The 57,671-nt window shown below is 37.5% G+C and carries 57 protein-coding genes (2 of these 57 cut by a window edge); 22 read left to right on the top strand and 35 right to left on the bottom strand.

The features are described 5' to 3' along the window. The 3 genes in view from ABMA78_RS12495 to ABMA78_RS12485 are tightly spaced (at most 45 nt apart) and all read left to right on the top strand, a layout consistent with a single transcriptional unit that may run on beyond the window. Window positions 1-2,045: the 3' portion of a hypothetical protein gene (locus ABMA78_RS12495; protein ID WP_392860479.1), read on the top strand. It extends 1,138 nt beyond the left edge of the window; 2,045 of the gene's 3,183 nt are visible here — the last part of the coding sequence; the start codon falls outside the window, past its left edge; it ends in the stop codon at window positions 2,043-2,045. A 45-nt stretch (window positions 2,046-2,090) separates the two neighbouring features. After that, window positions 2,091-4,439, top strand: coding sequence for a hypothetical protein (locus ABMA78_RS12490; protein ID WP_392860478.1), 2,349 nt, complete (start codon window positions 2,091-2,093; stop codon window positions 4,437-4,439). Window positions 4,440-4,461: 22 nt separating this feature from the next. Further along, window positions 4,462-4,971 (top strand): hypothetical protein, encoded by a 510-nt coding sequence (locus tag ABMA78_RS12485; protein WP_392860476.1) that lies wholly within the window; start codon window positions 4,462-4,464, stop codon window positions 4,969-4,971. Here ABMA78_RS12485 and ABMA78_RS12480 read toward each other — a convergent pair. From ABMA78_RS12480 to ABMA78_RS12470, 3 genes are all read right to left on the bottom strand, one after another. Then, the gene (locus ABMA78_RS12480; RefSeq protein ID WP_392860474.1) at window positions 4,961-5,428 is read right to left on the bottom strand and encodes a hypothetical protein; all 468 of its coding nucleotides are present in this window, start codon (window positions 5,426-5,428) and stop codon (window positions 4,961-4,963) included. The two genes, ABMA78_RS12485 and ABMA78_RS12480, sit on opposite strands and share 11 nt — an antisense overlap. Window positions 5,429-5,477: 49 nt before the next feature. Continuing rightward, window positions 5,478-5,780 carry a cytochrome c gene (locus ABMA78_RS12475; RefSeq protein WP_021267353.1) on the bottom strand — a complete coding sequence of 101 codons (303 nt, stop codon included), beginning with the start codon at window positions 5,778-5,780 and terminating at the stop codon, window positions 5,478-5,480. A 78-nt stretch (window positions 5,781-5,858) separates the two neighbouring features. Beyond that, complete coding sequence (locus tag ABMA78_RS12470) at window positions 5,859-6,476, bottom strand: hypothetical protein (protein ID WP_392860472.1); 618 nt, start codon at window positions 6,474-6,476, stop codon at window positions 5,859-5,861. Window positions 6,477-6,554: 78 nt separating this feature from the next. Between ABMA78_RS12470 and ABMA78_RS12465 the strand changes: the two genes are divergently transcribed. From ABMA78_RS12465 to ABMA78_RS12455, 3 genes are all read left to right on the top strand, one after another. Further along, window positions 6,555-7,259, top strand: a complete 705-nt coding sequence (locus ABMA78_RS12465) for a heparan-alpha-glucosaminide N-acetyltransferase (RefSeq protein ID WP_392860471.1) — start codon at window positions 6,555-6,557, stop codon at window positions 7,257-7,259. Window positions 7,260-7,343: 84 nt separating this feature from the next. Beyond that, on the top strand, window positions 7,344-9,011 hold the full coding sequence (locus ABMA78_RS12460; RefSeq protein WP_392860470.1) for a cytochrome c biogenesis protein ResB: 1,668 nt from the start codon (window positions 7,344-7,346) through the stop codon (window positions 9,009-9,011). Beyond that, a complete protein-coding gene (locus ABMA78_RS12455) occupies window positions 9,008-10,519 on the top strand; it encodes a cytochrome c biogenesis protein (RefSeq protein WP_392860468.1) in 1,512 nt (503 codons plus the stop codon). Before ABMA78_RS12460 ends, ABMA78_RS12455 begins: the two co-directional genes overlap by 4 nt. Before the next feature lie 30 nt (window positions 10,520-10,549). Here ABMA78_RS12455 and ABMA78_RS12450 read toward each other — a convergent pair whose 3' ends face one another. The 7 genes from ABMA78_RS12450 to ABMA78_RS12420 form a co-directional block, all read right to left on the bottom strand. Continuing rightward, a complete protein-coding gene (locus ABMA78_RS12450) occupies window positions 10,550-11,770 on the bottom strand; it encodes a hypothetical protein (protein WP_392860467.1) in 1,221 nt (406 codons plus the stop codon). A gap of 111 nt (window positions 11,771-11,881) precedes the next feature. After that, window positions 11,882-13,747, bottom strand: a complete 1,866-nt coding sequence (locus ABMA78_RS12445) for a hypothetical protein (protein WP_392860465.1) — start codon at window positions 13,745-13,747, stop codon at window positions 11,882-11,884. 102 nt (window positions 13,748-13,849) lie between these two features. Further along, window positions 13,850-14,269, bottom strand: coding sequence for a hypothetical protein (locus ABMA78_RS12440; RefSeq protein ID WP_392860463.1), 420 nt, complete (start codon window positions 14,267-14,269; stop codon window positions 13,850-13,852). A 65-nt stretch (window positions 14,270-14,334) separates the two neighbouring features. Then, window positions 14,335-15,429, bottom strand: coding sequence for a hypothetical protein (locus ABMA78_RS12435; protein WP_392860461.1), 1,095 nt, complete (start codon window positions 15,427-15,429; stop codon window positions 14,335-14,337). An 8-nt stretch (window positions 15,430-15,437) separates the two neighbouring features. Further along, window positions 15,438-16,337, bottom strand: coding sequence for a LysR family transcriptional regulator (locus ABMA78_RS12430; RefSeq protein ID WP_392860459.1), 900 nt, complete (start codon window positions 16,335-16,337; stop codon window positions 15,438-15,440). An 85-nt stretch (window positions 16,338-16,422) separates the two neighbouring features. Beyond that, a complete protein-coding gene (locus ABMA78_RS12425) occupies window positions 16,423-16,938 on the bottom strand; it encodes a hypothetical protein (protein WP_392860457.1) in 516 nt (171 codons plus the stop codon). A 133-nt stretch (window positions 16,939-17,071) separates the two neighbouring features. Next, a complete protein-coding gene (locus tag ABMA78_RS12420; protein WP_392860455.1) occupies window positions 17,072-17,689 on the bottom strand; it encodes a hypothetical protein in 618 nt (205 codons plus the stop codon). Window positions 17,690-17,844: 155 nt separating this feature from the next. On the opposite strand from ABMA78_RS12420, the gene ABMA78_RS12415 reads away from it, so the two are divergent. Then, complete coding sequence (locus tag ABMA78_RS12415; protein WP_392860454.1) at window positions 17,845-18,936, top strand: hypothetical protein; 1,092 nt, start codon at window positions 17,845-17,847, stop codon at window positions 18,934-18,936. Window positions 18,937-19,102: 166 nt separating this feature from the next. Here the strand turns inward: ABMA78_RS12415 and fusA are convergent, their stop codons facing one another. Beyond that, complete coding sequence (gene fusA / locus ABMA78_RS12410) at window positions 19,103-21,268, bottom strand: elongation factor G (protein ID WP_392860452.1); 2,166 nt, start codon at window positions 21,266-21,268, stop codon at window positions 19,103-19,105. A gap of 259 nt (window positions 21,269-21,527) precedes the next feature. On the opposite strand from fusA, the gene ABMA78_RS12405 reads away from it, so the two are divergent. Continuing rightward, on the top strand, window positions 21,528-22,217 hold the full coding sequence (locus ABMA78_RS12405) for a hypothetical protein (RefSeq protein WP_392860450.1): 690 nt from the start codon (window positions 21,528-21,530) through the stop codon (window positions 22,215-22,217). Between the two features lie 224 nt (window positions 22,218-22,441). Here the strand turns inward: ABMA78_RS12405 and ABMA78_RS12400 are convergent, their stop codons facing one another. Continuing rightward, window positions 22,442-23,395, bottom strand: coding sequence for a hypothetical protein (locus tag ABMA78_RS12400; RefSeq protein ID WP_392860448.1), 954 nt, complete (start codon window positions 23,393-23,395; stop codon window positions 22,442-22,444). A 207-nt stretch (window positions 23,396-23,602) separates the two neighbouring features. Further along, a complete protein-coding gene (locus tag ABMA78_RS12395) occupies window positions 23,603-25,186 on the bottom strand; it encodes a hypothetical protein (protein WP_392860447.1) in 1,584 nt (527 codons plus the stop codon). A gap of 368 nt (window positions 25,187-25,554) precedes the next feature. On the opposite strand from ABMA78_RS12395, the gene ABMA78_RS12390 reads away from it, so the two are divergent. From ABMA78_RS12390 to ABMA78_RS12375, 4 genes are all read left to right on the top strand, one after another. Continuing rightward, window positions 25,555-26,190 carry a MarC family protein gene (locus tag ABMA78_RS12390; RefSeq protein WP_392860445.1) on the top strand — a complete coding sequence of 212 codons (636 nt, stop codon included), beginning with the start codon at window positions 25,555-25,557 and terminating at the stop codon, window positions 26,188-26,190. Window positions 26,191-26,253: 63 nt separating this feature from the next. After that, a complete protein-coding gene (locus tag ABMA78_RS12385) occupies window positions 26,254-27,591 on the top strand; it encodes a D-alanyl-D-alanine carboxypeptidase (RefSeq protein ID WP_392860444.1) in 1,338 nt (445 codons plus the stop codon). After that, window positions 27,592-28,062, top strand: coding sequence for an ankyrin repeat domain-containing protein (locus ABMA78_RS12380; protein WP_392860443.1), 471 nt, complete (start codon window positions 27,592-27,594; stop codon window positions 28,060-28,062). Between the two features lie 15 nt (window positions 28,063-28,077). Continuing rightward, window positions 28,078-28,287 carry a hypothetical protein gene (locus tag ABMA78_RS12375; protein WP_392860441.1) on the top strand — a complete coding sequence of 70 codons (210 nt, stop codon included), beginning with the start codon at window positions 28,078-28,080 and terminating at the stop codon, window positions 28,285-28,287. 106 nt (window positions 28,288-28,393) lie between these two features. Here ABMA78_RS12375 and ABMA78_RS12370 read toward each other — a convergent pair whose 3' ends face one another. The 7 genes from ABMA78_RS12370 to cdaA form a co-directional block, all read right to left on the bottom strand. Then, complete coding sequence (locus ABMA78_RS12370) at window positions 28,394-29,548, bottom strand: cysteine desulfurase family protein (RefSeq protein ID WP_392860439.1); 1,155 nt, start codon at window positions 29,546-29,548, stop codon at window positions 28,394-28,396. Further along, window positions 29,532-30,092 (bottom strand): Rrf2 family transcriptional regulator, encoded by a 561-nt coding sequence (locus tag ABMA78_RS12365; RefSeq protein WP_392860438.1) that lies wholly within the window; start codon window positions 30,090-30,092, stop codon window positions 29,532-29,534. The genes ABMA78_RS12370 and ABMA78_RS12365 overlap by 17 nt, the downstream gene beginning before the upstream one ends. Before the next feature lie 338 nt (window positions 30,093-30,430). Further along, window positions 30,431-30,886, bottom strand: coding sequence for a tRNA (adenosine(37)-N6)-threonylcarbamoyltransferase complex ATPase subunit type 1 TsaE (locus ABMA78_RS12360; RefSeq protein WP_392860437.1), 456 nt, complete (start codon window positions 30,884-30,886; stop codon window positions 30,431-30,433). Between the two features lie 80 nt (window positions 30,887-30,966). After that, window positions 30,967-31,731, bottom strand: coding sequence for a pyridoxine 5'-phosphate synthase (locus ABMA78_RS12355; RefSeq protein ID WP_392860436.1), 765 nt, complete (start codon window positions 31,729-31,731; stop codon window positions 30,967-30,969). Further along, on the bottom strand, window positions 31,731-33,095 hold the full coding sequence (gene glmM / locus ABMA78_RS12350) for a phosphoglucosamine mutase (RefSeq protein WP_392860434.1): 1,365 nt from the start codon (window positions 33,093-33,095) through the stop codon (window positions 31,731-31,733). Before glmM ends, ABMA78_RS12355 begins: the two co-directional genes overlap by 1 nt. Then, window positions 33,095-34,027, bottom strand: a complete 933-nt coding sequence (locus tag ABMA78_RS12345; RefSeq protein WP_392860432.1) for a YbbR-like domain-containing protein — start codon at window positions 34,025-34,027, stop codon at window positions 33,095-33,097. The genes glmM and ABMA78_RS12345 overlap by 1 nt, the downstream gene beginning before the upstream one ends. Before the next feature lies 1 nt (window position 34,028). Continuing rightward, window positions 34,029-34,832, bottom strand: a complete 804-nt coding sequence (gene cdaA / locus ABMA78_RS12340) for a diadenylate cyclase CdaA (protein ID WP_392860431.1) — start codon at window positions 34,830-34,832, stop codon at window positions 34,029-34,031. Between the two features lie 40 nt (window positions 34,833-34,872). On the opposite strand from cdaA, the gene ABMA78_RS12335 reads away from it, so the two are divergent. Continuing rightward, a complete protein-coding gene (locus tag ABMA78_RS12335; protein ID WP_392860430.1) occupies window positions 34,873-35,295 on the top strand; it encodes a secondary thiamine-phosphate synthase enzyme YjbQ in 423 nt (140 codons plus the stop codon). 76 nt (window positions 35,296-35,371) lie between these two features. On the opposite strand, the gene rplT is transcribed toward ABMA78_RS12335, so the two are convergent. The 9 genes from rplT to ABMA78_RS12290 form a co-directional block, all read right to left on the bottom strand. Then, complete coding sequence (gene rplT / locus ABMA78_RS12330) at window positions 35,372-35,716, bottom strand: 50S ribosomal protein L20 (RefSeq protein WP_021267308.1); 345 nt, start codon at window positions 35,714-35,716, stop codon at window positions 35,372-35,374. Between the two features lie 143 nt (window positions 35,717-35,859). Continuing rightward, on the bottom strand, window positions 35,860-36,057 hold the full coding sequence (gene rpmI, locus ABMA78_RS12325; RefSeq protein WP_021267185.1) for a 50S ribosomal protein L35: 198 nt from the start codon (window positions 36,055-36,057) through the stop codon (window positions 35,860-35,862). Between the two features lie 197 nt (window positions 36,058-36,254). Beyond that, entirely contained in the window at window positions 36,255-36,809 is a 555-nt protein-coding gene (gene infC, locus ABMA78_RS12320) for a translation initiation factor IF-3 (protein ID WP_392861018.1), read from the bottom strand. A gap of 116 nt (window positions 36,810-36,925) precedes the next feature. Then, entirely contained in the window at window positions 36,926-37,339 is a 414-nt protein-coding gene (locus ABMA78_RS12315; RefSeq protein WP_392860428.1) for a hypothetical protein, read from the bottom strand. A 3-nt stretch (window positions 37,340-37,342) separates the two neighbouring features. Next, window positions 37,343-38,245, bottom strand: coding sequence for a cation diffusion facilitator family transporter (locus tag ABMA78_RS12310; RefSeq protein ID WP_392860426.1), 903 nt, complete (start codon window positions 38,243-38,245; stop codon window positions 37,343-37,345). A 12-nt stretch (window positions 38,246-38,257) separates the two neighbouring features. Further along, entirely contained in the window at window positions 38,258-40,042 is a 1,785-nt protein-coding gene (locus ABMA78_RS12305) for a 1-acyl-sn-glycerol-3-phosphate acyltransferase (RefSeq protein ID WP_392860425.1), read from the bottom strand. A 15-nt stretch (window positions 40,043-40,057) separates the two neighbouring features. Then, a complete protein-coding gene (locus tag ABMA78_RS12300; protein ID WP_392860423.1) occupies window positions 40,058-41,119 on the bottom strand; it encodes a guanosine monophosphate reductase in 1,062 nt (353 codons plus the stop codon). Window positions 41,120-41,231: 112 nt separating this feature from the next. Then, the gene (locus tag ABMA78_RS12295; protein ID WP_392860421.1) at window positions 41,232-42,353 is read right to left on the bottom strand and encodes a PQQ-binding-like beta-propeller repeat protein; all 1,122 of its coding nucleotides are present in this window, start codon (window positions 42,351-42,353) and stop codon (window positions 41,232-41,234) included. Between the two features lie 4 nt (window positions 42,354-42,357). Next, a complete protein-coding gene (locus ABMA78_RS12290) occupies window positions 42,358-43,020 on the bottom strand; it encodes a tetratricopeptide repeat protein (protein WP_392860419.1) in 663 nt (220 codons plus the stop codon). Window positions 43,021-43,141: 121 nt separating this feature from the next. Between ABMA78_RS12290 and ABMA78_RS12285 the strand changes: the two genes are divergently transcribed. The 3 genes from ABMA78_RS12285 (at window position 43,142) to ABMA78_RS12275 (ending at window position 45,211) form a co-directional block, all read left to right on the top strand. Continuing rightward, window positions 43,142-43,621: a hypothetical protein gene (locus tag ABMA78_RS12285; protein WP_392860418.1), complete on the top strand. Its 480-nt coding sequence runs from the start codon at window positions 43,142-43,144 to the stop codon at window positions 43,619-43,621. A 26-nt stretch (window positions 43,622-43,647) separates the two neighbouring features. Further along, window positions 43,648-44,415, top strand: a complete 768-nt coding sequence (locus ABMA78_RS12280; protein ID WP_392860417.1) for a hypothetical protein — start codon at window positions 43,648-43,650, stop codon at window positions 44,413-44,415. Between the two features lie 421 nt (window positions 44,416-44,836). Continuing rightward, entirely contained in the window at window positions 44,837-45,211 is a 375-nt protein-coding gene (locus ABMA78_RS12275; protein WP_392860415.1) for a DoxX family protein, read from the top strand. Here the strand turns inward: ABMA78_RS12275 and ABMA78_RS12270 are convergent. The 4 genes from ABMA78_RS12270 to rnc all read right to left on the bottom strand — a co-directional run bounded on the left by ABMA78_RS12270 (window position 45,201) and on the right by rnc (window position 49,840). Then, the gene (locus tag ABMA78_RS12270; protein WP_392860414.1) at window positions 45,201-46,031 is read right to left on the bottom strand and encodes an NAD(P)H-hydrate dehydratase; all 831 of its coding nucleotides are present in this window, start codon (window positions 46,029-46,031) and stop codon (window positions 45,201-45,203) included. The genes ABMA78_RS12275 and ABMA78_RS12270 overlap by 11 nt on opposite strands. A gap of 129 nt (window positions 46,032-46,160) precedes the next feature. Further along, window positions 46,161-47,972, bottom strand: a complete 1,812-nt coding sequence (locus ABMA78_RS12265; RefSeq protein ID WP_392860412.1) for a GTPase — start codon at window positions 47,970-47,972, stop codon at window positions 46,161-46,163. Window positions 47,973-48,001: 29 nt separating this feature from the next. After that, window positions 48,002-48,970, bottom strand: coding sequence for a GTPase Era (gene era / locus ABMA78_RS12260; RefSeq protein WP_392860410.1), 969 nt, complete (start codon window positions 48,968-48,970; stop codon window positions 48,002-48,004). A gap of 15 nt (window positions 48,971-48,985) precedes the next feature. Next, the gene (gene rnc / locus ABMA78_RS12255) at window positions 48,986-49,840 is read right to left on the bottom strand and encodes a ribonuclease III (protein ID WP_392860409.1); all 855 of its coding nucleotides are present in this window, start codon (window positions 49,838-49,840) and stop codon (window positions 48,986-48,988) included. A 133-nt stretch (window positions 49,841-49,973) separates the two neighbouring features. Between rnc and ABMA78_RS12250 the strand changes: the two genes are divergently transcribed. Continuing rightward, on the top strand, window positions 49,974-50,948 hold the full coding sequence (locus tag ABMA78_RS12250) for a tyrosine-type recombinase/integrase (protein WP_392860407.1): 975 nt from the start codon (window positions 49,974-49,976) through the stop codon (window positions 50,946-50,948). 2 nt (window positions 50,949-50,950) lie between these two features. Here the strand turns inward: ABMA78_RS12250 and ABMA78_RS12245 are convergent, their stop codons facing one another. After that, window positions 50,951-51,784 carry a hypothetical protein gene (locus ABMA78_RS12245; protein WP_392860406.1) on the bottom strand — a complete coding sequence of 278 codons (834 nt, stop codon included), beginning with the start codon at window positions 51,782-51,784 and terminating at the stop codon, window positions 50,951-50,953. A gap of 113 nt (window positions 51,785-51,897) precedes the next feature. On the opposite strand from ABMA78_RS12245, the gene fsa reads away from it, so the two are divergent. The 5 genes from fsa (at window position 51,898) to ABMA78_RS12220 (ending at window position 56,484) form a co-directional block, all read left to right on the top strand. Beyond that, window positions 51,898-52,542 (top strand): fructose-6-phosphate aldolase, encoded by a 645-nt coding sequence (gene fsa / locus ABMA78_RS12240; RefSeq protein ID WP_021267224.1) that lies wholly within the window; start codon window positions 51,898-51,900, stop codon window positions 52,540-52,542. Between the two features lie 174 nt (window positions 52,543-52,716). Further along, entirely contained in the window at window positions 52,717-53,616 is a 900-nt protein-coding gene (locus ABMA78_RS12235; RefSeq protein WP_392860404.1) for a matrixin family metalloprotease, read from the top strand. Between the two features lie 58 nt (window positions 53,617-53,674). Continuing rightward, the gene (locus ABMA78_RS12230) at window positions 53,675-54,337 is read left to right on the top strand and encodes a paraquat-inducible protein A (protein WP_392860403.1); all 663 of its coding nucleotides are present in this window, start codon (window positions 53,675-53,677) and stop codon (window positions 54,335-54,337) included. Further along, window positions 54,324-54,920 carry a paraquat-inducible protein A gene (locus tag ABMA78_RS12225; protein WP_392860401.1) on the top strand — a complete coding sequence of 199 codons (597 nt, stop codon included), beginning with the start codon at window positions 54,324-54,326 and terminating at the stop codon, window positions 54,918-54,920. The genes ABMA78_RS12230 and ABMA78_RS12225 overlap by 14 nt, the downstream gene beginning before the upstream one ends. Then, complete coding sequence (locus ABMA78_RS12220) at window positions 54,913-56,484, top strand: intermembrane transport protein PqiB (protein ID WP_392860399.1); 1,572 nt, start codon at window positions 54,913-54,915, stop codon at window positions 56,482-56,484. Before ABMA78_RS12225 ends, ABMA78_RS12220 begins: the two co-directional genes overlap by 8 nt. 53 nt (window positions 56,485-56,537) lie before the next feature. Here the strand turns inward: ABMA78_RS12220 and ABMA78_RS12215 are convergent, their stop codons facing one another. After that, window positions 56,538-57,671, bottom strand: partial view of a sigma 54-interacting transcriptional regulator gene (locus ABMA78_RS12215; protein ID WP_392860398.1) — the 3' portion only. The gene runs 810 nt beyond the window's last position; 1,134 of the gene's 1,944 nt are visible here — the last part of the coding sequence; its start codon lies off the right edge, out of view; its stop codon occupies window positions 56,538-56,540.

The following is a 57,671-nucleotide window of genomic DNA, read 5'->3' as shown; positions in this document are numbered from 1 at the left end:
CATACAAAGAAAAATTTATTATTGACTGTATGACTGGAAAGAATGCTGCTGCCTACTCGACTCCAATTAATCAGGCAGTAAACTCATTTGATAATGTTAAGCTTGGAAACCAAGGTGACACGCTTTCATCATTTAAAAGAGCAGCATCTAATGCATTCTCTGATCCAACATCTCTCTCTTCTCTAGATAGTGTTGCGAACTCATTTAACAATAATGACATTAGAATTACTGTTTCTAACAGCAGTGGAAATAGTGTGACAAAATCAGCTAAGGAATACTATAGCGATATTAAGAATGAATGTGTTGCTATCTTCAATGGAGATCTTAAGCCAGCTGGTGATGTGGCAAAACTAGAAACATACCGTGCAGAAGCAAAAGCTCTAAAAGCAGAAGCTAAGAAACTTCAGTCTCTAACAAAGAGAACTCTTGCCTCAGAAGGCGACGGAAGTATCATGGCGGAAATTGATGAGCTTATTTACAATTGTAATGGTAATGCAGTTGAGCTTAGCAAGTGTGGGCCAGATGTATATGAAACATCAAGCAAATCATTTTGTGTAACTCAAGCTGCAGCTTGTTCTGACAATGTAAACACATGTGCTACTTTTACAGAGACACTTGTGAATGCAAAGACAGCAGAACTTAAGCAAAAAGCAGATACTTACAATGCTCAAATGCAACAATATGAAGACAAAGCAAAGGCCCTAATGGCACAAATGCAAGCTCATATGCAAAAGGTTTCGGATCATGCTTACAAGAATATGTTCCCTAACCTAACTCCAGAAATGGCAAGAGCATATGGTATTCCTGCTTCTTCTGGTCTTACATTTGGTAAACTTCAAGACCTTGATCAACCAATGGATGAAGCAGAAACAAAAGGTATCCTACTAGAGAAAGATCCTGAAGCCTTTATGCGCGACCTACTAGCAGGAATGAATGGTAATAGTGCAAGCATGAGAGCTGATCTTAACAAGTGGTTTGAGAATCAGAACACTCACCTAGCCTCACAAGTTGAAAAGATTAACCAAAGTCTTCAAGAAGAAAGAGGAAAATGGCAAGAATTCGTTTCAAATTGTGCGACAGCTATTAATGACAGAAACCAAGCAGCACAAAAGGCCGCGAAAGAAGGTGCAGAAAAGGCAGCTGAAGCATCACAACAACAAGTTGAGTTCTGCTACAAGCTAAAAGGTCTACAAGACTCAAGCCCAGGACCTGGTTGTACAGGTGACAATAATGCAAGTGACCTATACTCAGATGCAACAGAAATTGCTTCTATCCTTCAAGCACAATCAGGAGGGCAATCACCTCTTCAAATGGCAATGAATGGTGGATCTTCAAGTACTCTAATCTTTGAACAGATTTCTGAGTATAAGAAACTATGTGCAAGTGCATCGGCAGAAGGAAGTATTCCATCAGATGGTGAATCAAAAGATTCAACAAATAGTGGAAAATCTCTTGCTCAACTACAAAGCGCTTGTTCAAACAGTGGGCAAAATGATGATCAGCTAATCACTTCTCTAACGACGAAACTTACGGACAATCTTTCAGAAGAAGAAAGTAAGTATAAAGAAGACATTGAAAACTTCATTAACGATGACACTCAGATTGGAGATGATGCACTTAAGGCAATCTCTGACAAAAACCTAATCATCGCTCAGCAAATTCAGTCTCTAAAAAATAGGGCCTCTGAGATTAGTGGAGATTATGAAGGTAAAGGACTTTGTAAGATGCTCTCATCAGGACGTGACCAGTATGTTGGTAAACTATGTGATGGAAAAGCTGATACAGCAAAAGAAGAGTGTATTACTAGAGAAAGAAAAGACTTTGAAAAAGATAAGCTAGTTGCTTTAGGAGTTGCTTACGAGGCGAAAATCATTACTCAAATTAGCTCTCCAGGACTTCAAAGTGAATGGAACCGTATTGGTGAGAAATATAGTGGAACTGCTTGTGCGGCCATTAATGGATCTCAATATGGCCAAAAAGGATTTATTCCAGGGCTTATTGAAAAGATCGATCGTGACTTAGCGTCAGATGGAATGATTCAGTAACTCGATAGAATAGAATATATTGATTCAAGGGCATGGGAGGCCTAATTGAAATTTGCGGTACGTATAGTTAAAAATAAAAAAGAATTACTTCATACACTAGGGACTTTAGGGTGTATCAGTATCCTTGCAACTTCATGTGTGGTCGATCAGGCCTCTTCATCACGAGAAGGCTCTGGCGGATCAGCTTTAAGTAACACTCAAGATACAGTATCAGCAAATTACGGACGTGTCTTAACGGCCAATCCCCTCGTTCTTAGCGATTACGCAGCAGATGAGAATACAGACCTCTCAACACTCATCACTCGCTCACCTATTTATATTACAAGTAATGAGTACTTAACAAAATCTTGTTCGCTAATTGGTGACTGCTTAGAAGTAACGGAAGATGCCGGAGTTTCGGCATTTCAAAATGAATCAAGAAAGTGGGCATTTCCTGTTACAACGACAGAGTTCCTACAAATCAATGCTTTTTATCATACAGCAAAAGTCATCGATACATACCTAGGTGATGTTACAACATATGTCTTTGATCGCCTTAATCAGGTCTCTTACGACACGTCAGTGCCAACAAATACGGATTTACATAAGGCCTATTGGAATGCTTCCAATAAGGCAAAGCTCGTCGTTCATGCTGATGCAAGCCTTAGAAAGAATGCCAGCTTTGATCCAAGTAACTTCCTAATCAAATTAGGTTATATTCCTGGTTATCAAAATATCAAAATGGCCCAAGACCCTTCTGTTATTTATCACGAATTTGGTCATGCTATTGTTGATCGCCTAATGAACCACAGAAACAGGGCCTTTAATGCAGCATTTTGTTTAAATACACAAAACCCAGTCTGTCTTGAAGAGTCAGCTCTTGGTTACTTTGGCCACGATGAGGCATACTCGATTAATGAAGGGATTGCAGATTACTTCTCATACTTCACTAACAACAGAGAACATATGGGAGAATGGGGATTAGGAAAATTCGCAAATGCTTCACGCCCTATCTCAGAAGACGATTCAATGCATATTGCAGGAATCTCAACTGATGAAGACTCAAGACTCAGTTATCCAGAATACCTAGGATATGATGTTTATAGTACAGAAGCTCGTGTTGACGATATCCACGTTGATGGACAAATCATCAGTCACCTTCTAGTTGCCCTAACAAAAGAACTTAGCAATCGCTGTACAGGTAATATTGACGGCGCTAAGAAACTTGTTTTCTACGCTCTTGTCGAGTCACTTGGAGAATTAGGAGACTTATCAGCACAAGCAAAAGATGGACTGACGGGACAAATCAACCTTGATCAGGATTTCGCTAAAGAGTGGCTAAAATCAGTAAACCCAATTAACTTCAGACGCTTTTCTCAATCACTAGCAAGAAATGTCTACAATATTACAAATAGCCAGTACAACCTATGTACATACCAAAACTTTTCTAAGGATAACTTAGAGCAATTATTCGACTCATACGGATTACTACTTTTTAGAACTTATAATAATAACTTGAATTCTATTTCAACGACAAATATCACAGTTAATCCACTTAATCGTAAGAAGACAGAACTAATTAACAAAAATCTTCTTGTTAAAGACACACGCTCTTCATACTCATCATTAAGTGTCTTTGATATCCGCTCGTCAGTATATCAAACAATTCAAAACCAAATGGATGTAGGTGAAGTAACAACAGTCGATGCAAGATATAACAATGGAAACGGTAAGGTTTCACCAGGAGAGATCGTTGGTCTATTTGTTAGCGTCTATAATAACTCAAGCTCTATCATGGCCGGAACAAGAGTCCTGGCTTCGGACTGGGCGCATATGCAAGACGGTGTACCATGTTCAAATTTAAGTGATGGCTACCCTTCGATATCACAAGGTGGAAAAACTTGTGATCCATTAACTGAAACAAATTATAACGACACTGGAAGAATCATGCCTGTTTGTATGCTTACATATAATGACGGTACGAGCACGAAACTTCTTAATCAGCATGAGTTCCTAAAGAGAATGAAGTCTGATATTGGACTGCTAGAAAAAGACTGCTTAGGGCAAGGAGAAGATCGCACACAAGACGATTTAAATAACTGCTTTGTAAAGGCTATCCCAAGTACGAATGTTCAAAACATTCCTTTCATGGCACCGAAATCTAATTGGCAAGAGACAATGCAAGCAGAGCAAGGAGCTCCTCTATTTACAGACTCGAATATTATGTTCTTTGAAATTAATAAAAATATCCCACTAGGAACAGAAGTATCATGTCGTCTACGTATGACATTTGCAAACTGTGAAGATTGTTACCATGATCTAACTAGTACTAATTATGATGACTTTAAAGACTTTGAATTTGCAGGTGAAGAACCTTTTAGCATTTTAAATATTAACTTTACGGTTGAGCAATAATCTTAATCAAAAGAAGGCCTTGATGAAAAAGTTTTTACTATTTTGTAGTATCTCTTTAGCAGCACTTTTTATTATTTCTTCATATCAGAATGAAGGAAAATCTAATTCTAAAGAATACTCTTCCACAAGTGGTAAGAACGAAAAGCGCTACAAAGCACGAAAGCATCATCACGGGCACAAGCACCACTCTCGAAAGATTGCTTCTGTACCAACAGCAGATCTTCCTAAAGATGACACAAGCACAAATAATTCCATGGCCAATGTTGCCAAGGAGTTAACCAAAGAAGATATTGCCGTTATTAAAAAAGTAAAAAAGAATCTACCGATTCTAGCAAATAGTGAATTTGAAATCGTAAAAAGACTTAAGATTACTGATAAGAGTATTTATATTGTTAATCGTGACGTGAATGGAATGCCGCAATCATTCACAGCAATTATCGATAATAAAACGGGAAGAATTGAAAAAAGCTGGGGAAAGACTCGCTATGAGTCTCCCCTAAGTACAAGACATTATCCTGCTACTACTTACTAACCGGCTTGATCCACTCTGTCGTGTGACCGTTATTTCCAAGACGACGTGCCGTCTTTTCATAACCATGGCTTTCATTTAGCGAGTATTGTCTGAAATTATCAATTGAACAATAGTGAACAATTTCCTTCACATCAAACTCTTTAGCTGCTTGCTCAAAGAAGTCCATGATTCTGTGAGAAAAACCACTTCCACTATGTTGCATCTTGATTGATGTATTCTTACAAAGAAGCTTATCACCTTCCTTCTTCACGAAAGCCGCTGCGATAATTTCTTCAGATAGCTTTACTGAATAGAGTTGCCAACCATCTGACAATTCTTTCTTAATATCATCTAATGTCCACTTAAAATCTGGACTATCAGAGAATGCCTCAACGTTGTAATCGTAAACGTCTTTTACTTTCTTTTGAGATGTAACTGACTCAAAACTTAGTTCGCCTAATTGAATGGCCTTTACCATGATTCCTTCCTAGTAAATAATATTGTAAAAAACTGAGATCTTTCTACAATTATAGCGTAGAGATATAAGCAGCAAGATCTTTAAAGTCTGAATCGTTCAGACCTTTAATAAATGGTAACATATCTGGGTTCTTTCTTTCACCAGTTTTAAACTGAACAAGTGATGAGTAAATATACCAGTCGTATTGTCCCGCAATACGAGGAGCGTTCATCGACTTCTTTCCTTCTCCATTATCACCGTGACATGAAATACAACGTGAGTATAGAGTCTTACCTTTGGCCGCGCTTTGAGCGTGAGCAGTATTCATTGAAAAAATACCTAGTGTGATAAGTGCAAGGGCCGTTAACTTCATTCTAGTTCCTCTTTTATAAAATCTATTTTTTGTTAATTTTCTTTACCGTATAGCTATCTAATATTAACTGCTTATACATCACTGCGCAACTAATTTTATACGCTGAGATTGAAAGCTAAAGTTCATATACTTAGCAATACAATCATAGATCATCTCTTTTAAACTATCGGCCTGTAGCTGACGCAGCCCACCAAAAGCTAGGCCATTATCAACACAGACCTCATTTTCTTCTATGCTAAATAATTGAATTTGACCTAAGTTATAACTCTCCAGAGTCGCATTCACATTTTCAATAAGTGAGGCCATTTTCAAAAGACGCTCTTTTAGGTCCAATTTTTCCCAATTGAGAACTTCTATTTTATTATTCATAAGGGCATTTTCAAAAAACTCTTTCTGAATTTCTTGTAAGATCGTTTCAAACCACTTTTTTAAGTCTAAAACTCCTGGCCAACTATGTTGGGCAGCACTATCTCTTAAGAAACTTTCCGCTTCTCTAAAAGTCATTACAAATAAGGCGCTAGGCCCAACTTTCTTAACGATCGTCAAGGCACTATAAATAAGGGCCTTCTTTCTTAACGCATCTTCTTCATTTGCCATAAAACTTGCATCAAAGAAGCTTGCTGAAATATATTGAGAATATTGTGCAGTATCGAGATCACGAAGAAGCTCTTGTGCTTTATTTGATATTGTCATCATCCACCTTTTTATAGGAATCAAATTAACAGCTTTGAATACTTTTGACCATAAATTAAGAGATTATGCTATCATTTAGAGATGACACAAGATTCGCAGACAGTAAAAAAGAGATATCATCTAATCGACCTCACAAGAGGCATAGCAGTCATTTTAATGATTATCTTTCACTTTACATATGATCTTGATGTCTTCGGATTTGTGGATGTTGAATTCTTTAGGCCTGGTTTTTGGTACTACCTCCCACGCCTTATTGTAACTCTTTTTATGTTCTCAGTAGGTGTTTCAATATGCATGGCCCACCCTGGAAAGATTCACCCACGCCCATACCTCATTCGCCAGGCAAAAATTGGGATTGCGGCCATTATCATAAGTGTCTCAACATATTTTATGTTTCCAAAAAATTGGATCTACTTTGGAACACTACATTGTATCTTCTTTACAACATTACTAATTACTCCCCTAAGAAAGAAACCATGGCCTAGTGCGGCGTTGGCCATACTCATTCTAGCACTTGAAATGACCCCTTACGCCATCCCATTTCCAGAGATGAGTCACGCATCGTTAGACTTTATTGCAGTCTTCCCATGGGCCGCTGTTTCAATGTTGGGAATAACATTCTTTCACCTAGGCTGGCATAAAATCGATTACCCACAGTGGCGTCTAATACGCTTTACGCAGTTCCTAGGAAAGCATTCATTTCTTATCTATGTCACTCACCAACTATTTCTCTACTCAATTGTTTATATTGCGTACAAGATCATAAAAGGTGCGCCACTTTTGTAAGGTTTTTGAAAACTTTTTGAAATCCATAGCCTCTCTTTACCAACTATGCTATTTAATTTAGCAAAGGAAAAAGGCTAAAAAGCAATGGTAAGTAACAAGTTCAATTACAAGTACTTTGAGCGTTCAATTGGCTCAATGAAATTCGCAGTTTTTATTATTTCACTATTCTCACTTGCAATGATTGTAGGAACATTCGTTGAAAGTTATTACGGAACAGACTTCGTAGGAAGACTTATCTATAAAACGTGGTGGTTCATGGCCATCCAATTCTTTATGGGATTAAGTATTCTATTTGCAGCACTTATAAGGTTGCCACTAAAGAAAAGACTCTACGGTTTCTATACGATTCACGCAGGGCTTATCATTATTGGTATTGGTTCATTTGTCACATATATTGCAGGAATTGATGGAACGATCCACCTTCAGCCAATGACTCCAACAAGACAAGTTGTCCTTAACGAAGATGTTATTGAGATCACGCGTCCAGACGAAAACACAAGAGCTGTTCTACCTCTTCCTTATAGCGCATTTGATAGCAATATTGGCGTTACTTACAAAGAAATTGAAATTAAAGAATATATTCCATTTGCAGACAAGGTCATGCAGTGGTTACCGGCCAAAGATAGTGTTAATGATTCTGATAATATGCACTCATCTAGCTATATCATTTCAAATGATAACGTGGCCCAAGACTTCACATTAAGTCTCCATCCTGAAGCATTTGATTTTCAAGCTTCTCTAAGCATGGGTCTTTTAAGTATTACTTACCTACCTAAAACTCTTGCCCCATGTTTTTCAACACCAAGTGACAGTGGCCTAATCCTTTGGGACTCGAGAACGTCACAGTGTTACACTGCGGAAGAGAAGAATATCAAGGTTGAAGAGACAGCAACGAATAAACGATTCTTCGTTATCAAAGACGGAGAAAATGTTTACTCATTTCTACCAGACCTAAGTCCTTGGGCCCTTGACCAAAATCTAAAGCCTGCAATGAATGCTCCAATCAGAGTATTTTCTAAGAATCTTTTTAAAGAAAAACCAAACCTATTTCTCTTTGGAGACTCAGCTTCTTTCTTTGATAAAGATGCCGACAAGTGGGTTAGCCAGAATTTTGATAACCAAGGTCTAATGTCACTTCCTTGGATGGGATTCACACTTAAATTAGTTCGCAATGAAAAAAACCTAGTTCCAACAATGGTCCCTGAGTCAACTCTACCAATTCAACAAAACGGTGGACTTGTTAGGGGTATAACAAGAGCAGCAAAAATTCATGTAAGAGATAAAGAATATTGGCTAACAGATGATAAGCCAGTCTCAGTACTGATTGATGGTGTTAAGACAAATGTCTACTTAACGAAGAGGTCATTTCTTCTACCATTTGAATTCACACTAACACGTTTTAAAATGGATAAAGACCCTGGAACGAATCGTCCTGCAAGTTATGAGAGTTTTGTGAATCTATTCACAGATGGTGACACAACTCCATATCATGTCTATATGAACAACCCTTTAAAGTATGATGGCTTCACATTCTATCAGGCCTCATACTCACAAGATCCTGAAACAGGACAATATAGCTCAACCCTATCAGTAAACCTAGATCAAGGACGCTGGATTAAATACCTAGGCTCACTCCTACTCGTCTTAGGTTCTCTATGGCACTATTATCTAAATTATCGCCCTAAGAGAAAGACGAAGGACCTTTTAGGTCTTGAAGTAGCAGATGGTGACCAATTAGGAGACAAGAAATGATTAAGATTCTACTAAGTCTACTTATCGCAACAAGTACACTTGCTAACGTTAACTTTTGTAATGATGAGTTAGGAAAACTTCCTATTCTTCAAGATGGGCGTATTAAGCCACTTACAGTTCATTCAAAAGAAGTTATTCATCACCTGACAGGAAAGTACAAGGCCAAAGGTCACTCATCAGTAGGTACTTTTTGTCTTCTAAGCTCAAAAGCATTTGGCCTAGAAGCACCTTTTAAATTAGAAACTAAAATTGAGCACAAGAATACGAAAGCTCTTCTTGGCGGAAAAAGCTCAATGGCACTTGATGACTTAATTGATGAGAACGTCACAATTAGAATGGCCTATCAAAAAGAAAAGGTTGAATCAGGTTATAAGAAAGAGCTTAATAAGCTTCTTAATAAAATTGCTCTTTATCAAGACATCATCAATGGAAGCAATTGGCAGCTTCCAGTAAGAATGGGCAATGAAATCTCGTGGGAGCCAGTAACAAGCTTTTTAACAAAAGAAAAAGTCGATGCACTAGCACAAGTTTCATCAACACCTTTTAAGGATGTTTTTGCTAAGGCCAAGAAAGACTATATCGAAGTAAGTGGTGACAAATACCTAACAGAGTTCTTATTCGATAAATTACAGCTGACTAAAATTGCTTTTGCCCTAACTCTTATTGGCCTAGCAGCACTAGTTCTTTTTAAGAAGTTTGGAATCGCACTTGGTCTTTCAGCGCTAACGATTATCGTTCAAACAGTATATATCACTTTAAGAGTCTATATTTCAGGACGTGCACCAATTACAAATATGTATGAAACAGTTATCTTCTCAGGATACGGTGCTCTTCTACTTTCAATGATTATTGGACACTTTAAGAAAGAAAAGACATATCTCTACATGGGACTTGCATACAACCTATGTACGCTTATGATGATTACATTTGCGACTAATATGGTTTCGCCATCAATTAGTCCTCTTGTTCCAGTACTAAGAGATAACTTCTGGCTAAGTACTCACGTAACAACAATCATTATGTCTTACGGTGCCCTGGCGCTAAGTTGGATTCTAGCAAATACAATTCTTTTCAAAAGAGCATTTACAGACTTCAAAGTAGAAGATGAGACATACTACAATGACCTAATCTACACGACTCTAAAATACGGAATCATCATGCTTGCGGCAGGGATTATCCTTGGTGGTGTTTGGGCCGATTACTCTTGGGGAAGATTTTGGGGTTGGGACCCGAAAGAGACATGGTCACTAATTGTTCTATGTATCTATATGGCGATCCTTCACGGAAAGTACACAAATTGGATCACAAATAAAAGCTTCTCTGTTCTTGTAGCAGGGGCCTTTATGAGTGTTATGATGGCATGGTTTGGAGTTAACTACATCCTTGCAACTGGACTTCACTCATACGGATTCTCTCAAGGTGGAGCATACTTCCTAGGAACATTCTTTGCGATTCAAACGATCTTCCTAATCTTAACAGTTATAAAATCAAATCATAAAGCTGCATAAAAAAAAGGGCCTCTTAGAGGCCCTTTTTTATTACATAAATGGATTGATATATTGCGATCGTATTTCTCGAAGCATATAATCGTCATCATTCATTTCAAAGAATCCAATTAGAGCTCCCTCAGTAATTTGTTGTTGCTTGTAGTAAGACTTAATAAAGCCATCAACATTGTCCTTAATAATTGCAGGAAGTGGAACAAAGCTTAGACCTAGACTTGCTAATGTCAGAACACTTCTAAGTCTTTTCACGCGATTTGGACGATCATAAGAGTAAGCGATTGCAGGAGACTTATCAAAAGTGTGATTTCCATCAAATAGGTTAACAATCACTCTTTCACCATCAAGAGTTACCTCTTGAAAACCATAGTTGATTCTCTCACCAACCGATGAATACTTTGACTTATATGATCTAAAACGATTTGTTGCCGTTCTAAATTTTGAGTAGAAGTTAGCAGTACCGTATCTCGGCCAGTTTAGCTTAGCACTATTTGATTCCCAGAATGCAATCCAATCAATTCTTGACTCATAGATTGAAGAATAAACAAGATCCACTTCTTCTTTTGTCAGACCAAGTTCGACAGGACTTGCAAACTCAAGATAGTGCAGTAATAGGTTTTGGTGATAAAAACGTCTCGTTCTAAAAAGCTTCTCTGTTTCTGTAATAACATAGAAAGCTGTATTTAAAGCAGGAACTGTTGATAGACGCTTACGAGCTTGATTTAAGGCCCAGTTAACGACCTTATAAGTAACATTCTTACGATAGAAAAATGTTGCATTATCTGGCTTTGCAATAATCGTTGGGTCAATATAATAGAAAGTATCCTTAATCTTTGAACCAAACTCTTCAATTAAGTTATTAAACTCTTTATCAGCAAAAATAGCGTCAAAATCAACACCTTCAAATGCACGCATCGAAGTCACAACTCTTTTAACATTCTTTTGTGTCTGAAAATCATTACCTAGAAAGTTATGACCTGTTTCAAAAAGTCCTTCTACTTCAGCTTCATAATTTCCAGTAAGTCCACTTTGTGACATCAAGGCCTGTTCATTTAAGATTGAGTTTTTAATATACTCAACATAGTCCTTGAACTTGAATTTTGTACGGATTGTACGATCTCTTACAGCAATAAGTTTTCCAGAATCATCTCTTTCAAAAGAGAATCTGTTATTAAATTTCTCATTTATTCTATCTGGGTTTGCAGCAAGAACATTGCTCGACACTAATAGCATCAATGCTAGCATTAGATTTCTCATTATCTTCCTCCATGAAAATATCCTTTTATTTTAATGGCAGTTGGAAAATAAATCACAAGATGTAAGAAAAGAAGAGAATGTTTAGCAACTTAGTTGAACAAACTACTCAGACTACTGTCCTGATTTCTTAGTGATAGCAGCATCAAGATCATTTAAAAGGTCCATATTCTCAGGCGCTGTATTTTTAAGCTTTTCTTCTTTAAGGGCCTGTGCTTGTGCTTCGGCCTCAGCAGCGGCTTCCTCTTCAGATAAAGCAGCAACTCTTTGCTCTTCTAAGAATCTTTCATTGGCCTCTTTCATTACCGCGGCTTCTTTATCTCGAATCTCTTTCTTATGTTGAGTATAAATGTCATTCACAAATTGGCGAAGACGCATTTTCTCTTTTTCACCAATGGCATGAATAAGCCCCTGGTACTTATAAGTATTGCCTTCTTTTTTATAGATATTGCCTTCTTGAGGAATAATCTTTACTGCAAAATTAAAAGGATGAGTTAAGTAGTAATTCCCTAAAACAAGTTCTTCATCTAAAGAGAAGAAACAAGTCGATTCAGAAATTTCAACTAATTTGGCCCCCCTAATAATTAAAGCATGACTTAGTGGCGACTTCTTAGAGACAAAGTACTTTGGAGGGTTAAAATAGCTCTTATTAAGCTTTGCATACTTCATCGGATCTTTCTTTCTTAGAGCAGCAATTTTTGTATTTAATTCTTGTTCTTCTTTTGTAAGACGTTTCTCTTGTAATTGGTGCACCATTTGAGAAAGTACATTCATCCCTATCATTGTCGGATTCACAAGAGCGAATTGGTAATTAAACCTCTCCTGAAACTCTTTAGAAGTATATCTGTCACAATTAATAACGATAAAATAGGGACTATTATCCCCTAGCTTTTTGATATTTCTTATAGCATTCTTTAATACTTCATCCTGTTTCTGATGAAACTCTTCAATACTTTTTGCGATATTGGCCATCTGATCAACATCTTGATTCTCTTTTGCCTCATCAAGCTCGCCTTCCTCACTAATAAATTCAGGATAGCAGTAAACAACAATGTCTGGATTTAAGCGTGAAATATATGTGTAATCTTCCTCAAAGCTTTCATTAATTCTAAAAACAAAGTCATATGAATCAATGAGTTTTTCATTTGTTTTAAAATAATGCATTTGAGGATCAACCATAAATAGCTTAGTGAGCTTTTGTGATCCATAAGAAGAGTTATCATTAACCCAGCTCTTTAAGGTCTTTCCAATCTTAAGCTTTCTATTTAACTCATTCTCGTTTAAGTCTTCTACATTTAGGCTAAAGCTTCCATCCTCGCGCTTTGCTGGATCAACAAAGAGATACTCTAACTCTGACCAACCATTAGCGCCATAGTAGATATTATCAAGGCCATGCTTACGAGCGATAAAGTAATTTGTGTCCATTTGCTTCTTATCAAGCGCATGCTCGACTTCAACAAGCCTACCTTCTTCAAGCTTATTATTACACTCGATATGCATTGTGCTCAAACCGTAGAAGCCTACACGTGCAATTTCTTTAAGCTTAATAGCGGCCTCTAATTTTGCAAGAGCAAACTCTGCGGAAACAGCATCTGCAGGAAAGCGCTGTTTATAGGGATGATAAACGACATCGTGAATCTCAATACCTTTAACAAAAACAAAGTCGAAATGAATTGAGATAAGTTTCTTTACATCATCTAGGTTATTTACAATTGCAACTATTGGAGTATTTCTAAAGAAGTGTATTCTTTTTAAAATCATTCCTAAGTTATGGCCATGAGCCTCATCTTCTTTAATGTCGATATAGATAATCGAAGGGGCCAATTCAAAGAGGTCAAAAATACATTCATTGATATTATTTGCATGATAAGAAATCTGATGAAAACTTTTTTCTTCAGCTGGATATGTTTTGATATACACTTTTTGTAGGTCATCCCAATAACCAAGGTCCTTACCGAGATAAGCAATCTTCTTTGACACAATTTGTCTCCATTCAATTAATCTTATCTACATAATATCATGATTTAAAAAAGGAATACACAACATATTGGTTTTACAAGGCTTTTAAGTTTGACACAAAAACTAAACATCAAAGTCATCATAATATTGACCATGATATTCGTCATTTTCTTTGGTAAAGAATCTTCTGACAAAATATTGACCAACTCTGATAGTAGAAATGAATCCAAAGTTTTCAAGTTTAAGAATTGATTGGTGAATTTCTTCGAGTGAAATTTGAAGCTTTTCAACAATTTCAGACATCGACATTAATTGAGAGATACCATGTTCACGATATGGATTGGCCTTCGACCAAACACGACGATAAAGGTACATTAGAATAACAATCTCAACTCTTGTTAAGCGATAATTAACAAGAATCTCATCAAAGAATATATCAGGGATATCTGAGAACGTAGGAGCAGGAAAAGAGTTCGCATCGATCTTACTTGAATCAACTTCTCTCTTTTTATGAGTTGCAATTATTGAATGTATGTCAACCATAATTCCTCCAAGAAGGATTTTCCTTCTTACATTATGGCATGGAATTTGGGTAGAAATCTAGTGCGTTATTTATTTAGGAGTTTTTTGCCTAGCTCACTTTCTGCCAAGGCCTTTATCGCCTTATTTCTAGAGTCTTTTGAACGGTGCTTACCTAATTCATTTTTTATCTTTGTGAACAAGTCATAGTTTTTAAGTCGACTATCATCCTCTAAGCGGACAATGGCATTGATTAATTCAATTCGTAAATCGATACAATCATTTTTTAGAAGAGCATTTCTAGTATTTATAAAATTTAGAATTTTCTTATATTGATTTTTCTTAATTGCAAAAAATGAATAGAGTTCTTCACTGAAACCAGCATTATTATAGAGAACAACTTCTTCAATCGAATTCATATCACCAATAAGATAATACTCATCGAGAAGTATAATTTCGCTTAAGGCCTGAGGTAACTTAATATGATGGCGTTTAATAAGCGAGACAAGGGTTTCTACAAATAACTGACAGTCCTTACATTTTGAAGATTCATACTTTAGGTAATGAAGAGAGATTTTTCGTAAATCAAACTTTGCATAGTTTTCGTCTTCTACTATTGCAAAGCCCGTATTAATACTAAAACGAATCGTTCTAAGAAGTCTTACAGGATCGTTAAAGAAGTCCGCATTAATATAATTAATTTTCTTATTTTCTATATCTTTTAGGCCGCCAAAAGGATCAATAATATCAACTTTAATCTTATCATCGACAACACTAAACTGCGCACCAATAGCATTAATTCTTATATCTCTTCGCTTGAATGATTGCTCGTAAGATAGGCTACTTGAAAATTTGGGTGTAAAATTCTTATGACCAATATCATCATTAAACTCTTCAAGACGTGCTGAAGAAAACTCAATCTCGGCCTCTCCAAGATTAATACGAAACACTCCCATCCCAATATACTTGGCCTCGGGGAAATTCTCTGCAAGATAATCAATCCACGCCTCGCCTTCAATTTCTTGAAGATGTCTGATCTCAAAGTCAAAGTCTGTTGATTTTTTTCCTAGATACCAATCTCTAACATTGCCTCCAACAAGACAAAGCCTAAAACCTTCTTCCCAACTCTTTCTAATGAATAGCTGTATTGAGTTTGGAATATTTGAAAGGTCATATTTCTTCATCATGGGAGTTAAAGAAATGGATTGGCCTCTTTAGTAAGCATTTCAATTGTCTTTCTAATACGCACTAGCTCTGTCGACTCCTTATGGTAGACAATGTAGAAACGGTCATTAGAAACCTCAAATGCTTTTCCTAGAGTTTCGATCTCATCACTATAGTACCAGCGCTTTAGAACGTGATTTGGAACAACTGCGATTCCAAGTCCACTCTTTACGGCCTGTAACATATTTCCGTGAGAGTTTATTGAATAGCGAACATTTACTTTCTTAGGTTTCTTACCATACTTTGCCACACACCAGTTGTAGTAAAGACGATCACCTTGCTCAAAAAGCACAGTAGGCATCTTAGTTAGCTCATCTAAAGAAGTTTGTTCTGTAATATTAAAAGGGTTGCCCTTAGGATAAACAAGAGTTACCGCCTCTTCACTTAGAAGAAGCTTTTCACCGGCCTTAGGTAGCGCTCCTTCAGGAAGCACTAGAAAGTCGATTTTATTCTCTTCAAAGCTTTTAATTAAATCTTCTTGAAAGCCTAGAGAGATATGAATTGATAAGTCTTTTTCATTCTCAGCAAAAGTTAAAAGCTCGTTAGCAAGCCAAGACTTTCCAACACCAGTAAGAGTACCGATGCGTATCTTTCCCTTCATTTCATCTTTATTATCTTTAATTTGGACAAGAGTTTCATCCATATCGTTAAGAAAGTTCGTTGCAAGCTCATAGAGCTTTTCACCTTCTTGAGTTAGAACAACCTTCTTACCAGTTCTCTTAAAGGCCTTAACACCTATTTTAGTCTCTAAATTCTTAACTGATTGAGAGATAGCAGATTGAGTTACATTTAGGTCCTCAGCTGCACGAGAGAAGCTTTCTGCACGGGCCACGGCCACGAGTGTTTGTAATTGGCTTGTTTCTAACATAATTTTAACCTTATCTTAAGTATAAGTTATACCTTATACCAAAAGTGAACATTTGTAAATAACAACTCTGTCAAATAATTGTAAATTAGAAGAAAAACGTTACTCCAAAGGAATGGTTTGTAATAACAGGAGTAAGCAGATTCATGAAAGATATTTGAAAGTCCTTATCTTTGTAAAGGCTAAAATTTACTTCAGCGCCAATAATTGGAACAAAGTAGAAGTCACCAATATTGGCAAAGTACGCCCCTTCACTGAAGTCAAAACCATTCTCATCAAAATGATAGAAGCCTGCTGTACCATTAATCTCAACATACTTATTACGATAAAAATTATAACTTTGGGTGACACCCCAAATAGGCTCACAGTACGAATTCTCCCCTACAAGTAGTCCAGTGGACCAGTCATAAGCATAGTTGAATCGTACTGAGTGCAATTCATTATAAATAACTCCGCTTCCCTCTGATAACTCATTACAAAGTGGCCTTGCATTAGGGCCAGTTGGCTTTTGTATATGCGGCGTAATCCCTCCATAGATATATGTAAGGTTCATTGCCTGAGCGTTTGTGGCCATCAAGAATAGTGCGATTATAAGTTTCTTCACATGAATATATAATGCAATGATAGTGCCAATCTTTTTAAGGGGATTCAAAGACTTAGGCCGTCTAAAAAGTGAACAATTTTTTAAAATCAGTTTAAACTCTAGTCACTTTTAAAACGGCCGATTAAGAATGCTCTTACTTTTTAGAAATTTCAATCGTCGCAGTTGTAAGCGTTCTCTTAAGTTTCCTCGTATCTTCTAGAGTCAGACGAAGAGTTTCTCCACGTTCAACCATTTCAAGTTGTGCTGGATTTAGAGCATAAGTTCCAAAGACAGAATCTTTCGTGAAACGCTCCTTACCAAGCTCTAGACGAATAACACGATTTCCATATCCCTTATCTATTTCGATATTATTAAGCTCACGTCCTTCTAAAGTGATCTCATCACCTGTTACAAGCTCTTCACTCACTTCACCACGCTCAGTAATAAAGTCAGGTAACATATAGACAATACTCTCATTCCCAATATGTTCAGCACTATAAGCATCAACGGCCACTCGAACGTAGAAATCATCAGGAATTGATCCATCGACACCAGTGATATCGATAACACGTATACTTAGTGATTCATTATCTCTTACGCCAAAATTACTAACTCCTAGAGAAACCTTAGCATTTGCATAACTTCCTTCAATAACGAGAGATCTCTTTGCATTGTCATCGAATTGATTGACGGCCTTGATATTCCTAACTTCACCACTAAGTGCAAATGTGTTTAATGAAGTAAGAAGTATAAGAGCTGATGCAAATTTCATATAAATATCCTCGTTAGTTTTTTTATTCACAATAACAAATAATGACTGCTCAATTTAAAATTTTGAAAATTAGTTAGAGCTGTCATAAAAATACACACCAAAGAATTTTCTACATCCGATAAAGAAATAGAACTAATCCATTGTATATTTAACAAATGATCAAACTTCAAAAACTATTCATCACTACACTGACACTTCTATCCACAACAATATATGCGAATGACTGCCAAGATATTCGACTCGATCAGGGCGAGAATGCGCCATTTAAGAATTTGCCTATTCATGATCAAATGTATGGAAAGAAAAAAGATTCTCAAATGTGCTATGCCTTTGCAGGCTCACAATTTATCGATGCTGTGATTCAAAATGATTTAAAAGCAAAGGGACACATTACATCTGCAATAACAACAGCACTACAAACAAAGCTATCTCCGACGCGAGCAAATGGTAGCGAAGTCAACTTACTCTCCAATATATCGAGGGGTGCTGGCCGCTCTGGACTAGGAGTAGGTCAAATCAATATACTCTTTAAGCAGTTAAAGCAGGGCTTTAGTTGTGATCAAAACTTTCTGACTTCAATTGGAATTAAGGACCCAAATACTTTCTGGGAGCCATTCGTTTACGAGTTCTATTCGAATAAGTCACTAGAAGAAAAAGTAAAAACGCTAAAAGAAGAACTAAGACTTCGTGGTGTAAAAGAAGATTTTTTCAATCTTGTCGACGATGAAGTTTTGACCATTGCAGTTTCAAAAAAGGGCTTCTATTTAAGAGAACAGGCCATTTTTGAGAAGGTTTGCGAGAATAATAAAATTGAACTCAACCTTCCAGAAGTTGAATACCATGACTACTCTCCTAGTGATATTGGATATAATGAAACAGATGAAGAGTTCAAACAACGTTTTCAAGTTGATGCAGTAAACCCACATATTATCCAAAATATAAGCGCAAGTCTTGAATCAGGAAATAACCTACCGGTTATCGTCGATATCTGCGCCGAAGTCTTAACAGAAAAAGAAAAGAGCTTTAAGCGCTCACTACCTGCCATGAACGGTAGCTGTAGTAACCACTCTGTCCTTGTGATTGGCCAAAGAAAGGCCAAGGACAACTCATGCCAATACCTAGTTAGAAATAGCTGGGGTGATTATCGTAAATATGATCAGGCCTGGGAGGTTGATGAAAAAGGGCAAATCTGGATTGATGCAAAAACTCTTTCGAGTAGTGTTCTAAAAGTTATTCACGCACGTTAATATTTAAATAATTTAATATGCCTTTGGGCCATGCTCTTTGCAGAAGCTTTCCCATTGCTCCAGAACAAAGAACGGCCGGTATAAACCGGCCGTCTTTATTGTAAATCTGAATTTCAAGCTCTGGGAGCAGATTAAAAATTTAATATGCCTTTGGGCATATTAATTTTTAATCTTCATTAGCAAGTTTTTCTTTACGTTCTTTCATAACTGTCTCTTGGATATTAGAAGGACAGTCAACGTATCTTGCAAATTCCATCGTGTATGATGCTTTACCTTGAGACATAGATCTTAGGTCATTTGAGTAACCAAACATTTCTGAAAGTGGTACTTCAGCATTGATGATAACTTCTCCACCTGGATCAGTTTCTGAACCTTGGATCATCCCTCTTCTTGAAGAAAGGTCACCAATTACAGAACCTTGGAATTCATCTGGAGTTGTAACTTCAACTTTCATAACTGGTTCCATAAGAACTGGTTGTGCTTTGTTGATAGCTTGTCTCATCGCTTGTCTTGCAGCAATACGGAATGCCATATCTGAAGAGTCAACGTCGTGTGACTTACCGTCTCTTAAGAATACTTCACAGTTAATAACTGGGAATGCAGCAAGAGGACCTTTATCCATAACGTCTTGGAAACCTTTTTCACAGGCACCGATGAATTCGTTAGGAATCGAACCACCTTTAATTTCGTTATTGAATTTAAATACTTGATCTTCTTTATCCTTGTCTTCTTCAGCAAGTGGCTTAAGTAGACCAACAACCTGACCAAATTGACCAGAACCACCAGTTTGCTTCTTGTGAGTGTAGTCAAAAGTAGCTTCAGTTCTGATTGTTTCACGGTAGTTAACCTGTGGAGCACCAACTTGTACTTCTGCACCGAATTCACGCTTTAATCTTTCTACGTAAATTTCAAGGTGTAGCTCACCCATACCAGCGATACGTGTTTCACCTGATTCTTCATCAGTGTAAACGTGGAATGTCGGGTCTTCTTTAATGAATTTAGCAAGACCTTTAGACATCTTCGCTTGCTCGTTCTTATCCTTACAAGAAATCGAAAGTTCGATAACTGGGATTGGAACGTGGATACCTTCAAGAGAAAGGTTTAAGTTATCGTCGTTACCTACGAATGTATCCCCTGATGCACAGTCGATACCTACGATAGCAATGATATCACCAGCGTGAGCTGTATCGATATTCTCTCTATCGTTAGAGTTCATACGAACCATACGTCCGATACGTACTTTCTTACCAGTTCTTGTATTATAAACAGTATCACCTTTATTTAGTGTACCTCTATAGATTCTTGTATAAGTCAGCTGACCAAATTGCTCATCAGTGATCTTGAATGCCATCGCAAGTAGATCTTCTGCTGGATCTGGATTGATTGTAACAGTTTCATCTGTATCTGAATCAACAGCAGTTGGTAGAGCACAAGTAAGTGGTGAAGGAAGGTATCTTGCAACAGCTTCAAGAAGTGCTTGAACACCTTTGTTCTTGAATGCAGACCCCATGTAAACTGGAGTAAGTTGAAGAGATTGAACACCTTTCTTGATACACATGTGAAGTTGTTCTTCAGTTGGCTCATTACCTTCTAGGTAAGCTTCCATAACTTCATCATCGTACTCAGCTACAGCGTCAACCATTTCAGCTCTTAGTTCTTCCATTTGTTCTACTAGATCAGCAGGACATTCTTCGATTCTTACGTTTTCACCGTTATCACCATCAAAGTACATTGCTTGCTTAGTAACTAAGTCAACAACACCTGTGAACTGATCTTCTGCACCAATAGGGATTTGCATAAGAACAGCATTGTGGTTTAGTTTTTCTTTAAGTGCGTCACGTCCATTAAATGGGTTTGCTCCCATACGGTCCATCTTGTTTAAGAAAGCCATTCTTGGAACGTTATATCTTTTCATCTGTCTGTCTACAGTGATTGACTGAGACTGAACACCAGATACTGAACAAAGAACTAGGATTGCACCATCTAGTACACGTAGTGATCTTTCAACCTCAACAGTGAAGTCAACGTGACCCGGAGTATCGATTAGGTTTACACGAGTATCTTTTTCAATACCGTCAGCAAAAGTTGTCCCTTTACCTGTAATACCTTTCCAGTGTGCTGTCGTTGCAGCAGATGTAATTGTAATCCCTTTTTCCTTCTCTAGCTCCATGTGGTCCATAGTTGCACCAGCACCACCACCACGAACATCTTCGATCTTGTGGATCATGTCACAATAAAAAAGGATACGCTCTGAAAGAGTAGTCTTACCAGAGTCGATGTGCGCCGAAATACCGATGTTTCTCGTTTTCGCCATCAGCTTGTTGTTAATCATTCTTAACTCCGTTTTGAGGTTGTTAATATTTAATTGAGTCCAAATAAAAATGGATGACCAAATTTATATAGTATCGTTCATAAGTTATAATAATCAGTGTTGCATATTAGTGAAAAAAGCCATTCAAGTCAACGAGTTATAAGGCTTTTTTGAGCTTAAAATAAAGAATATTTAAGTATTTATTTTTGACAAACGTGTTGACAAAAAATGACCTAATTCTTAAAAAATCTTTCGCACAAAATTAAAAGGAATAAACTGAATGTCTTCTCAACTTAGTAAACAAGACCTATACGAGTCTGTTAAAACCCTTGTCGAAAGCGACGCGTCACGAATCCACCTTGGTCAACATAAATTATATACGCTCTTTAGTGTGGCGTTCCAATATATGCTATTTAGATCAACAAAAGAGGCCGGTGCTTATATTATCCGAGTCCAAGACGCAAAACTTGCTCAAAAGCTTGCTCGTAAGTCAAAAGATGAATCAACGCGTAAGTTCCTTACACAACTGCAAATTCCAAGAAAAATTAAATATGGAAAATCAACTTTCTATTTAGACTTCTTTAATATTGCCAGCTGGAATATCACAAGAGATTTAAACCCGGCCAATATCAAGGGTTCTCTTATTGTACGTGATACAAGTGAAGAGTCTCCAGTTAAGCAAATCATGGCCCTACAAGCAGAAGCTGCTATGAATGAAGCAATTCTTGAAGGTCACGAAGATGCTAAGATTGATATCCCTGAGCTTCCAGAGGATTTCTATTTCACTAACCTTGTTGAAGCTGCACCAAAGAATATCTTAATTGCCTTTGATGAAGTCATGGAAGAAGGTCTATTAAGCGAATACAACTTTGAAGCAATCAACTTCCCTTTCATTAAAAAAGAAGTTCAAAAAACAATCTCTGGTGTCACAATCTCGAAAGATCTTGATTGGGACGCTATTGATGAATAGGCGCGGCATTGATTGCCCAAAGGCAATCTATTGGACGCGCCGATAGCGCACGTCGCCTGAAATGAAATATATCTTCAACAAGCCGGGTTCAAGCCCGGCTTTGTTGTCTCAGCGCTGACGAATGGGAAAGTTATCGCAAAAAAAAACGATATTTTCACGAAGTGAAAATGAGTAAAGGTTCTTTCTCATATAACCGAATCACGCGAGCTTCGCTCTTTGATTCTCTATTTATTCCGAGCCTTATTCAACTCTACACGTCTCTTAATTAAAAACAACTCATCTTTCAATTCTTTATTTGAAACGTCCAATACCCTGATCTCATTATCGAGTTCCCTAATAAATTTATCACGAATAGAGATCTCTTTCTTTAAATTCATAATTTGCGAAGGTGTATCGTTTGATATCTGTTTAGCTTTCAACAATTCTTTTAAGCGTTTATCTCGACCCATTAGCTGGGTAGCCGAAATAGTTTCGTACTTCATGTTTACGTATCTTAATTCTTTTTTAAGCAATGTTATATCTTCATTGGCTTTCTTTACAAGAGATAGCAGCTCTACACTTTTCTCATCCTGAAAATTTTTATATAAAATACTAGTAGCGTCTTTCTTTTCAAAGTCATAGAAAGATGTTGTATCAACAAAGAGGTAGCCAAGAAATAAAAACAAAATTGTAGCCTTCACGTATGCTGAGTATTTCTCAAAAAAGCTCAGAGTCCCCTCTTTTAATCGATGTTCCGAATCCGAGACAATAAGTGCAAAGACCAAAAGAAAAAAAAGAGATGGTTCAAATAGAACTAAAGGAACAACTAAGTAATATACTCGACTGAATTGACCAGTTAAATACCTTACTCTTCTGACAAAAAAGGAAGATAAAACGATGCTAGCTAAAAAAATACTAATGTATCTTATGATGTAAACAAAACCGAGAAGTGTAAGATCTTTCTTCATTCGTGAAGTTTGCTCTAGAATTACATATATATTTGCCATATGTAACTCACGCTTGAATGGAAATAAAAGCATAAAGAGCTCATGTAAAAACTGTGGTGAATATTTTCCTAATGATGAAACCAGTGTTAGAAATGTTGGAACAAGAAAAAGTCCTCCCCCTAAAAAGACCCCAATAATAAACTGCCTTCGATTTACTCTCCCTTCATAACTTATGTAAAAATCAAAAAACACTAGATCCCCCAAAGTAAGTTTCTACCTATATTATCGGCAACTTAGTGGTTCACATAAATACATTTTACTTACAAAGTAGTTCACAATGAAATTAACAGATTATATTGCGTAACTAAACTTCTTCAAAAGATAATAGTAATGATTCTAACGATAAAAAAATGAGGGCTACATAGCCCTCATATTGATATTTTGAAAATATAGAAAGTACTAATTCAACCCACTAGCATTCGGATTAAAATATTGGTCCACACTAAAGTCATAAGGACGCACAACTGACATCCCATCAAGTAGGCCAACGATATATCGAGCATATCCCTGTGCTGCATTCCCACCTGAAATATCTGCCATAATATCGGCCAAATCTACCTGTGTGAGAACTTGTGTACCTGCTAGCGTTCCATCAGACTGCATCACTGTTAACATCATTGCACCATCATTAATTAAATAGACAAAGGTTCCTGGTGTCGTCGATCGGTACGCACTATAAGATGTATAGAGATTTATTTGAGTAATAGTTGGATCAGTACTAAATGGATAGATTATATTATCAATTTCTGTAACCACTGAGTCCTTGATTTTTACAAACATATGTTTATCACCATCATCAGTATGATCATACTTAAGATAACTTATTGCCCCGTTGCTATTATCATAATTTATTTGACTCGTTCTAAGTATCTCAACAGGAACAGTCATTTCATGAATTTGGGTCGGTGCCTGTGATGATATCGCTCCAGTCGTTTCATAAATATAGGCCGTATAGTCAGTCGCTGCAGTAGGGTCTACATCAACAACATCAGCAAAGTAGATTTTTCCCCCATCCTCACCTAGAAATTCAGCCGATCTCGTATAAAGCCTAGACTCTGCAACTTGAGTATCTGTATTGATGCAAGTGAGATACTTAGTTATAGAAACAGACAGCTTAAAGCAGAAATAGGAATCATTAGAAACGACCTGATTTTCACTAAAGGTTGCAGAAGTCATTGAAGGCGGAAGAGATGTAACTTCTGAAATAATTTCATCTGCTCCCATTTGATAAATTGTCTGATTTGTTTGTGAAAAGATATAGAGATTATTATTAGCAACGCTAAACCTACGAGGATCAAGCCCAGAAGCTCCAGCAATATAATCATCAACCATTTTCGTTCCACTAACTGTTCCATCTGTAACCCATAACTCAGGTCCATTGACAGCGTCGCCACCTTTAAAATACATCTTGTTATTAAAGAGGACATTTCGTTCCCTGATATTTAAAGTACTATAGTAAGTATTTGAAACAGTTTTTAGCATCTTAGTTCCAGCAACTGTCGTATCAGTCACCCAAAGATCATAAGTTGTGGCAGTAGACTTGATGATAAAAAAGAGCTGATTTCCAACTCGATTGACAAAGATTGGATCAGACTGTGTATCACCAAAACCAGGAATTGTTGCCAGAACATTAAAGTTATTACTCTTATCAATTAGAATGATGTCGTAATTAGGAGAATTAAAACCAGCTACAATCATTCCATTAGAAAATGTGTAGTGATTTCCTACTGAGTCAGTTGCCTGCGTGTCTGGATTAGTCATCTTTGAATAAGCAAAGCTAGCATTAGGAACCTGAACCGTGTCAGCAGCTAGTCCGTAGCTTAGATAAACTTCATTACCAGATCCAGTATCGTTAATCATTAAGAATGAAAAATCTGATGTTGTAATAACCTTTCCAACTCCATCACCTGAAGGGGGAGATACATCATCATCAAAATTAAAATCGACTTGAGAAACACATGAAGTTAAAAGAAGGACAGACAAAATAAAATTTAGATATTTAATAGATACCTCTACAGATGAACATGTTACTTCTTTATCGAACTAAAATAAAAACTCTTGAAGAAAATATAAACTTTTTTCGTTACGACTTTTTCAGGAAACATTATTTATTTCCATCGTTTATGTACTATTAGATGGTTGAGACACAATTCTATACTTTAGCTGAAGAGAGTTATTAACGTTTCTTTTAGGTTGGCAACCGAATCACGCGAGCTACGCTCTTTGATTCTTGAGTCACATACATCAGTGAGTCAAAACTGCCCGTTGGGGCACTTTTGCCACACGATGCTGCAGATGACGCTAACAAAAAACTAACTTGAATAATCACTGAAACTCGTCATAATGAATTCATGGAATTTAGTATCATGGTCTCTTTCTTTGTTGCATTATTATCAGTCGTAAACCCAATTGGGGCACTTCCAATGTTTATGGGGCTTACAAAGAACCTTTCAAAAACTCAGAGAAGAAGCATGGTACGAGTCTGCTCAATTGCAGTATTTGTAACTTTAATTATCTCCCTTTTTCTTGGAAAAAAAATCTTGGGCTTTTTTGGGATTTCAATTGGTGCCTTCACAGTCGGTGGAGGAATTCTGATTTTCTCAATGGCAACTTCCATGATCAATGCCAAGGATGTTGAATCTAAACTGACTCAGGAAGAGATGGATGATGACTCTATTAGAGAGGTTGGAATTGTACCACTCGCTATTCCTCTACTTGCTGGACCTGGAGCTATTTCCACGACAATTATTTACGCACAAAACCTGTCCTCACCAATTGACTGGGCCCTAAGTATTCCAATCATTTTCTTAGCTGTACTTTGTATCTATATCGCTCTTATTAATGCAAATCGTATTAGTGAGAAAGTTGGCCAATTGGGAGTTAATGTCACAACACGAGTTATGGGACTTTTCCTCCTAGCAATGTCAGTAGAGATGATAACAAATGGACTTGCTTCGATCCTACCAATTCTAAAGGCCAAGCTTTAGAGCATAACTCACTGCATACGCCTTTCTTGACCGAAGATTTTATATTCTTTAGAATTAAGCTTCATGTTTATAATTAAGAGCTTACTTACTATATTTATCACACTCTCCCTTGCTCATGCGACTAACCATCAAGCAATTGAAGCGAAGTGGTTATCCCTTTCAAAAGAATTTAACTTAGACCCAAATAAGCACGGCTTCTGCTATATTTATCAAGGTCAAGTTTATGGCAAGAATGCACACTTAAAGGGCCGCCTAGCATCGACAAGTAAACCCATTACCTCACTTATGGCAATCGAAACATTAGGCCCAAATTTTCAATATGAAACAAGAGTCTACTCGAATGGAGACAGCATTCACCTAGAGGGATCAAATGATGGGATGTTTAGTGAAGAGAAAATCTTTTATTTAATTGCAGCACTGAATGCAAATGGAATCACAAAACTCAATACCATTAGCTTTGATGACAACACTCCTATTTTTGCTATCGCCCTAAGGCCATATATGAGTATGAGTGAAGCCTGGTATTCAAAAGAATATAATATTGAGCAACTGCAAGAGTACTTTAACCTGAGTCGTAATAAGAAAATTCAAATAAGACTAAAAGAGTTCTTACAAAAAACGGGAGAAGACAGGCTTAAGGAATTGGGCCTTCCGTTAAAGGCTTCAGCTTATCAGATGAAAGTAAATAAGGTTGTCTTTGCTGAATCAAATCCTCTTAAGGAAATTAAATCAACTTACTTAATTAAGTCTCCAGGCCTGCTTACTTATTTAAAGTTTCAAAACTCTGTCTCACATAATTGGCTATCAGATATTACTTATAAGAGCTATGGTGCACAGAAATACTCTAGCTGGTTCTTACAAAACCTAGTCGAAGAAAAACTTGGAAACGACTACTATCAAAAGAGAATTGGATTTAGTGAAAATGAAGCAAATATAAAGCTATATACGGGCTCAGGACTTGATTCTAAAATTGACGGCAAAAGAGTTGATAACTACGCCACCTGTGCCATTGTCTTAAGTTCATATATCGCGCTTGAAAACAGCTTACACCAGACAGGTAATTCAATTGAACATATTCTTCCTATTGCAGGTGTTGATATTGGAACCCTTTCAAAGAGACTAAATTCACAAAGAAACCTTGGTTCCATTTTTGCGAAAACAGGTACCCTCATGAACACAAAGTCATTAGCAGGTAAAATTTCAACACAACAAGGCCCAGTCTTCTTTGGCCACTTTCATCATGTATTTAAAGCAAATGGCCGAAATCAATATAATGCTAAGATTGTTCAAGACCTTATGACAGAGTTTATGATTGAGGAATTTGGTGGTGCAAAGAAAATAAAGAATTATATGAAACCAAGACCTTTCATCCCACTTGAAGGCACGGTAGAAGAAATCTAAATGAATAAGACAGTAATCCCAATCGTCATCTTACTTATTGGACTTGCCACTTATATTTCTAACGAAAGTACAAAGTCCGATCAAGAAAAGTTTCAAGAACCAACTCCTATTACTGCAATTGAATCTTCAGTTGTAAAAAAGCAAGCGGCATTAAAAAGGCCTTCAAAAATAATCTCTAAAAAAGATGAGGCCAATCATAAGCTCCTAGGAGCAATGGCCGACGAACGTGAAGACTTAATAATTCAAGCTTTAAATAGTGGTGCAAATCCTAATCTCATCTTTAACAACAGACAATTCACCATGGCCATGGACAAGAGCTTAAATTGCAATCCAAACGTTTTAAAAGCTCTAATTAAAGCAGGTGCCGATCTTAAACTAAAAGATACGCATGGAAAAAGCGCAATGGATTATGCAAGAAGAAATGGTAGCGCTGAGTGTATAAAAATCTTAAGTGATGCTGGTGTGAACTAAAAAGAAAATTGGGCCTTGGTTTTTACTTTAAGAAGAAAAGATAGGATTTTAGAACAAGAGAAAAAAACAGATTCCTGTTTTTCAGCATGGCCGGTAGAAGTAATATTGGGACTCTTATTAAAGAACCAAGGCCGTCCAACCATTGATACTATTAATAAAGCAATGAGCGTGCCAAGTTTTCTACTCACCAAAGCAACAGCCTTCCTAATAATATCAACAACTTAATAATGGAGCAAAAAGGTCACTGAGGTCAAAATGAACTCGTTTGGCAAATCGCAGAAAGGGTTCAAAATGCACACCGCGCCGCATCGTTCGTATATCTTGTGAGTACTTATGATAAGAATTTAGATAGAACAGGATTTAATTTTGAAATGATTGTCTCAGCTTCTTGCGAGAATGGAGAAAGAGAGAATCGAATAACGTTAGTAGCGGCCTCATCACTTAGGTCGTAGGCCTTTGCAATACGTGAAGGCTTGATAATACCAGACGCACAAGCTGAGCCACTAGAAGCACAAATTCCGGCCATATCTAATGCCATCATAACAGTGTTGATATTCTTATTATGTACACTGAAGAAAATTGTAGTGGCATTTCTTTTTTTTGCCTTAGCACCAATTAAAGTTATATTTGATCCAAAGTTTTCAACTAACCATTTTTCAATCTCATCTTTTACACCTTGAGTTCTTTCAATATTTGAATGTGAAAGATTGTAGTCGAGTGCAAGATTAATTGTATAAACACTAAAGGCATTCTCAGTTCCTGAGCGCATTGCCTTTTGTTGGCCACCACCACGAATTAATGGAGTCCAACTCGCCTCTTTTGAAACAAGAGTAAAGCCGACACCTTTTAGTGCGCCAAATTTGTGACCAGAGAAAGTATAGTAGTCAAGGCCAAGAGTTAGCTGATCCCAGTCCTTGATCTTTCCAACAACTTGTACACAATCAACATGAACACAAGCGCCAGTTTCTTCTTTGACTTTTAAAACCTCATCAAGATCCCACACGACACCATTCTCATTATTCACATAAGTGAAGTTAATGAGTTTCTCACCTTCACACTTGTTTAAAGCTTGAATGACTTCTTGTGTATCAAAATCACCACTATGTGTTTTTAACACGTGAAAGGTACCACCAAGAAGCTCTACATGCTCTTTCTGATTAACCATGCTCGAGTGATCGACATCAAAGCAGAAGACATGAAAACTACTTTTAGCTTTTAGAGCATTGAAGCAGAAGCCTTTTACAACACTATTAATGGCCTCTGTAGCACCTGAGTGAAAGAAGACATCATACTTAGTCGCATTGAAAGTATCTTGAATCTTTTTAATGGTTTGATTGATTAGAGATTTTGATTTTTTTCCCACCTGGTGAATCGAAGCTGGATTACCAAAGTAGACGGCCCCCTCGCAAAGCCAGTCTTGGACTGGTTTAACTAAGGGGGCCGTAGCATTATAATCTAAGTAGAGATAATTATTGATTAATTTCACCTAAACCTGATCTAATTCCTGAAGCGTACTCGCTAAATGCACTTTCAGTTGAAGTGTTCTGAGTAGCAGCTTCTACAGTTTGAGTAGTTTGCTCATTAGAAGTTTCTTCACCTCTAACTTCTGACTCAACCTCACCTGATTTTCTTACAAGGTCACCTAAAGAAGTTGTCGTTAGGTATTCGCTCATAATGAAACCAAGGTTTTGAAAGTAGTTCTTAGACAGGTGGAATTCAACAGTGCTTGCTTGCTCTGCTTCTGTTCCAAGAATGTCTTTAGCTGGATTGATATTCTCTCCAACACATTCAAGAACGTCTTTAATTGTGATTTCTTCCATTGAACGAGCAAGAACATAACCACCACCTGGTCCTCTTACTGACTTAACAGCTTGGCCATTTCTTAGCTTTCTGAAAAGTTGCTCAAGGTAGTGAAGTGAAATGTTTTGTCTTTCTGAAATTTCCTGAAGTCTTACAGGGTTTCCGTTGCTGTGAGTAGTTAGGTCAAGCATTGCTCTAACTGCGTAGCGTCCTTTCGAAGTGAGTCTCATTGGTCTTCCTCCATAAATCCAAATGTTAAATAAAAAAATAGTTTTAAAACTTTAAGCAATTAAATTGTGTGCTAATTAAGGACTCGCATTCCGTGCTATCCTTTCAAGTGAAAGATTTATTCCGTTAAAATCTTTCTCCTAAATATTATGTCAGCCCACAAGTCTTAAAGTCAACTTGATTTAATCAATTATTATAAAAAAATATTTTTTCTTTACTACAGCTCATAGAACACGACAAAAAGTCAATAATATCTGTATGTTAGAAAAAATTTAGAAGAGGATGACAAGATATGCCAAACAGACTTAATCGGTTATTTCTGCCCACTTGTTAGAAGATGTTAAAAAATAATTTTCTTTAAAAAATAGTTTCGAGAGGCACTCTCTTCATCTTCTTTTTTGTCGTTGGTTTCAATGCTTAATTGAAAATAATTGAAATCATCAGATAGCTCGCGGTAAATATCTCTGATGTAATCCTTACCCCATTCAACAAGAAAGTATTTTTTCTCATCTAAGTACATTGCTAACTCGAGATGGATAATTTCTTCAGCTGAATCAAGACGGTAAAAGTCAGCATGGACAATATCGCCACAGTCGTTGATAAGGGAATATGTTGGAGAACCTGACTTGTCTTCACCCAGGAAGACATTAGTGAATGTCGTCTTACCAGCACCAACAGGGCCATCAAGAATAACAACTGATGGCTCACTTAATGATTCTTTTAACTCGACAATAATATTTGAAATATCACTTTGGTAAACTTTTTTCCAATGCCTAACATCTTGATAGTCAAACAACAGGTGCTCCTTAGAATTAATTGCTTAGATATTTATTTTCCACGATAAAGATCAATACGCAATCAAAGGCAAACCATACCTTACTTAACTGGATGGTTTCTAAATAAATTTAACATATCCTTAGTAACATTTGAGATTCCACTAAATACGGCCTGAGACACAATCCAGTGTCCAATATTGTATTCAGCAAATAAACCTTGCTCTAAAAGAGGTCTAACACTCTCCATTGTTAGGCCATGGCCCGCATGAAATGCAACACCAGAACCTTCAAGAGACTTGAAACAATCGACATAGCTATTTAGGTGTGGATTAAGATCACCTTCTTTAAGAAAGTCGATAGCATAAGCACCAGTATGGATCTCAACAGCATCGGCCTTAAGTTCGATGGCCTTCTTCATCACCTCAGTCGAAGCTTCAACAAAGAGTGAAATCTTTGTTTTTGGAGAATGTTCTCTAAGATATGACATTGTTTGAGAAACTTTGTCATAATTCGCAGAAGATAGATCTAGGCCACCCTCAGTTGTCTTCTCTTCCCTCTTTTCAGGAACAAGACAAATCCAATCAGGTTTAAAGTCTGCTGCAATTTCAACAATCTCTTTAGCACAGCCGATTTCAAGATTGAGTGGTTTCTCAAAACGCTTTGTTACGGCCATAACACTTGTTAAGTCAGTGTCTTGAATATGTCTTCTATCTTCACGTAAGTGAATTGTAATTTGATCAGCACCGGCCATTAAAACATCTTGGGCGGCATTTGCAACACTTGGGTAGCCTTCATCTCTTTGTTGTCTAAGAGTTGCTACGTGGTCAATATTTACACCAAGTCTTGGAATCATTTTATCAGTCATTATGCAATTTCCTTTTTAAGAGCGCTTACAAGACGATCACAAACAGCATTGATTTTGTCTTCACAACGTCCTTCAACCATAACACGTGCTAGAGGCTCAGTTCCTGAGTATCGGAAAATCACGCGTCCTTCTTCACCTAATTCTTCTTCACAGGCCTTAAGCTCTGCTGCAAAAGTAGGCATCTCTTCAACCTTCTTCTTCTGAGAAACAGAAACATTCTTTAAAACTTGTGGGTATAGTTCAACTTCTTGAGATAACTCATTAATCGACTTCTTAAAGAAGTAAGTCGCCTCAATTGACTTAAGGGCCGCTAGAGTTCCATCTCCTGTTGTGGCATGTTCTAGGAAGATAATATGACCAGAAGGTTCTCCACCAAGAAGGGCATTCTCACTTCTCATATATTCCATAATATAGCGATCACCTACTGCTGTACGGTGAAACTTAAGGCCAAGTTTTTTCAAGTAATTTTCAAGGCCAAGGTTTGACATAATTGTCCCAACAACAGTGTCACCTTTTTTAAGCTTACCTTGCTCAAGTAAAAGTTTAGCGAAGATACCAATAAGCTTGTCGCCTTTAATAAGACCACCATCTTTATCGATGACTTGAATACGATCAGCATCTCCATCAAGACAAAATCCCATATCTGCACGAAGCTTTACAACTTCTTGGCTTGCAAGTGTTGGGTGTAAGCTTCCACAATTTAAATTAATATTTTGACCATTAGGATTTACTCCCAGTGGAAATACTTCTGCACCTAGTTCACTCATTACAAGAGGAGCTACTTTATAACTAGCACCATTTGCACAATCAACAACAACACGCATACCTGTTAGGTCGCACTCCTCATCAATTGCAGACTTAACGTGAACAACGTAGCGTCCTTCAACACCTTCAAGTCTCTTTGCGCGTCCAATTTCGGCCCCAACCTTAGGTGGGATCAGCTTAGGATTAAGAACTAGTTCCTCAAGCTCTAATTCAACTTCATCAGGTAGCTTAAACCCATGAGCATCAAATAATTTAATTCCATTATCATCGTAATCATTATGTGAAGCAGAGATCATAACCCCTGCATCTGCACGCATTGAAGTTGTTACAAAAGCAACACCTGGTGTAGGTAGAGGCCCTGTAAAGATCACGCGGCCACCTTGTGAAAGAACACCTGCTGAGAATGCTTGTTCAATCATATAACAACTAAGTCTAGTGTCTTTACCAACGATGATCAGCGGTGTTTTCTTATTTTTATTCTTCTTTTGGAAGTAAAATGTAACGGCACGGCCAAGGGCCGTCGCGATTTCTGGAACCATAGGATAAATATTTGCCTTACCTCTAATTCCGTCTGTTCCAAATAATTTTCTTTCTGTCATTATCTACTCACTTTAATTATTTCTGGGTGTATTTTTAATAAATGAACGTCTTCAGGGAGCTCTGCCCTTAAACGAATATCAGCACTTCTTCCCATATCAGAAGGAATCTCTGCATAGACCTTAACTTCACTCGCCTTTATATCATCTCGGCCTGTCGTTAGTACATCTAAAGAGACTTTTCTAATTCGAGAGCGAAACTTTATATTTGGCGCAATAAATAAGATTGGGATATTCTTTAAGGTTAAATTAGCCTTTTGCGGTCTAATATCATACTTGAAGTTAAGTGTATCACTTTCACCGTAGCGAAGAAACTCAGGAAGATCTTCAAGCTGAATTGGAACCTCTCCTTGACCAGATAATTCTGATAGGTCAATAAGACGAGTCTTAACCTGCCCAACAGTTCTCATGATGTCACGGGCCCCCTCAATTTTAATCTTAGAGCGATTAATTGAAGAAGAAATAAGCTTGAGTTCCTTTGGAAGGTTATTCATATAATTGACCTTAATCGGAACATTTTTATAAATTAACTTATCTAACTTAATCGTTAAGTGCTTTGGCTTAATATCCACGACCTCAACACCAAATGGAACAATTAGGTCAGTCTCACTAATTGAGTACTTCACTTGTTTTGTCGAGCGATTAACTTTCATCTTCTTTAAGTCAACTTGTAGTTTTAAGTGATCATCACCATGAAAGTCTTTTAGGAATGCACGGGCCCCTTTTAAAGTCACGTGAATCTCTTTTGCCGAAACCGAGGTAACATCCATGCTTGTCGCAGGAAGAACATCTAGGTTGTATATTCTCTCCGTTGTAATTGGCTCAGAGTTTACAACATAGAACCATAAGAAGATGGCCAAGATAATACTTAGTAGAGTTAGTAGTTGATTTTGAATTAATTCAAATAAGTTATTATTTTTAATTTTCTTTAACATCTTATGCCTGCCCTACGATTTGAGATTGTAGATCAAGTCTCTTTCCTGCCCACGCCTTCTTAAGCATCATGCGCAGCTCATTTTCATTGTGAGAATAGAAGAATTGGCCATTGATACATAATTTAATCTTACCAGTCTCTTCACTAACGATGATAACGATAGCGTCAGATACTTCAGAAACTCCAAGGGCAGCACGGTGGCGCGTCCCAAAGTGGCGGTCAATTTCAATATTCTTAGAAAGTGGCAAGAAACAACCGGCAGCTAAGATCTTTCCATCTCTCAAAATAATTGCGCCATCGTGAAGTGGTGAGATTGTTTGAAAGATCGAGTAGATAAGATCGGAGTGAATGGTCGCATCGATAATTGTTCCAGTATCAATATAATTTTGTAGGCCATTTTTTCTTTCAATTACAATAAGTGCACCCGTTCTCTCTTTTGAAAGGGCCGTTACACTCTTTATGACTTCTTCGATGTCATAATTTACTGGAGAACGATCAAAGAAGTTAAACATCTTTTTTCCGGTCCCAACAGTTGCAAGAGCAGCTCTTAGCTGATCTTGAAAGATAACGATGAAGATAATGAAGATATAATCAAAGAAGTGCTCAAGAATCCAATTTACCGTATAGAGATTATACTTAATCCCCAGTGTATAAAGAACAGCGAGAAAAACCATACCAAGTAGAACTTGAATGGCCCTCGTCCCTTTTACGATCTTAAGAACCTGATAGATCATAAGAGCGACAATGCCCATGTCGAAAAAATCTTTAATGCTTAATTGCTTTAGTAGCGTTGAAAATAATGTCATAATATATAAGTTGCTAAATATTTAAAATGTTTGGAGTTTAATGATGCCTATAAAAACGCAGATAGTAAACACATCAGGTGAAGGCTTTTACGACATAACTGGAGAGATCCGACAATGCCTTAGAGATCTGGACCCAAAGAGCACTGATGGTATCCTAGTGTGTCAAATTCAACACACCAGTGCCGCGTTGTGCATCAATGAAGCGTTTGATCCTAGTGCCAAGCTCGATATGGAGAACTTCCTAAAGCATCTGGCCCCAAGAAACCTCTCTTTCATTACTCACACAGCAGAAGGAGCTGATGACTCTCCCTCTCATATGAAGTCTATACTGATGCAAACATCGCTTACATTAATCGTTGAAAATGGTGAACTTGAGATCGGCCGCTGGTCAGGAATTTATCTTTGTGAGTTTCGAGATGCGCCTCATACGAGGAAAGTGAAAGTGAAATTTATGCAGGGATAATACAAGGGCCTCAAAAATGAGGCCCAAGCACTATATAGTTTTGTTTGTGTTTTATTAAATCAAATAGTTTAATGAATTATTTTGTTGATTCGTAGATTGCTTTGAATCCGTCGAAATCTCTTGCAGCGATTTCAGCAAGCATCTTTCTGTTGATTTCAACATTGTTCTTCTTAAGCTGTCCCATGAACTTTGAATAAGAAGTACCAAGAAGCTTAGCAGCTGCAGAAATACGTACGATCCAAAGTCTTCTCATATCTCTTTTAAGAAGTCTTCTACCGATGTATCTGTAGTGTAATGCTCTTTTTACTGTTTCAGAAGCGTGATAGTATTTAGTTCTTCTTGAAAAGTGAAACCCTTTCGCTAATTTAAGAACCTTATTTCTTCTCGCTCTTGCTTTAAAACCTCTTCTAACTCTAGACATAATTTACTCCATTTTTTTGACGTTTGGGGACCAAGTGAATGGTTCTTTCGTTCTTTCCCAAAAATCAGGTTAAAAAAACAATTTTGTCGATTTAAAGTTTCGACCAACTCAATCTTTTTTTTGAATCGCTTGCGCTTAGAAAATTAAGCGTAAGGTAGACATCTCTTTACACGAGCAACATCTGAAGCGTGAACGTAGTCAGTTTTACCTGCTCTTTTCTTCGCATCAGTTGGCTTCTTTTCAAGAATGTGTCTTAGGTTAGCTCTTTTTCTTTTGAACTTTCCGTTACCTACTGGCTTAAATCTTTTAGCAACAGCTCTTCTAGTCTTCATTTTTGGCATTTTATACTCCTTGAATTTTACTCACCTTAAGGCAAGTCGAGAATTCAACAAAATACAACAAAACTATAAGTGCATATTTGTATCAGGTTTACTCACTTAATGCAAAGAATAATCGATAAATTGAAAAAAAATATCAAGGACTTAGGAAGGGAGAAAGACGAGTACCCGACGCAAAATCGGGCACTTACAAGTACTAATTACTTAGCTTTCTTAACAGGGGCAACAATTGTGATAATACGATTCCCCATCATTTTGATTGGAGACTCGATTGCTGCACCAGCTTCTTCGCAAACACCATTTAAGATTGTTTCGAATTTCTCTTTCCCCATATCTTTATAGGCCATTTCACGACCTCTAAATTGCATAACGAATTTTACCTTGTCTCCACCCTCTAGGAACTTATGCGCTCTCTTAAGTTTCGTTTCAAGATCGTGTGCTTCAATATTTGGACGTAATTGAATTTCTTTTAGCTGAACTTTGGCCTGCTTCTTCTTAGCTTCAGCAGCCTTCTTTTGAAGAGCATACTTATACTTCCCGTAGTCCATTAGCTTTACAACTGGTGGTTTAGCTGTTGGAGCAATCTCGATTAGGTCAACTCCAAGTTCATCCGCAATTTCGCGCGCTCTATCAATTGATACAACTCCATATTGCTCATCATCACTCATTAGTCGACATTCTGAAATTCTAATTTGCTCGTTAATTCTCGGGCCTCTTTCTTTTCTTGCCCTTCCACCTCTAAAATTGTTGCTAATAAATCACCTCCGGAAATAAACCAATTATTAGCGAATCAGTTATTTTCAATAATTACAATTCTAATGGCTGGCCACTAGGATTGCAAACATAACAAAAAATATACCCACAGTATACATTATTGAATGAGATATTTCTCATAAAATGACAGATATTGCCCGCCATGAGACGTAATTCTTATAAAATACTCCTCAGATAAGCAAAGGTCAGTATATATATTCTTAATTCTCGTATAGTCTTTTAGTTTTTCAACTCCAAATTCACAACTCTCAAGCTCTCCTGCGTGAAGATCAAAGCTCTCAAGGTGCTTATTTTGAAGATTTCCAATCATTGGAACGCCAACTCTATAATTTTCAAGATTTTCATCGGCAAAAACAAAGAGCTCATCACTTTTAAAATGAATAAGCTGCCCATGAACAATCTCAGACATAAGTCTTGCAGCATTTGCAAAGAGTTTTGAAAAGTCCTCTTCCCAAGGCCCTACGGCCAATCTGATATTACCAATTTGGCGTTTAACTAACTTTGTTTCCATCATCTAATCCTTATGTCCTTCATCATCTGGCTCCATATGAATCAAGATATCAACATCGCGACAATAATCTTTTAACATCACTCTTAAACGGTCTTCAACAGTGTGTGCTATATCATGGGCCTCTCCAAGGGAGAGGTCAGGCTCAAGAAGCAGGTGAAAATCTATTTGCATCCAAGTAGAGTTTCCACGAGCACGAAAGTTATGAATGTCACGAACATACTTTATATCTTCTAGAGAGGAAATATACTTATCTTTCAAGATAGGGGCCACATCTAAAAGGTCGTTTAAATTCTCAAGAGTAATCTGAATACCCAGATAGATCAAATAAAGAATAATTAAACCACCAACAATATAATCGATTAAGTAAACTTCAAAGTAAGCAGCAACAATTGAGATCAGAACACCAAAGCTAATAATCATATCACCAAAAGTGTGATTGCTATCTGCTGTTAAGATTTGAGAGTTTAGCTCGCGCCCTTTGCGTCCCTCATATGAAGAGACCCAAAAGCTCATAACCATTGAAATAATAATAGAAAGAACGGGTATTGGACCAAATAGGCCATACTTTGTCTGCATTCCCATAATGAGGTCATGATAATCAAGACCTAGCTTGATTGCCGAACCAAAGAGCATAAAAGCAATAATAAGGGCACCAAGGTTTTCAAATTTATGATGACCGTAATTATGCCTGCGATCACGTGGTTTTGAAGCAAGTGCGATTGTCACAATACCAAGTAGGTTTGATGTTCCATCAAAGACAGATTCAATCCCGGATGAACGAAGTGAGATGAAATTAAATTCGATACCTGCAAAAATCTTAATAAGAGCAACAGTTAAATTTAAAAAGAAAGTAATAATTAAAACTTTCTTGATTTCTTTTTCTCTCTTAGATAACTCTAAATGCAAAAGATCTCCTATTTAGACAACTTTGAAGTTTAACTTCAGTTGATCTTTCAATGTTTTCTCAGTCGATTGGATAAACTCATCAAGCTTTGCTCTATTTGCAATGACATACGAATTGTCCTCGTAACCAAGAACTCCAATTTGTTCAAAGTAAGTAAGGGCCGTCTTCATAAGCTCGACATTCTGACTTTCAGCAAAACGGATAATACGTTGGCTAAGGATTTCAGCTTTAAAAACGTCAACAAAGCGCTTCATATAGTCAGCGGCCTTAAAATGATCAACCCCGTCCTTTTGAAAGCTCTCAAGAGTAAGCGCTGAAACAAAGTAGGCTTCATTAATATATGTTAGACTTCGAGCAAAAAGGCTTAGCTTTGAAGCGACCTCGTATAAGTCTTTATTTGTAAACTCGATTGCATCTTGTAGATTTGTTATCTCTCTTCCAACAGCATTGCTTAGAATACGAAGCGTCTTAGCATAGTACTCTTTTACAGTTGGTAGGTAGAATTCCATCTTAAGCATATCTCTTTGCTTTACAAAGAATGCCTTGAGGTCATCGACATTATCAATCTCACCACTAAAGACATTGAACCAAGCTAGTGAAATTGTCCAAGGAATGATGAAGTGGTGAACAATAGTATTCTTAAAGAATAAAAGCTCGCCGCGACAGTTTTTCTTAATTGCATAAAAAAGTGACGTCCCTTCACTTTGGCCAATGACATCAACTTTGTTATTTCCAATTAGAATATCCATAGCTCGTCCTATGGAATCCTCTAATTTACTGGCCTTAAGCCCTTCGGTAAAAGGAATATCATATTGCTGGCAATACTCTAAAATCGCCTGTGCTTTTAAAATAATATCATTCCACTTCAGTGCACCACTAGGCTCATCTAATAGAATTAAAACTAAGAGATTAGTTGGCGTAATCACCATTTCATCCCCAACACTTCTAAAGCATTTAAAAGCAAGCTCTCTTACATTAAGCTTATTCTGTTCTGGGTCATCAAGCTTATGGGCATATTGTGGTTTACCGAGAGAGATATGAATCTTCCCAAATTGATAGGCCATAAGTTTAAAGAGGCCAAACAGTTGTCCCGTTGACTCTTTCACTTTCTTTCCACCCATCATCTCTTTTGCGAGGGCCTTCTGTTCAGGAACATATTCATGAGCAATACTAACTGGAACAAAAGCAAGTCCCCTTTCCTTTGCATCTGGAAGATGAGAATGAGCCTCAAGTAACATTTGATAAAGGCCATACTTTGGCGGTCTAAGTTTTCCAGACCTCGTCCTTCCACCTTCGAAGAAGAACTCGATTGGTTCCTTGCGCTTTAAAAGAGCAAAGAGATATGCTTCCATCGTAAATTTATAGAGAATATCATTTTGAAAGCTTCTACGAATAAAGAAGCAACCTGACTTTCTAAAAATCTTACCAATTGGAAAAATATTTAAGTTATCACCACCAGCAACGTAGAGCATGCGCTTATATTGCTTAAAGAATTTATAATTAATTGCAATATAGTCAGCATGAGACTGATGGTTTGGAACAAGAACTACACTTGCCTCTTCTAAAAGTGCATTGAGGTCTGTTTCATTTTCATTGAAGCTTACTCCATCGTATAGACGAGGAAGAGTAGCATCAAAGAACTTTGCCATCGACTTTAGATATGATGGAGAATAGTCTGCCTTCATTTCATTGAAGTTGGCGACAACCTTCTTTTTCGTTAGAGCTGGATTATCACTTTCTTCAATTCTTTTTATAAGTTTTGGATAACTTAATAAGTCGTCAAGAACACTGTTTCCCATATTCTAAGGCCTTTCTTATCTTTTTCCGTGTGGCTTACTTTCGGCCATTCCCGATGAAGACATTTCCATAAATAGTGCTGCTTCACTCATATTTACAAGTTTATCAACACCAAGATAAGTCATTCCAGAACGGATACCACCTGTTAATTCATTGATGATTCCTTCGGCAGGTCCCTTACATGGAATCATTGTATCAACACCTTCTGCGGCCATACCTTTTGGAAGCTCTCCACGCCATGAAACTTGCGCGGCCTTCGATGCCATCCCACGATACTCTTTCATTCCGCCTTTAACTTCACCTGGAGTTTCAAGTGCTCCTGATAAGAGAGAGCCTGCCATACAAGAGCTAGCACCAGCACTAAGTGCTTTCACCATATCACCAGAGTTCTTTAGGCCACCGTCAGCGATAACTGGGATTCCGGCCTTCTGTGCTTCAGCAACACACATTGCAATGGCCGTTAACTGAGGAACACCGTGTCCAGTGATAATTCTTGTTGTGCACATACTTCCAGGTCCAATTCCAACCTTAACAGCATCTGCACCTTTATCAATCATGCGCTTAACTCCATCAGGAGTTGCAACATTTCCTGCGATCACATCGATTTGCGGATAATTCTTTTTAATATACTCAAGAACCTCCATCATCATGATTGAGTCACCATGTGCGATATCAACAGTAAGAATTTCAACCCCAAGGGCCGCAAGAAGATCTGCTCTTTTCTTACCTTCTTCCTTAACACCAACAGATGCTGCAATTGGAAGGTTGATTGAATGTTCTTTAAAATAATTTTGGATTGCTTTAACGTCTTCAACTTGCTGCTCAGGAGACATAAAACGGTGAAGGATACCAACACCACCTAAGCGTCCCATCTCCATTGCCATTTCAGGTCCTGTAACCGTGTCCATATTGGCAGCAATAATTGGGATATCAATTGAATGATTCTTAGTGATCTTTGTCTTAAGATCAGTGTGTCTACGAGAAGAAATTTCTGAATATCTCGGAACTAATAAAACATCGTCAAAAGTTAGACCTTTTCCACGAGTAAGAATACCATTTGCTTTGAATGTTAAATCCATCAATCTCCCCTAAATCTAGAAACTTGTGTGCGTTATAACGACGAAATAATAACATTGTCGAAATAACACGCACAAGGTAATTTTTAGAGTTTATCTTCAGGATCTAGTGGATCTACTTGAAGGTATACAGACGAAATCGCGATGAAATGAATGCGATAAAATCTTCGTCCTGTGTCATACTTCCAAACACAGCAGAGTATGCCGAGCCTAAATCAAATCGTTGTGTAATTTGGCCACGAGAATCAATATAGTAAACAGTCTTGCCAACAGTTGTTACAACTAACCCATCCTTCCAAACGGCCAGTGAAGAAACTGCGAGTTCATCGACTTTAATTCGCTTTACTTCATTAAAAGACGAATCAATATAGATAACTTCACCATTTACGCTACCAAATGCAGCAAGCTTACCACCGTCAACGAGAACGCCTTTACGGTTTGATTGAAAAGCAAGTTTCTTATAAAGAACACCCGACTTTAGATCAATAACTTCCATTTTATCATCAACTGAACCAACAACTAGTTTAGAATTAAAAATTGTTGGTCTCATATCAACGTCAACAAACTTCTGACCAGCGCTCATGCGTCTTTCCCACAGAACTTGCCCTTCTTCTAGAGAGAAGCAAATAAAGTAGCCATCAGCAAAGCCAGCATAGACTTTATTACCAGAGATTAAAGCAGTAGATGTTCGTTGAACTGTTGAGTAATAAGGAACAGATCTCTTATATGACCAAATGACTCTTCCAGTATAGGCGTCGATATTAAAGAGCTTATGATTTCTTGTATGAACAAAAAGTCTACCATTGTGAACAACAGGAGTTGAATCAACACCAGCATCTAAATCAAACTCATATGCTAGCTCACCCTTATTAAAGTCGTAAGCATAGACACGACCAGTATTGTCTCCGAAGATCAATAGGTTTTCGTAAACAATTGGAGCACTTGTCATCTGACCTTTAATATTTAAAGTCCATAGAAGTCTGCCAGTTTCAACATTGTAAGCATTAAAGTGACCACGGCCATCAGCTGCAAATAATTGGCCATCGTGAATTAAAGGCGAGGCCAGAGAAATAGGAAGATTTCCACTCTCGTAACTTGGCTCTAAATTCTTTGCCCAAGCTAGTGTAAGAGGTTTCTTCTCTAACTTATCTGCTGATAACTTAGTCGTCACACTGTTTAGTGTTGAACAAGAAGTAAGAAGAATGGCCACAGTCGTGGCCGTTAGAATTTTTATCATAAAATTACTTAATTTTTGCTAAATAGCTCTTCGCTAGTGATTTGTAGACATTTTGAGTTGTAAGAGTCAGAACCTTATCAAAGTGAGCTTTCGCCTTTGCCATGTCATTCTTTAAGAAATACATACGCCCTAGATCAAGTTCGACACGACCCATTGTCAGATTATTTTCATTATTCTTAAGCTCTGTTAAAGATGCAATTGCACCATCAATATCATTAAGATCTTCTTGAACTACGGCCTTTCTTAAATTAACAAAGTATGACTGTAGAGAAGTTCCTGGCTGCATCTTTGTAAGAATATCTAGTGCAATTTTGTTCTCACCTTTATTAGTAAGGTAATCAACTGCAAGTAGGCTTGTTGCAAATGAAGCTGAAGTACTTGCATAGTCATTTAAAAGAAGTCCTAGCTCTGCACTCATTGCCGCAGCATCTAGTCCACCTTCTTGATATTTCTTTAAAGACCCTTGCTCAAATTGATAGAAAGCAGTTGCTGCCTTTTCATTAGTTTGTGCTTTTGTGTAAGAAAAGATTCCGTACCCACCAATGGCAGCTACAATTAAGAGAATCAGTCCTAGAAATAAAGCTTTGTTTTGAGCGATAAACGCTCCAAGCTCTGTTGAATTTAATTCAGAATTTAGGCCTTCATTTGGCGCTACCTGTGTTGTCATCCATTACCCTCTGGTTAAAAATTTTTATCATTTTAATAAAGAAGATTGAAAGTTGTCAAAAATACATGAGTATTGTTAAAATATATTTACTCATAATTAGGAAAAAGGAAAATTACGCACCATGAAAAGGATTTCACTAGTAATAGCAGCTTTTATTATCTCTTTTAACACTCTAGCACTGGAACGTGTTGGACGCTTGGGAATTGGCTTCTCAAATACTGTTAATGATAATATTCCATCACTTTCAATTAAAGTTCAACGCAGCACAACGTTTGCTTATGGTGCAATTTTTGGCGTAAACACTTCTGAAAACGGTGGTTGGCACGGTGGAGTTCGTCTCTATCGCAATATCTTTGATGAACCATACCTAACTTTCTATGCGGTAGGGGCCGCAGTTTTACTAAATAATAAAAACCCTGGCCAAGACTCAGACTCAGGCTTTCAGGGGGATCTAGGATTTGGAACCGAGTTCTCATTTCAAGGTGTAGACAGTATTGGCTTCAGTACTGAATTCGGTATTCGTTTTGAAAATATTGATGAATTTGAAGTGACGACAATGGGTGAACACTTTATTACTGCTGGTTTCCACTTCTATTTATAAGACTAGATTAAATTACGGACAAATTAATGTTTAAAAATAAAATTATACTCTTCATTACATTACTATGCCTTCAAGGACTTTCACTGGCCCAGGAAGGAATGGTCGGTGCAGATGATGACCTCAATATCGGTGGCGATATCTTTTCAGACTTCAACGAAGATCTTGAAGAGTCGCAAATCTATGAAGATGAGCGCTATTATAAGTATGGACGCTTCTTCTCATTTTCAATGGCCATCGGCTACACGACTTGGTCAGGAAATCGTGGAATGTTATATGAAGACCTACCGCCTACTTTTGGCCTAACAATTCAATACTTTTCAGATTTTCAATCAGCTTGGAATATTGGGTTTGCCTATTCTAAACACAACATCACACTAACTTATCCAACTCAAGGAATTCAGCAGTTTCCAACTTCAGTTGATATCTCGATGCTTAGATTCTACTTTGGATATCGTTACTATATCGATACCTCAAACCTTGGAACGGCCATCACATACTCAAACCCTTATTTAACAGCAAGATTTGAGTATTGGTATGAACAAGAAAAGATCGCAAACCAAGATGGTGAAGTAGAAGACTCTTATGGAGGCGTTGGGATTGCGCTTGGTGGTGGACTTGAGTTCCCTATTAAAATAAAAGAATCATACGTAAATGTTGAGGCACTGGTTCACTCAGTTGCCCTGCAAGATGTACGTACTATTAAATATGCTCCTGCTACAAAGGGTGGCCCAGGGGTGAGTGACCTGAGTGGTTTTGCATTCACTCTTATGGTTGGGTATGTTTGGAATTGGTAACGCATCCGCTGCAAAATGATTAATAATCATTTTGAGCGGTGCGTGCGCAGTTGCCTGCAATGACGTAGTATCATTAATCTCAACGAGCTTTAGCGAGTTGATGATTGCAAAGCGCAAGAGAACTGCGAGAACGTTCCTATTGCTCCAGAGGCAACAAAATCGACATAAACGTCGATTTGTTGGATAAGCTTATGAGCTAAAGAGTGGGGAGCTAACACCGCATCATATCTTGCTTACGCAAGATGCTGCGGTTGTTTTGAGCGGTGCGTGCGCAGTTGCCTGCAATGACGTAGTATCATTAATCTCAACGAGCTTTAGAGAGTTGATGATTGCAAAGCGCAAACTTAATATGCACCATTAAAAGCGGTGCGAACCAAAGTAAAACACAAAAAGAAATAAATAACACAACAAGGATAGTTAAATGAACAGATTAAACTCAGACTTAGGTTGGCTAGTACTAAGAGTTTCAACAGCACTAATGATGCTATTAGCTCACGGATGGGGAAAGCTTGCTAACTTCACAACTCTATTAACAAAATTCCCGGACCCAATTGGCCTAGGAATTCCATTTTCATTAACAGCAACAGTTTTTGCAGAAGTATTTTGTCAGGCCTTCATTATCGTTGGTTTTAAAACTCGTTGGTTTGCAGCGATCTCTGCAGTAACAATGCTAGTTGCAGCATTTGTTATTCACGGAAATGATCCATTTGCTTCTAAAGAAAAGGCCCTACTTTATGCCGTAGCATATATTGCAATTTTCTTTTCTAACGGTGGAAAGTACTCAGTTAAAGCATAATACTTCTAATATAGGGGAAGAGGTCACTGGCCACACTTCCCCTAACACCTTCTTCATTTTCATATAACAAATCAGCGGCCCGTCCATGCACCCAAACCCCAAGACAAGCGGCTTCTTCTAAACTTAATCCTTGCGCCAAAAAACTTCCAATAATGCCAGCAAGAATATCTCCTGTACCGGCCATTGCAAGGACTGGGTTACCAGTTTTATTCTCATAAACGACATTCTGCGAAGCCACTAAAGTCTCATGGCCCTTGAGAACACAAGTGCTTGAAAATTTCATAATTTTCTTTACCGATGATAGGCGATGTTTTGAAACTTCTTCTCGCGGGACATTAAGAAGTCTTGCCGCCTCACCTTCATGTGGCGTGATAACAGTATTTACTAATTTCATTGTACTCTGGGCCTGTGATAAGAACCAGAGGGCGTCGGCGTCCACGACTTTCTTATGAGTGAGATGACAAAAGTGATCCCATATGAATTTGGCCCATTCATCTCGGCCAAGGCCAGGGCCAAGGACAACACTTGTAGCCTTCTCTAAAATGGCGTTAGCGTGAGCAAGGCCTCTTTCATTAGCATCAATTCCTCGAACCATAAGCTCTGGACGTCCAGCGAGAATACCAGACACACTTGCCTTCCTAGTGAGTACACTTACCATTCCCGCTCCTGATCTAAGAGCACCTTCTGCAGCAAGCCTTGCAGCACCGGCATATCCTAAATTGCCACCAATAACTACAACATGACCAAAGCTATACTTATTGGCATCCTTATCCATTACAGGAAGTTTTCTTAAAAGAGAAAAAGGAAAGTCATTACTCATACCTTCACATATCGGAAAGTATCGATAAGGTACACGCCATCTTTTTGAAATTAAGAAATATTAAGACAAATTAAGAGAATTCTTTTTGAAAGTTTTAACAAAAAGGCCCTTTACTAAGGGCCCTATTATTTATTTTGAAACTTTCTTCATGCGGTTTTGTAGATCCGTTCCTGTTCTGAAAATCAGGTGGATTGGAGTGTTATCCAGAGGGAATGCACCACGAAGGCCATTCTTTAGATAACGACGGTAGTTTTCAGGGATCCCCTTAGACTTATTCGTATAGAATAAGAATGTTGGTGGATCGGCCTTAATTTGAGATGCGTACTTAACACGGAATCTCTTACCACGTGAACCTTTTAGAATAATTGGGTGTCTCTCAATTAGTTCGAATACGAAGCGGTTTAGTGCACCCGTTGCAATTGACTGTCTTCTAATAAAGATTGTCTTTGCAAGAATCTTTTTAAGGCGCTTAAGTCCTCTCTTATGCTTAGCTGAGATTGGAATAATATCGCAGTAGTTAAGCCAAGGCATTTTATCGCGAATATTTAAAAGCCACTCTTTACGAGCATCTTGATCCTTAAAAGTATCCCCCATGAGATCTACTTTATTAAGACATACGATAACTGAAGCACCTTTTTCAATAGCAATATCAAGAAGGCGCTTATCTTGGTGAGAAACACCTTTTACAGCATCAATCATATAAATACACACATCACTATCTGCAATACTTCTTAGAGAGCGATACACTGATTGTGACTCAACAAAGTCATCAATTTTTTTCTGCTTTCTGATACCTGCAGTGTCGACAATGTGGATTGAGCGCCAGTGGCTTCCCTCGTCTTCGGTTAGCGTTTCGGCTTCGCCTTCATTTGTTTCTTCTTCAGAGTTGGCCTCAGTGCTTTCTTCACCAAAGACTTGAGCTTCCATACGAGTTGCAGATGTTTCATCTAGCTCTTCGTCTTGTTCAAGCATTGCATCTTCAAGACCTTCTAACTCGTATTCGTCTAATTCAGTCTCAATTTCTTCTTCAAGATCATAAGATGAAATTAGCTCGTTATATAGATCAGGGTTATTCTTTTTGAAGTCTTCATATTGAGAACGGAGAAGATTATCATTCTTAAAGAAGGCCTTGGCCTCATCTAACTTTTTAGCATCATCTCCAAGGAAAAGATCGAAGTAGCCATCAATTGGGTCGACAGTTGTTCCCGCAATATCAGAAACAAGGGCGCGCTCACTTCCAAGAAGCTGATTTAGAAGAGTTGACTTACCAGCGTTTGGCGCACCAATAAGAGCAAGTTTGGCAACAACGTTTTCACGTGGAGTAACACCACGTTGAAGTGCTGAGATATTCATCACATCATTTGATTCTGAAAATGCCATCATCTCACGGTGAATATTTTCGCGAAGATTTTCCATACCAAGGCCATGGGCTGCAGAAGTCACAAACATTTCGTCATTATTTACACCAAGTTCATAGAATGCATACTCATCACCATCTTGAGCACTTGAATCAAATTTATTAACGATAAGCCACATTTTCTTCTTTTGCTTTCTAATGAAGTTAGCAATTGTCTTATCAAATGGCAGAACACCTTCTCTTACATCAACAACAAAGAGAACAAGGTCTGACTCTTCAATCGCCTGATGAGCGTGGTCCGTCATGATATTGAAGAATTTATTTGCATTAATTTCTTGGTCATTCTTTCCTTGCTCATCAATTTGAGTTGGATAGAAACCACCAGTATCAACAAGAATTGCATCTAGTGGGCGATCCTCATCTGCATCACTGAAAGTTGTAATTCCATAGTGACGATCACGAGTAACACCTGGCATATCATGTGTAATGGCCTTAAATTGTTTCTTCATTAATCGGTTGAATACGGAACTCTTACCAACATTCGGTCGTCCAATTAATGAAATGATCATTGATCGTTTTTGCATATTAAAGTCCTATTTTTATAAAAATTAAATTATCTTTTTTTCCAAACACGTGCAGAGTTTGTTGCTCTTGGAAGGCCAAGCTCTTCTAGAACAAAGTTATTCTTAAACCATTTCGGAGAAACTTTTACGTGTAGGTTTAAGTGAACTGTCCCATCAGTCATCGCTGCAATTTTCTTACGAGCACGCATACCAATTTCTTTAATCATTGTTCCTTTTGATCCAACAACGATTGCACGTTGAGATGGGCGGTTAACAAGGATTGATGCTGAAATGTGCGCAGCAAATGCACCTGTCTTATCTTTAAAATCTTTATACTCATCAATAACAACGGCCATTTCATATGGAAGCTCATCTTTTAATAATTCAAAAGCTTGCTCACGGATATATTCTGTTGCAAAGAATCGTTGAGACTTATTAGAGATTGCACCATCTAGGTAGTAGTGAGAACCTGGCTTCGCTTCATCACAAAGAGCTGCCGTTAGTAGGTGAACATTATCTCCGGCCTTAGTTGAGATACAGAAGAATTTCTCAATTGATGGGATAACTTCTTTAGCTTGCTCAAATACTTTATCAAGAGGAAGTGCTTCAGCATTTTCAACACGGTCAGACTTAGTAAAGACAAGCCATGTTTTAGATAGCTCTTTTCCACCAATATACTCTTTAAAGTCCTTGATTTGTCCAAGGATATCTTTTGTTAGATCAATAAGAAGAAGGTTTACATCAACACCATCAACACCTTCAACTGCTTGTTGATTAATTCTTTTGTTAAGTTCCTGACTTGCCTTGTGTAGACCTGGAGTGTCTACAAGAACAACTTCAGTATGATCAACAGTAAATACTGCGTGAAACTTATTACGAGTTGTCTGTGGCTTACTCGTTACAATTGAAAGATCCATACCAAGTAGGTAGTTTACAAGTGAACTCTTTCCTACGTTTGGAGCACCAACGATAGCGGCCATAAGTGATTTGTTGTCTGGGTGTTGATTTTCTAATAACATAACTTCTCCGTAAAATTAAAGTCGATCTAATAAATTATTTTTTAAGCATTTCTTTGCAATTTCTTTTGTTCCATTCTTCTTACTGTGAGACATAAGTTCACAGATATATTGCTCATTTACATAAAGCTCAATTTTAAATTCTTGTCCGATCTTTGTGGCGCGATACTCTGGAAGACTCTTAAATCGTGCAAGTGTTTCCTCTTGTAATTTTGTTTTTGGATCGAAGTCTACTAGCTTCTTTTCGCAAAAGAACTTCTCTCCACTTTCCTTCTCGTACATGGCCAGCACTGTATTAAGGTATTGGTCAGCGCGGTCGACTCCTTGATCAATCGCAATTGCACCAAGAAGAGATTCAAATAGGTCACAAAGAATTCCGCTATTAACTTCTTCTTCTAACTCTCCTTTTCCAACGATTAGAAAAGAAGATAGTCCTAAGAAATTAGATAGGCCGCTAAGACTTTCCTCATTAACAAGAGCACTACGAAGCTTTGAAAGTTGCCCCTCATTCATCTCATCAAAATTAAGAAAGAGGTTCTTAGTCACAAATGCACCAAGTACAGAGTCACCGTAGAATTCAAGTCTTTCATAGCTTTTTACTTTTACCTTGGCCTCATGAGCATATGAGCTATGAGTAAAGGCACGCATAAGAAGTGCGCTATCTTTAAAATTTAAATTGAAAGTAGCTAAAAGCTTCTCTTCAATATTTGAATATTTAAGGAATGTATCAATTAAGAATTTGTGATTTTGCTCTAATGCACCACTAGCAGTTGTGTCACCAGATTGCTTAAAATTTGCAATCGTGTGCACATAAAATGCATGGGCAAATGGATTACTCTTCCCTTTCGGGCCGAGTGAGGTCGTCTCGAGCATAAATCACCTAATATTGAATTGTTAAGGCCATTTATAATGCTTTATCCCACCAATTGCAAGCTTAAGCTTCTTCTTGTGAAATAATAACAGGTTCGTTAATATATTCAGTAATATACGTAGTTTAAGGATGGATATGGAAATCGCAACTGCCAATAAAAATAAATTAGAAAAATGGCAAAAGGCCTTCTTCAAGAAGATTGAGGCCAAGGGCCGAAGCCTAAATACAATAAAAAACTATCGAACAGATCTCGCCTGTTTTAACCAATATGTTACAGAGAGTGTTAAGCAGACAAGTATTGAACACTACTCAATCCCAGAAATCCTTGAGTATGGAAAATACCTTGAGGCAAAGTATAGCTCTGACAACTCTCGTCGCCGCCGTGTTCAGGCCTTAAGAATTTTCTTTGACCATTTGGTTGAAGAAGGTGTCTTTAATGCCAACCCTGTTCGAAAAATCCCAACCTCACCAAAGTTTCTGGATATTCCAAGGCCTGCAACTTTCTCTCATATCAAGAGTCTGTGGCACACGCTCTTAAATGATCAGCGTACGGCCAAGAATGATCTTGAAAAACTAAAGGCCAAGCGAAATGGGATTATCTTTAGTGCCATTTATCTTGGGGGACTAAAAGTAAGTGAGCTTTCAAAAATTAAAGTCTCAAGTTTCTCTTTTAGAGATGAGATTAAAGCGGTCATCACACATGAAAAGCGCGATCCCTATACTGTTACCTTCCCTGCTATTTTTGGACGACTGTTCTATGAGTATATTGAATTACTTGAAAAGGTAAAAAAAGAACAGGGCCACAACTTCCCTCATCTTCTCTTTAATGCCAATGCCCATAAGATTCTTTCAGGAGGACTTTCGGCCCGTGGCATGGAGTTATTATTTGAAGAATGGCGTAGTCAGCTGATGATTCAAATTACACCAAAGTCTCTGCGTCAGTCTTGTATCTTTACTTGGCTGCATAATGGAGTTAATGAGACAACAATGAAGGAATGGTTAGGAGTTTCTCCTGCATACTCATTAAAACCATATAAAGAGCATATGGATAAGCATTTCTATAATGATCAATTTATAGAGCTTGCTATGAATGAAGATAAGCTAATTTAAATTTAATAAGAATTCTTAATTGGAACAGGTCTGTCATATACTGGCAGGCCAGCATCCTTATCAAGGTGCCAGCGATCGGTATAAAGTTCATCTTTTTCAATTCGATAGAAATCAAGATCTTGGTCTAGCTTATCTAACTTATAAATAAGTTCAGCTTGAAGACGAACCTGATCGTTCTTTTTTGAAAGAAGTAGATTCAATGCCTCATCTTTTTTTCTTTGAAGCTCGAGAATTTTCTTATCGTAGTCGGCCGCCACTTCAACTTGTTTTTGTGAAAAGCCCCAGACAAATTTATTCACGTCATTTAACTGAAATGTAAAATCTCTCTTTTTTGCTAGTAATGATAGGCGGTAGCGAGAGGCCTCTTTTATTCTGGCGGCTAGCATTTTACTTTCAAAGACAAGAATCGTTCCTCTTCTTAATGTTGAGTTTTCACCCCAACAGTCTTCAAGGTCCTTTGCATAGATCGTAATATACTTGTCTTCGCTTGCGCGAATATGGCCCTTACAACGATCATTGTCCATATTTCTTGCGACATTGAAGTAGACAACGTCAGAAGGTTTTAAAAATTTCACATTACGAGATTCAACCTGAATTTTAAAAACTGTTGAAGAAGGGTCCTTATCTGTGACACGCCCAGAGAATTTTGAATAGTCGACACTTGGATCATAGAAAGTATCAAAGCCATGATCATTGATATAATTCTCATAGGCATTGTAATCCTTCTTAATATTCTTATTGCGTACATCATCCTTCTTGATGATAAAACCATCAGCATTGGCATGCACCTGGCCTTGGGCCATAATCAATGAAAATACTAGAAGTATTAATCTCATATGTTCATTATAGCGCAAAACGTCTTTACTAAAAGAGGTAGAAAACTTGTCCATTACCCCTGCCCATGTTAAATTTCTTTAGTAAATTTTCATATTTCCCTTAGGAGCAAAGAATGCAATTTTTTATCGATACAGGTGATATCAACGAAATCAAAGAAGCAGCGAAATGGGGCATCATTGACGGTGTTACAACGAACCCATCAATCATTGCTAAAACAGGTCGCTCACAAGTTGAAGTTATCAAGGATATTTGTGAAATCATCGATGGGCCAATCTCTGCAGAAGTTATTGCAACTGACAAAGATGGTATGATTAAGGAAGGAAGTGAACTTGCAAAGATTCACAGCAATATCGTTATCAAGCTTCCATTAACAGAAGACGGAATTGCTGCATGTAAGTGGTTTAGCGAAAACGGAATCAAAACTAATGTGACTCTGTGTTTCAGTTCTAACCAAGCTCTACTAGCAGCTAAGAATGGTGCGACTTATATCTCTCCATTTATTGGAAGATTAGATGATATTGGTGCAGATGGTATGACTCTAATCCAAGAAATTCGTCATATGTATGATATCTATGGATTTGAAACAGAAGTACTTGCAGCTTCAGTTCGTCACGCAGATCACGTGAAACACTGTTCAATGGTTGGTGCAGACGTTGCAACAATGCCATTTGGTGTAATTAAGTCACTTTTTGGTCACCCTCTAACTGAGAAGGGACTGGCACAATTTTTGGCCGATCACGCGAAATCACAGAAGTAATCAACATTTGTCACATCTAAAGAATAAATGTAAATAAGATTTATAATTACGGGGGCTTACAGTCCCCGTTCTTTATTTTTTCTAAATTTAATATCCCACAGACCGATATCTATTAAAATAGTGCTTACCAGCACATATCCGAGCGTTTCGCTCTTTTATTGGTAAAGGTTTGGGATGAAATTTATTAAATCAACTTTTCTATTAGCGTGTTTTTGTGCGGCGACCATCTCCTGTGTTGCAGAACCAGAAAAGGGGCCTTCACTTAGCACACTCCCACTGCGCTGGAACTCTTCGGCCCTGCCTTTAACAGTCAAAGTCCACAACGACTTTAATATTATCAATGATCTTGATGGTGGCTCAGATAGTCTTCCCCTAGCAGATGAAGATGATGGGGATTATCTTGAGTATGATCTAATGGAAGAGATGCAAAAGGCATGGAATGATGCTGATGAAAATAGAGACTACTTTGTTATTGGCCATGGCCAAGCGGCTTCTCGCGATCCGGCCTCAGATCTAGATGATTACTACGACGGTGAAGTTGGTATTTATATTACAAAAGACTGGTATCCAGATGTTGGTTTTGGTGTTCTTGCCATCACCTCTTATTTTGCAGAACATAAGGGCGATTACCTAAGAATGGTTCACGGTGACATTATTGTCAATCTACAAGATTATTGGTTCACTTTTGATAATACCAATAACACTTCTTCTTTCTATGATATGCCTTCTGTTATTCTCCATGAACTTGGCCACTTAATTGGACTTAAACATACCAATACAAAGTCAGTAGAGTCCATCATGTACCCACAACTTGGTGGTGGTGAGAAGAAAAGATCCTTAAGTTTCTACGACGCGAAAACAATTCAAAACCTCTACGATAATGCAACAGCTATGACGGCCGCAGTTCGCACCTCTGCTCTAGGAAGTGCTGACGAGTCAACGAAGTCAGCTGGCCAAGATGATGGACCAGTTGATAAGCCGAAGCTAATTCATGGATATATTGAACTACGCACAGATGGAAATTGTCGTCACTACCAAAATGGTAAACTAATTGATACTCACAAGGCCTTTTAGTCTATAGTGCAAGGTTTGCTCTCTTAAAAATAACGGTAATTTATGGCCTAATATTAGTATGGCCACAATTCTAGACGACACAGATAAAACGTCATTTCCAATTGATGAGGAGACGCTAAAGGATAATTCTAAATTAATCCTTTGCCCTGACTGTGATGAGCTCTACGAATTTAAATTAATTGCTCCAAGGCAAAAGGCGGTTTGCCAGTGTTGTGGATACACTCTGTATCGTGGCGATAGCACTCTTCGCATGGTAAAGGTTTTAACGATCTCAGGGCTTTTATTATTCTATCCGGCATTCTTCTTACCTGTTTTAAAAATTCACATGGCGGGAAGTAATTTAGAAACATCGACTTATCAGTCAGTCTTTGCTTTTGCCACTAAGGCCTATTGGCCAATAGCGATCTCAGTTATTCTCTTTGCGATTCTTATTCCTCTTTTTAGATTGCTGGTTTATTTATCAGTTTTTATAAAAAATAAGTATATCAATCAAAATATTGGAAAGCCGCTTTTAAAGTATCTGGCCCCTTCTCATGAATGGTCTATGGTCGATGTCTACTTTATGGGTATTATTGTCACGGTTTCCAAAATGGTGGATCGCTCAGATGTTGAACTTACGATTGGAACTCTTAGCCTGATCTTACTTATGGTTAATAACATTCTACTTCAATCAGTTACTCACTTTGATGAATTATGGAAGAAGCTTTATGAGAGGAATTGATCATCAAAAGGCATTGTGTCCAAAGTGCCAAAAAGTAAATTCGATTCTTACTTGTACGAGATGTGGTGCTAAGATTGAGCTTAGAAATTATGAAGGAATCTCTCGTTGCAAGGCCTATCTCATTGCGGCCATTGCCCTCTATATACCGGCAAACCTCCTTCCAATAATGACAGTTCTGACTTTTAACAGAGGAACGCCAAGAACAATTCTCGGTGGTGTTTTAAACCTAATTACTTTGAAAATGTATCCAATTGCCATGATTGTTTTTGCGGCCAGTATAATTGTCCCAATATTTAAAATCATTTCACTTTGGTATATCATTGATAATATAAATACTTTAGATGAGAGAAAAAAGAAGAAGTTAACAAAGCTTTATCGAGTTGTTCATATCGTTGGAAAATGGTCCATGCTTGATATCTTTGTTATTGCCCTCCTTGTTATACTTGTTAATGTTGAATTCATTTCTCAAATAAAGGCAGAGCCAGCAGTGCTCTACTTTACAGCAGTCGTAATACTAACCATCCTAGCGTCAAATGAAGTGGACACAAGATTAATCTGGGATGATAAGGAAAGATATGAGTAACGGTAAACCTCAAGTTGTTAGCAAGAAAGGAATTAACCCTATTTGGTTTTTTCCAGTAGCTGCTGTTTCAATTGGGATCTGGCTTTTATATACAAACTTAATGGCCCGTGCCTCATATATTACAATCAATTTTAGAAATGCAGATGGAATTATTCCCGGCAAAACAACAATAATCTATAAAGGAACAATTGTTGGCCGTGTGAAGGATACAGAGCTAAATAAAAACCTCACAAGTGTTGCTGTTCATGTTGAAATGAACCCACGTATGCGTGATTACTTATCAAAGGATACAAAGTTTTGGCTCGTAAGCCCAACTGTAAACCTATCTGGTATCTCCGGTCTGAGTACAATCATTAGTGGAAAGTTCATTAATATGCACCCAGCAAAAGGAAAATTCGTTAGAAACTTTGATGCTCTTAATGAAACCCCTCGCAGTCTTAGAAATGATGGGATCTATATCAAGCTCAATGCTAAGAAGCTTGGGTCTATCTCAAACGGCTCCCCTATTTACTACAACAAAATTCAAGTTGGAGAAGTCACAAGTTACGACCTCGATATGGAACGAGATGGCGTTGATATAACTGTTTTTATTGAAAGCCGTTATCAGAATCTGATCCATTCCACTTCAAGATTTTACAATGTCAGTGGAATGCATGTTGATGCCTCACTTGCGGGCGTAAAAGTTCGCACAGAATCACTGGCCTCACTAGTGAAAGGCGGTATTTCATTTGTAAACTTTGAAAACGAGGACGAGACAATCCTCAAAGAAAATTTTGAAAAGAGTTATAAACTCTATTCTTCTTATGAAGAAACAATTCCAGGAAAAGAGATTGAAATCGAATTCCCTTTAGGTAGTGCAGTTTCAAAAGTTAAAACTCCAATTAAATTTAGAAGTATTGTTATTGGATATGTAACTGGTTCAAAAATCGATCGCAATAAATCAACTCTTACTGTTCAGGCGACAGTAAAGAAAGAATTCGAGAATGTTGTTGTAAAGGGAGCAAAGTTTTGGGAAGTAAAACCAAAAATCTCTCTTAGTGGTATTGAGTCAATCGATGCTCTTACAGGAAATTATATTGCCGTTGATATCAGCCGTTCAAAATATAAAAAAGGCAAGCAAACAGATAGTTTTAAGGCACTACGACAGGCGCCTTTAAAAGAAGTTCACAATAAATTTGGACAAAGGCTTAGCCTTTATAGTGATCGCAGAAACTCTCTTGCAAAGGGACAAGGCGTTTACTACCGTGGAATTCAAGTTGGTGTCATCACAGATGTTAGACTTAATACTCGTGCAAAGAATGTCATTGCTGAAATCTTTGTCAATTCTCCTTATCACAGACTTCTTAAAGAAGAGACGAAGTTTTGGAATGTTAGTGGTGTTGATGTAGAGTTTGGTCTATTTTCAGGAGCAAAGATAAGCACTCAATCTCTAGAGACTCTTCTTTCAGGAGGAGTTGAATTTGCAACGCCAGAGAGATTCACACAGAGAAAAAAGAATTACTTTAAGATTCACAAGAAGGCCAATAGCGAATGGCTAGAATGGAAACCAATTATCGAATTATAAGCATAAAAAAAGCCTCGCATCGCGAGGCCTTTTTATTTGTATGTCATAAAATATTAAGCGACTTTCTTATCTTTTTCCACCTCAGGTGACTCAAGATTATCAAGAACTTCTTGAGAGAAAATTAACTTCTTACGAAGTGCCTCACGAGAGATTCCCATCTCTTTTGCGGCCTTAGACTTATTCCCAAAGTTTCTTTTAATCTCGTTAAGAATCATTTCACGCTCAACAAGAGCAAGACGATCTTTTAGAGGAAGCTTAAAGTCTGTGACGTGATCAATTTGTCCAAATTGTTTCTGCTTCATTGAAATATCAACTAGAGGAGATACCCCGTCATTGATTTCAATATCAGAAATAATATGTGACTTTGGATGATAAAGCACAGCTCTTTCAATACACTTCTTTAATTCATAAACATTACCTGGCCAGTCATACTGTAGGATTTGTTCCATAACCTTCTTAGAGAAGCTCTTAAGAAGAAGTCCTTGTCTTTTACATTCAACTTTTAAGAAGTACTCGACAAGCATTTCGATATCATCTTCACGGCGTCTTAGTGGATCAAGATTAATTTGAGCTTGAGATAGAAACTCAAAAAGATCACGATGGAATAGGCCTTCATCAGTTAAGATTCCAAGATCCTTAATCGATGTTGCCATAATACGGCAATCGATACTTACGATACCACCAGAAGTTCCTCTATTTGAAATAACTTCAAATAGTCTCTCTTGCCATTCGTATGAGAGATTTTCAATATGGTTAAGAACGACAGTTCCACCCTGTGTTTTCGAGAAAACACACTTATCTTCGTCAGGGCCAAATAATTGCGCCTCCAACTTATCCATATCTTGTAACTTACAATTTACAGTATTAACTTCATGAAGTCCGCGCTTACCTTCAAAGTGAAGAACAGTTGCATAAAGGTTCTTACCAACACCTTTCTCACCTGTAATAAGAACTGGACTATCAAGGTCCTTAAGCTTCGAGATTGAGCTTCTCATGGACTTAACACCCGCAGTGTTTCCAATGATTGCATACTGGCGATCATATGGAGCTGAGAAACGACGAATTTTAGAGTTATTCGAAATTGGGTTAAAGCTATGGAATACTGAAGAGAAAACAAGAGCTAAAACTTTCATTGTTTTTTCATCTTCAATTGTAAAACGATTTTCATTTCGCTTATTAATAACCTC

Source organism: Halobacteriovorax sp. RZ-2 (genome assembly GCF_043196685.1).
Lineage (GTDB): Bacteria > Bdellovibrionota > Bacteriovoracia > Bacteriovoracales > Bacteriovoracaceae > Halobacteriovorax_A.
The sequence above is the reverse complement of the archived record's forward strand: the minus strand, read 5'-3'. Positions and strand labels throughout refer to the sequence as shown.

Excerpts from the sequence above, each read along its gene's own strand:
- ABMA78_RS12275 (WP_392860415.1), top strand. The coding sequence starts at position 44,837 with ATGAACAGATTAAACTCAGACTTAGGTTGGCTAGTACTAAGAGTTTCA.
- glmM (WP_392860434.1), bottom strand. The coding sequence starts at position 33,095 with ATGACAGAAAGAAAATTATTTGGAACAGACGGAATTAGAGGTAAGGCA.
- ABMA78_RS12345 (WP_392860432.1), bottom strand. The coding sequence starts at position 34,027 with ATGTTAAAGAAAATTAAAAATAATAACTTATTTGAATTAATTCAAAAT.
- ABMA78_RS12295 (WP_392860421.1), bottom strand. The coding sequence starts at position 42,353 with ATGATAAAAATTCTAACGGCCACGACTGTGGCCATTCTTCTTACTTCT.
- ABMA78_RS12225 (WP_392860401.1), top strand. The coding sequence starts at position 54,324 with ATGAGAGGAATTGATCATCAAAAGGCATTGTGTCCAAAGTGCCAAAAA.
- ABMA78_RS12435 (WP_392860461.1), bottom strand. The coding sequence starts at position 15,429 with ATGAAGAAATATGACCTTTCAAATATTCCAAACTCAATACAGCTATTC.
- ABMA78_RS12235 (WP_392860404.1), top strand. The coding sequence starts at position 52,717 with ATGAAATTTATTAAATCAACTTTTCTATTAGCGTGTTTTTGTGCGGCG.
- ABMA78_RS12270 (WP_392860414.1), bottom strand. The coding sequence starts at position 46,031 with ATGAGTAATGACTTTCCTTTTTCTCTTTTAAGAAAACTTCCTGTAATG.
- ABMA78_RS12390 (WP_392860445.1), top strand. The coding sequence starts at position 25,555 with ATGGAATTTAGTATCATGGTCTCTTTCTTTGTTGCATTATTATCAGTC.
- fsa (WP_021267224.1), top strand. The coding sequence starts at position 51,898 with ATGCAATTTTTTATCGATACAGGTGATATCAACGAAATCAAAGAAGCA.
- ABMA78_RS12315 (WP_392860428.1), bottom strand. The coding sequence starts at position 37,339 with ATGGAAACAAAGTTAGTTAAACGCCAAATTGGTAATATCAGATTGGCC.
- ABMA78_RS12250 (WP_392860407.1), top strand. The coding sequence starts at position 49,974 with ATGGAAATCGCAACTGCCAATAAAAATAAATTAGAAAAATGGCAAAAG.
- ABMA78_RS12355 (WP_392860436.1), bottom strand. The coding sequence starts at position 31,731 with ATGACTGATAAAATGATTCCAAGACTTGGTGTAAATATTGACCACGTA.
- ABMA78_RS12280 (WP_392860417.1), top strand. The coding sequence starts at position 43,648 with ATGTTTAAAAATAAAATTATACTCTTCATTACATTACTATGCCTTCAA.
- ABMA78_RS12365 (WP_392860438.1), bottom strand. The coding sequence starts at position 30,092 with ATGAGACTCACTTCGAAAGGACGCTACGCAGTTAGAGCAATGCTTGAC.
- ABMA78_RS12335 (WP_392860430.1), top strand. The coding sequence starts at position 34,873 with ATGATGCCTATAAAAACGCAGATAGTAAACACATCAGGTGAAGGCTTT.
- ABMA78_RS12405 (WP_392860450.1), top strand. The coding sequence starts at position 21,528 with ATGTCTTCTCAACTTAGTAAACAAGACCTATACGAGTCTGTTAAAACC.
- fusA (WP_392860452.1), bottom strand. The coding sequence starts at position 21,268 with ATGATTAACAACAAGCTGATGGCGAAAACGAGAAACATCGGTATTTCG.
- ABMA78_RS12430 (WP_392860459.1), bottom strand. The coding sequence starts at position 16,337 with ATGTTAGAAACAAGCCAATTACAAACACTCGTGGCCGTGGCCCGTGCA.
- ABMA78_RS12485 (WP_392860476.1), top strand. The coding sequence starts at position 4,462 with ATGAAAAAGTTTTTACTATTTTGTAGTATCTCTTTAGCAGCACTTTTT.
- ABMA78_RS12450 (WP_392860467.1), bottom strand. The coding sequence starts at position 11,770 with ATGAGAAATCTAATGCTAGCATTGATGCTATTAGTGTCGAGCAATGTT.
- ABMA78_RS12385 (WP_392860444.1), top strand. The coding sequence starts at position 26,254 with ATGTTTATAATTAAGAGCTTACTTACTATATTTATCACACTCTCCCTT.
- rnc (WP_392860409.1), bottom strand. The coding sequence starts at position 49,840 with ATGCTCGAGACGACCTCACTCGGCCCGAAAGGGAAGAGTAATCCATTT.
- rplT (WP_021267308.1), bottom strand. The coding sequence starts at position 35,716 with ATGTCTAGAGTTAGAAGAGGTTTTAAAGCAAGAGCGAGAAGAAATAAG.
- rpmI (WP_021267185.1), bottom strand. The coding sequence starts at position 36,057 with ATGCCAAAAATGAAGACTAGAAGAGCTGTTGCTAAAAGATTTAAGCCA.
- ABMA78_RS12305 (WP_392860425.1), bottom strand. The coding sequence starts at position 40,042 with ATGGGAAACAGTGTTCTTGACGACTTATTAAGTTATCCAAAACTTATA.
- ABMA78_RS12465 (WP_392860471.1), top strand. The coding sequence starts at position 6,555 with ATGACACAAGATTCGCAGACAGTAAAAAAGAGATATCATCTAATCGAC.
- ABMA78_RS12230 (WP_392860403.1), top strand. The coding sequence starts at position 53,675 with ATGGCCACAATTCTAGACGACACAGATAAAACGTCATTTCCAATTGAT.
- ABMA78_RS12460 (WP_392860470.1), top strand. The coding sequence starts at position 7,344 with ATGGTAAGTAACAAGTTCAATTACAAGTACTTTGAGCGTTCAATTGGC.
- ABMA78_RS12455 (WP_392860468.1), top strand. The coding sequence starts at position 9,008 with ATGATTAAGATTCTACTAAGTCTACTTATCGCAACAAGTACACTTGCT.
- era (WP_392860410.1), bottom strand. The coding sequence starts at position 48,970 with ATGTTATTAGAAAATCAACACCCAGACAACAAATCACTTATGGCCGCT.
- ABMA78_RS12285 (WP_392860418.1), top strand. The coding sequence starts at position 43,142 with ATGAAAAGGATTTCACTAGTAATAGCAGCTTTTATTATCTCTTTTAAC.
- ABMA78_RS12220 (WP_392860399.1), top strand. The coding sequence starts at position 54,913 with ATGAGTAACGGTAAACCTCAAGTTGTTAGCAAGAAAGGAATTAACCCT.
- ABMA78_RS12245 (WP_392860406.1), bottom strand. The coding sequence starts at position 51,784 with ATGAGATTAATACTTCTAGTATTTTCATTGATTATGGCCCAAGGCCAG.
- ABMA78_RS12415 (WP_392860454.1), top strand. The coding sequence starts at position 17,845 with ATGATCAAACTTCAAAAACTATTCATCACTACACTGACACTTCTATCC.
- ABMA78_RS12380 (WP_392860443.1), top strand. The coding sequence starts at position 27,592 with ATGAATAAGACAGTAATCCCAATCGTCATCTTACTTATTGGACTTGCC.
- ABMA78_RS12265 (WP_392860412.1), bottom strand. The coding sequence starts at position 47,972 with ATGCAAAAACGATCAATGATCATTTCATTAATTGGACGACCGAATGTT.
- ABMA78_RS12300 (WP_392860423.1), bottom strand. The coding sequence starts at position 41,119 with ATGGATTTAACATTCAAAGCAAATGGTATTCTTACTCGTGGAAAAGGT.
- ABMA78_RS12470 (WP_392860472.1), bottom strand. The coding sequence starts at position 6,476 with ATGATGACAATATCAAATAAAGCACAAGAGCTTCTTCGTGATCTCGAT.
- ABMA78_RS12480 (WP_392860474.1), bottom strand. The coding sequence starts at position 5,428 with ATGGTAAAGGCCATTCAATTAGGCGAACTAAGTTTTGAGTCAGTTACA.
- ABMA78_RS12290 (WP_392860419.1), bottom strand. The coding sequence starts at position 43,020 with ATGACAACACAGGTAGCGCCAAATGAAGGCCTAAATTCTGAATTAAAT.
- ABMA78_RS12440 (WP_392860463.1), bottom strand. The coding sequence starts at position 14,269 with ATGGTTGACATACATTCAATAATTGCAACTCATAAAAAGAGAGAAGTT.
- cdaA (WP_392860431.1), bottom strand. The coding sequence starts at position 34,832 with ATGACATTATTTTCAACGCTACTAAAGCAATTAAGCATTAAAGATTTT.
- ABMA78_RS12475 (WP_021267353.1), bottom strand. The coding sequence starts at position 5,780 with ATGAAGTTAACGGCCCTTGCACTTATCACACTAGGTATTTTTTCAATG.
- ABMA78_RS12420 (WP_392860455.1), bottom strand. The coding sequence starts at position 17,689 with ATGAAATTTGCATCAGCTCTTATACTTCTTACTTCATTAAACACATTT.